Annotated in this window: 53 protein-coding genes (2 of these 53 cut by a window edge); 40 read left to right on the top strand and 13 right to left on the bottom strand. The window is 49.9% G+C overall.

Annotated features, from left to right (window positions below):
* Positions 1-722: the 5' portion of an SH3 domain-containing protein gene (locus VFK44_02820; protein HET7627299.1), read on the bottom strand. It extends 502 nt beyond the left edge of the window; 722 of the gene's 1,224 nt are visible here — the first part of the coding sequence; the start codon lies at positions 720-722; its stop codon lies off the left edge, out of view.
* Between the two features lie 395 nt (positions 723-1,117).
* Here VFK44_02820 and VFK44_02815 point away from each other — a divergent pair, with 395 nt between their 5' ends.
* From VFK44_02815 to VFK44_02795, 5 genes are read left to right on the top strand one after another with little or no spacing between them, the layout of a single operon-like run.
* Entirely contained in the window at positions 1,118-2,353 is a 1,236-nt protein-coding gene (locus VFK44_02815) for a DNA polymerase IV (protein HET7627298.1), read from the top strand.
* Positions 2,354-2,367: 14 nt separating this feature from the next.
* The gene (locus VFK44_02810; GenBank protein HET7627297.1) at positions 2,368-2,718 is read left to right on the top strand and encodes a YolD-like family protein; all 351 of its coding nucleotides are present in this window, start codon (positions 2,368-2,370) and stop codon (positions 2,716-2,718) included.
* Positions 2,719-2,752: 34 nt separating this feature from the next.
* On the top strand, positions 2,753-3,076 hold the full coding sequence (locus VFK44_02805) for a hypothetical protein (protein ID HET7627296.1): 324 nt from the start codon (positions 2,753-2,755) through the stop codon (positions 3,074-3,076).
* Positions 3,063-3,581 carry a GrpB family protein gene (locus tag VFK44_02800; GenBank protein ID HET7627295.1) on the top strand — a complete coding sequence of 173 codons (519 nt, stop codon included), beginning with the start codon at positions 3,063-3,065 and terminating at the stop codon, positions 3,579-3,581. Before VFK44_02805 ends, VFK44_02800 begins: the two co-directional genes overlap by 14 nt.
* 7 nt (positions 3,582-3,588) lie before the next feature.
* Positions 3,589-4,341 carry an SGNH/GDSL hydrolase family protein gene (locus VFK44_02795; GenBank protein HET7627294.1) on the top strand — a complete coding sequence of 251 codons (753 nt, stop codon included), beginning with the start codon at positions 3,589-3,591 and terminating at the stop codon, positions 4,339-4,341.
* Between the two features lie 381 nt (positions 4,342-4,722).
* Here the strand turns inward: VFK44_02795 and VFK44_02790 are convergent, their stop codons facing one another.
* Positions 4,723-5,565, bottom strand: coding sequence for an SDR family oxidoreductase (locus tag VFK44_02790; GenBank protein HET7627293.1), 843 nt, complete (start codon positions 5,563-5,565; stop codon positions 4,723-4,725).
* 72 nt (positions 5,566-5,637) lie between these two features.
* On the opposite strand from VFK44_02790, the gene VFK44_02785 reads away from it, so the two are divergent.
* The 3 genes from VFK44_02785 (at position 5,638) to VFK44_02775 (ending at position 8,300) form a co-directional block, all read left to right on the top strand.
* Complete coding sequence (locus VFK44_02785) at positions 5,638-6,408, top strand: glucose 1-dehydrogenase (protein HET7627292.1); 771 nt, start codon at positions 5,638-5,640, stop codon at positions 6,406-6,408.
* Positions 6,409-6,472: 64 nt separating this feature from the next.
* A complete protein-coding gene (dat, locus tag VFK44_02780) occupies positions 6,473-7,324 on the top strand; it encodes a D-amino-acid transaminase (GenBank protein HET7627291.1) in 852 nt (283 codons plus the stop codon).
* Positions 7,308-8,300 carry a P1 family peptidase gene (locus tag VFK44_02775; GenBank protein ID HET7627290.1) on the top strand — a complete coding sequence of 331 codons (993 nt, stop codon included), beginning with the start codon at positions 7,308-7,310 and terminating at the stop codon, positions 8,298-8,300. Before dat ends, VFK44_02775 begins: the two co-directional genes overlap by 17 nt.
* Before the next feature lies 1 nt (position 8,301).
* Here VFK44_02775 and VFK44_02770 read toward each other — a convergent pair whose 3' ends face one another.
* The 6 genes from VFK44_02770 to VFK44_02745 form a co-directional block, all read right to left on the bottom strand.
* Positions 8,302-8,877, bottom strand: a complete 576-nt coding sequence (locus VFK44_02770) for a YitT family protein (protein ID HET7627289.1) — start codon at positions 8,875-8,877, stop codon at positions 8,302-8,304.
* A 197-nt stretch (positions 8,878-9,074) separates the two neighbouring features.
* Positions 9,075-9,332: a hypothetical protein gene (locus VFK44_02765; protein HET7627288.1), complete on the bottom strand. Its 258-nt coding sequence runs from the start codon at positions 9,330-9,332 to the stop codon at positions 9,075-9,077.
* A gap of 78 nt (positions 9,333-9,410) precedes the next feature.
* Complete coding sequence (kynB, locus tag VFK44_02760) at positions 9,411-10,037, bottom strand: arylformamidase (protein ID HET7627287.1); 627 nt, start codon at positions 10,035-10,037, stop codon at positions 9,411-9,413.
* 17 nt (positions 10,038-10,054) lie between these two features.
* Entirely contained in the window at positions 10,055-11,326 is a 1,272-nt protein-coding gene (gene kynU / locus VFK44_02755) for a kynureninase (protein ID HET7627286.1), read from the bottom strand.
* Between the two features lie 26 nt (positions 11,327-11,352).
* Positions 11,353-12,144 carry an undecaprenyl-diphosphate phosphatase gene (gene bacA, locus VFK44_02750; GenBank protein HET7627285.1) on the bottom strand — a complete coding sequence of 264 codons (792 nt, stop codon included), beginning with the start codon at positions 12,142-12,144 and terminating at the stop codon, positions 11,353-11,355.
* Positions 12,145-12,249: 105 nt separating this feature from the next.
* Positions 12,250-13,290 carry a hypothetical protein gene (locus VFK44_02745; protein ID HET7627284.1) on the bottom strand — a complete coding sequence of 347 codons (1,041 nt, stop codon included), beginning with the start codon at positions 13,288-13,290 and terminating at the stop codon, positions 12,250-12,252.
* 325 nt (positions 13,291-13,615) lie between these two features.
* Between VFK44_02745 and putP the strand changes: the two genes are divergently transcribed.
* Complete coding sequence (putP, locus tag VFK44_02740) at positions 13,616-15,124, top strand: sodium/proline symporter PutP (protein ID HET7627283.1); 1,509 nt, start codon at positions 13,616-13,618, stop codon at positions 15,122-15,124.
* Positions 15,125-15,163: 39 nt separating this feature from the next.
* On the opposite strand, the gene VFK44_02735 is transcribed toward putP, so the two are convergent.
* Genes VFK44_02735 through VFK44_02725 form a run of 3 tightly spaced genes read right to left on the bottom strand, consistent with a single transcriptional unit; the run spans position 15,164 to position 16,698 of the window.
* Complete coding sequence (locus VFK44_02735) at positions 15,164-15,844, bottom strand: methanogen output domain 1-containing protein (protein ID HET7627282.1); 681 nt, start codon at positions 15,842-15,844, stop codon at positions 15,164-15,166.
* 40 nt (positions 15,845-15,884) lie between these two features.
* A complete protein-coding gene (locus VFK44_02730) occupies positions 15,885-16,334 on the bottom strand; it encodes a DUF2231 domain-containing protein (GenBank protein HET7627281.1) in 450 nt (149 codons plus the stop codon).
* 22 nt (positions 16,335-16,356) lie between these two features.
* Complete coding sequence (locus tag VFK44_02725; GenBank protein ID HET7627280.1) at positions 16,357-16,698, bottom strand: hypothetical protein; 342 nt, start codon at positions 16,696-16,698, stop codon at positions 16,357-16,359.
* A gap of 233 nt (positions 16,699-16,931) precedes the next feature.
* Between VFK44_02725 and VFK44_02720 the strand changes: the two genes are divergently transcribed.
* The 23 genes from VFK44_02720 to VFK44_02610 all read left to right on the top strand — a co-directional run bounded on the left by VFK44_02720 (position 16,932) and on the right by VFK44_02610 (position 44,929).
* Positions 16,932-17,879 carry an agmatinase family protein gene (locus VFK44_02720; protein ID HET7627279.1) on the top strand — a complete coding sequence of 316 codons (948 nt, stop codon included), beginning with the start codon at positions 16,932-16,934 and terminating at the stop codon, positions 17,877-17,879.
* A 102-nt stretch (positions 17,880-17,981) separates the two neighbouring features.
* Complete coding sequence (locus tag VFK44_02715) at positions 17,982-19,661, top strand: class I adenylate-forming enzyme family protein (protein ID HET7627278.1); 1,680 nt, start codon at positions 17,982-17,984, stop codon at positions 19,659-19,661.
* Positions 19,662-19,949: 288 nt separating this feature from the next.
* On the top strand, positions 19,950-21,374 hold the full coding sequence (locus tag VFK44_02710) for an NAD-dependent succinate-semialdehyde dehydrogenase (GenBank protein ID HET7627277.1): 1,425 nt from the start codon (positions 19,950-19,952) through the stop codon (positions 21,372-21,374).
* 10 nt (positions 21,375-21,384) lie between these two features.
* Positions 21,385-22,332 carry a D-2-hydroxyacid dehydrogenase gene (locus VFK44_02705; GenBank protein HET7627276.1) on the top strand — a complete coding sequence of 316 codons (948 nt, stop codon included), beginning with the start codon at positions 21,385-21,387 and terminating at the stop codon, positions 22,330-22,332.
* The gene (locus VFK44_02700) at positions 22,333-23,910 is read left to right on the top strand and encodes an amidohydrolase (GenBank protein HET7627275.1); all 1,578 of its coding nucleotides are present in this window, start codon (positions 22,333-22,335) and stop codon (positions 23,908-23,910) included.
* A 1-nt stretch (position 23,911) separates the two neighbouring features.
* Positions 23,912-25,252: an aspartate aminotransferase family protein gene (locus VFK44_02695; GenBank protein ID HET7627274.1), complete on the top strand. Its 1,341-nt coding sequence runs from the start codon at positions 23,912-23,914 to the stop codon at positions 25,250-25,252.
* Positions 25,245-25,946 (top strand): CoA transferase subunit A, encoded by a 702-nt coding sequence (locus VFK44_02690; GenBank protein ID HET7627273.1) that lies wholly within the window; start codon positions 25,245-25,247, stop codon positions 25,944-25,946. The genes VFK44_02695 and VFK44_02690 overlap by 8 nt, the downstream gene beginning before the upstream one ends.
* Entirely contained in the window at positions 25,924-26,595 is a 672-nt protein-coding gene (locus tag VFK44_02685; GenBank protein ID HET7627272.1) for a 3-oxoacid CoA-transferase subunit B, read from the top strand. The genes VFK44_02690 and VFK44_02685 overlap by 23 nt, the downstream gene beginning before the upstream one ends.
* A gap of 4 nt (positions 26,596-26,599) precedes the next feature.
* Complete coding sequence (locus VFK44_02680; protein HET7627271.1) at positions 26,600-27,754, top strand: acyl-CoA dehydrogenase family protein; 1,155 nt, start codon at positions 26,600-26,602, stop codon at positions 27,752-27,754.
* 10 nt (positions 27,755-27,764) lie between these two features.
* Positions 27,765-28,958, top strand: a complete 1,194-nt coding sequence (locus VFK44_02675; protein HET7627270.1) for a thiolase family protein — start codon at positions 27,765-27,767, stop codon at positions 28,956-28,958.
* 19 nt (positions 28,959-28,977) lie between these two features.
* Positions 28,978-29,679, top strand: a complete 702-nt coding sequence (locus tag VFK44_02670) for a FadR/GntR family transcriptional regulator (protein ID HET7627269.1) — start codon at positions 28,978-28,980, stop codon at positions 29,677-29,679.
* Between the two features lie 58 nt (positions 29,680-29,737).
* Positions 29,738-31,099 (top strand): aspartate aminotransferase family protein, encoded by a 1,362-nt coding sequence (locus VFK44_02665; GenBank protein ID HET7627268.1) that lies wholly within the window; start codon positions 29,738-29,740, stop codon positions 31,097-31,099.
* Positions 31,100-31,285: 186 nt separating this feature from the next.
* Entirely contained in the window at positions 31,286-32,311 is a 1,026-nt protein-coding gene (locus VFK44_02660; GenBank protein ID HET7627267.1) for a glycoside hydrolase family 15 protein, read from the top strand.
* Positions 32,312-32,376: 65 nt separating this feature from the next.
* Positions 32,377-34,308: a 1,4-alpha-glucan branching protein GlgB gene (gene glgB / locus VFK44_02655; protein ID HET7627266.1), complete on the top strand. Its 1,932-nt coding sequence runs from the start codon at positions 32,377-32,379 to the stop codon at positions 34,306-34,308.
* 6 nt (positions 34,309-34,314) lie between these two features.
* Positions 34,315-35,475, top strand: a complete 1,161-nt coding sequence (locus VFK44_02650) for a glucose-1-phosphate adenylyltransferase (protein ID HET7627265.1) — start codon at positions 34,315-34,317, stop codon at positions 35,473-35,475.
* A 32-nt stretch (positions 35,476-35,507) separates the two neighbouring features.
* Positions 35,508-36,614, top strand: a complete 1,107-nt coding sequence (gene glgD, locus VFK44_02645) for a glucose-1-phosphate adenylyltransferase subunit GlgD (GenBank protein ID HET7627264.1) — start codon at positions 35,508-35,510, stop codon at positions 36,612-36,614.
* A gap of 16 nt (positions 36,615-36,630) precedes the next feature.
* A complete protein-coding gene (glgA, locus tag VFK44_02640; protein ID HET7627263.1) occupies positions 36,631-38,055 on the top strand; it encodes a glycogen synthase GlgA in 1,425 nt (474 codons plus the stop codon).
* A 64-nt stretch (positions 38,056-38,119) separates the two neighbouring features.
* Positions 38,120-39,298, top strand: coding sequence for a M20 family metallopeptidase (locus VFK44_02635; protein ID HET7627262.1), 1,179 nt, complete (start codon positions 38,120-38,122; stop codon positions 39,296-39,298).
* A 77-nt stretch (positions 39,299-39,375) separates the two neighbouring features.
* Complete coding sequence (locus tag VFK44_02630; GenBank protein ID HET7627261.1) at positions 39,376-39,813, top strand: peptidylprolyl isomerase; 438 nt, start codon at positions 39,376-39,378, stop codon at positions 39,811-39,813.
* Between the two features lie 116 nt (positions 39,814-39,929).
* Positions 39,930-41,162 carry an MFS transporter gene (locus VFK44_02625; GenBank protein ID HET7627260.1) on the top strand — a complete coding sequence of 411 codons (1,233 nt, stop codon included), beginning with the start codon at positions 39,930-39,932 and terminating at the stop codon, positions 41,160-41,162.
* A 35-nt stretch (positions 41,163-41,197) separates the two neighbouring features.
* Positions 41,198-44,209, top strand: coding sequence for a DEAD/DEAH box helicase (locus VFK44_02620; GenBank protein ID HET7627259.1), 3,012 nt, complete (start codon positions 41,198-41,200; stop codon positions 44,207-44,209).
* Entirely contained in the window at positions 44,209-44,703 is a 495-nt protein-coding gene (locus VFK44_02615; protein ID HET7627258.1) for a hypothetical protein, read from the top strand. Before VFK44_02620 ends, VFK44_02615 begins: the two co-directional genes overlap by 1 nt.
* 58 nt (positions 44,704-44,761) lie before the next feature.
* A complete protein-coding gene (locus tag VFK44_02610) occupies positions 44,762-44,929 on the top strand; it encodes a hypothetical protein (GenBank protein ID HET7627257.1) in 168 nt (55 codons plus the stop codon).
* A gap of 32 nt (positions 44,930-44,961) precedes the next feature.
* Here the strand turns inward: VFK44_02610 and hpaB are convergent, their stop codons facing one another.
* Entirely contained in the window at positions 44,962-46,404 is a 1,443-nt protein-coding gene (gene hpaB / locus VFK44_02605; GenBank protein HET7627256.1) for a 4-hydroxyphenylacetate 3-monooxygenase, oxygenase component, read from the bottom strand.
* A gap of 253 nt (positions 46,405-46,657) precedes the next feature.
* On the opposite strand from hpaB, the gene VFK44_02600 reads away from it, so the two are divergent.
* Positions 46,658-48,073: a DEAD/DEAH box helicase gene (locus VFK44_02600; protein ID HET7627255.1), complete on the top strand. Its 1,416-nt coding sequence runs from the start codon at positions 46,658-46,660 to the stop codon at positions 48,071-48,073.
* A gap of 395 nt (positions 48,074-48,468) precedes the next feature.
* Positions 48,469-48,735, top strand: coding sequence for a DNA alkylation repair protein (locus VFK44_02595; protein HET7627254.1), 267 nt, complete (start codon positions 48,469-48,471; stop codon positions 48,733-48,735).
* 126 nt (positions 48,736-48,861) lie between these two features.
* Here VFK44_02595 and VFK44_02590 read toward each other — a convergent pair whose 3' ends face one another.
* A complete protein-coding gene (locus VFK44_02590; protein ID HET7627253.1) occupies positions 48,862-49,839 on the bottom strand; it encodes an NlpC/P60 family protein in 978 nt (325 codons plus the stop codon).
* Between the two features lie 176 nt (positions 49,840-50,015).
* Between VFK44_02590 and VFK44_02585 the strand changes: the two genes are divergently transcribed.
* The 6 genes from VFK44_02585 to VFK44_02560 all read left to right on the top strand — a co-directional run.
* Entirely contained in the window at positions 50,016-50,321 is a 306-nt protein-coding gene (locus VFK44_02585) for a hypothetical protein (protein ID HET7627252.1), read from the top strand.
* Between the two features lie 24 nt (positions 50,322-50,345).
* Positions 50,346-51,140 (top strand): GNAT family N-acetyltransferase, encoded by a 795-nt coding sequence (locus VFK44_02580; protein ID HET7627251.1) that lies wholly within the window; start codon positions 50,346-50,348, stop codon positions 51,138-51,140.
* Complete coding sequence (locus tag VFK44_02575; GenBank protein HET7627250.1) at positions 51,137-52,276, top strand: virulence factor; 1,140 nt, start codon at positions 51,137-51,139, stop codon at positions 52,274-52,276. Before VFK44_02580 ends, VFK44_02575 begins: the two co-directional genes overlap by 4 nt.
* Before the next feature lie 18 nt (positions 52,277-52,294).
* Positions 52,295-52,729: a BrxA/BrxB family bacilliredoxin gene (locus VFK44_02570; protein HET7627249.1), complete on the top strand. Its 435-nt coding sequence runs from the start codon at positions 52,295-52,297 to the stop codon at positions 52,727-52,729.
* Between the two features lie 124 nt (positions 52,730-52,853).
* Positions 52,854-54,536 (top strand): dihydroxy-acid dehydratase, encoded by a 1,683-nt coding sequence (gene ilvD, locus VFK44_02565; GenBank protein HET7627248.1) that lies wholly within the window; start codon positions 52,854-52,856, stop codon positions 54,534-54,536.
* Between the two features lie 275 nt (positions 54,537-54,811).
* Positions 54,812-57,671 carry the 5' portion of a GNAT family N-acetyltransferase gene (locus tag VFK44_02560; protein ID HET7627247.1) on the top strand. 227 nt of this gene lie beyond the right edge of the window, so the window shows 2,860 of its 3,087 coding nt (coding positions 1-2,860); it begins with the start codon at positions 54,812-54,814; its stop codon lies beyond the right edge, outside the window.

Raw genomic sequence — 57,671 nt, 5'->3', positions numbered from 1 at the left:
GTTCGGATTTTCGCCTGACTTGTATGGGATCCGTTCGTCGTAACTAAAATGAGCTGGCGGTTGCCGTCCACCGAATGCAATCGATCGGCCGCATTGCGGTTCGCGGTTTGTTTTTTTGCAGGAGCGGCTGGTGCCGTGGCTGGTGCTGATTTTTCATCTGAAGCGGGTGCAGGGTTAATTTTTCCAACTGCTTTCTCGATCTCTGGCTTTGTGTTTGCCAAGTAGCGGCTGGAAACCCAACCGGTGTCTTCGTTCACTTTCACTTTGCTCCAGGATCCGCTTAACCCGTTCACGACAACAGCGCTTCCTTGGCGGACAACCATGAGGACGGAATGAGATGTACCCGGCCCCTTTCGGACATTCAGCGCACTGGCCGTCACATATTTCGTGGTTGGTTTTACGGGTGTAACGGCAGGCGGCTTCGATTCCTTCTCTGTTTCATTGCTCGTTTCCGTTTCTGTCGTCCTTTTCGTCTGTTTTTCTGCCTTGTTGCTATCCCTGCTTGCGCGGAGAACCGCTTTTTGCTCTTCAATCCTTCGATGAGCGGATTCTTTCACGAATGCGTCTTTCACATAGGTTTCATCCATTGTTCGTTCTTCACTTTCCTTTTGTTGCGGTGCGGGCGGTTCATTTGACCATTCGAATGCCGCAATGCATGCTGCTGCCATCACAACGATCCATACTCCGAACACCTTCGGCTTGTCGTTTTTTAAAATTTTCAACCCTTCTTCCTGCTGCCTTTTTTTATCGTCCCTTTCCTTTCATCCATCGGCTTTTTCAGGAAAATTTTCAAGTCTTTTCTTCTGGAAGTTCAGCATTTGTGCGCAAGCCGGTGTTTCGGAAAGTGCGGGGAAGGAGAGCAACGAAAATCGCTGTCTTTATTTTAGCATACGTTCACGAAAGCATGGCCATCCGCGGCGGTGATCTTGTCCGATTTTTTTTCGATTCGCCGTTATTCGGAATCTTCTCCCTCTGCCGGGATTGGTTGCTCTCACACTTCGACGGTGAAAATTTTCCATTGAATAACGAACATATATTCGCATATAATAAGAATACGAATAAATGTTCCCATCTGAAGACGTGCGTTCGATGGGATGAATTTATGGGAGGAAAGGAAATGGCCGAGCGAATCATTTTTCTCGTGGATATGCAATCGTTTTACGCTTCGGTGGAGAAGGCGGATCGCCCGGAGTTGAAAGATCGTCCGGTGATCGTCTCCGGGGATCCGGAACGGCGCAGCGGGGTCGTGTTGGCGGCTTGTCCGCTTGCGAAAAAATTCGGTGTGCAAAACGCGTGGCGGCTCTGGGAAGCGCAGCAAAAGTGCCCGCAGGCGGTGATTGTCCGGCCGCGTATGCAACGGTATCTCGAAGTTTCCTATAAAATTACAACCATTTTGGAGCGGTTCACCGATCTTGTCGAGGTGTATTCGGTCGATGAACAATTCATGGATTTAACGCCGTGCCGCAAGCGGTTCACGGATGCTTGGACGGTCGCGCGCGAAGTGCAGAAAGCGATCATGGAAGATACAGGCGTGCCGGCGCGGGTCGGCATCGGGCCGAACAAGGTGCTGGCGAAAATCGCCTGCGATAATTTTGCGAAAAAAAATCATCCAGACGGCCGCGCAGAACTGAATGCAGGTAACATGAAGCAGAAAATGTGGCCGCTTCCGGTCGGCGCCATGTTCGGCGTCGGCAGCCGGATGGAGCGTCATCTGCGCCGCATGGGCGTTCGCACGATCGGCCATCTCGCGCAATTTCCGCTCTCAGTGCTGAAGAAGCGCTGGGGCATCAACGGTGAGCTGCTTTGGCTGATCGCCAACGGCATCGACCCCTCGCCCGTGCGCCCGAAAACGCACGAGACGCAAAAGGCGGTCGGCCATCATATGACGCTGCCGCGCGATTATGAGACCGCGAAGGAGATTCGCGTCGTGCTGCTCGAGCTGTGCGAGGAAGTGGCGCGGCGCGTGCGCGCGAAGCGCTGCGTCGGCCGGACGATTTCCGTCGGCGTTCGCGGCGCGGATTTCGACCGGCCGACGGGGTTTCACCGGCAGGCGAAGCTGCCGGGGCCGACGCAGTTCGGCAGCGACCTGTATGCGGCCGCGTGCCGGCTGTTCGAGCGGCATTGGGACCGGCAGCCGATACGAAGTGTCGGCGTGGCGCTGTCGCAGCTCGAACCGGCGCTGCCGCATCAGGAGAGCTTCTTCGATGATTTCGCGCGGAAACAGCGGCTGAGCGAAGCGATGGACGCGCTGTGCGCGAAATACGGGCCGACGGCGGTGATGCGCGCGGTGTCGGTGACGGAGGCGGGGCAGGCGCGCGAGCGGGCGCAGAAGATCGGCGGACATTATAAATAAAGGAGGGAGCGGCGGTGGCGAAAGAAAACAAGCTGACGCCGGGATCGAATTTGATGTGGGAAGGGAGCCGGATGATGCTGCCGGAGCACGTGCGCATGCTGCAGCGGCACCAGAAAGAGCTGCGGCGGCGGGAGCCGCCGGTGCTCGACGAGCAGGAGCGGGAGCGGATCGGGCGGCTGCTGGCGGAGGCGGCCGCCGGGAGGCGGGCGGTGCGGTTGAAGCTGTTCGATGCGTACGAGGATGTGTGGGTGAGCGGGAAGGTGCGGAGGCACGATCCGCACGGCGGGGAGATTGAGATTGAGCGAGCCGGAGGCGAGCGCGAGCGAGTGCGGTTGGACCAGCTCGTCGACGTCGATTTGTGTTAAACTGGGGGTAAGGACGAAAAGGTGTGAGCGGAAGATGGCATTTGGCATCAAGCGCGAGGAATTGCAAGAATGGAAGCGGCAAGCGGCGCGCGGGGAAATCGCGTTTTTGACGCATTATTGGATACATCCGCGTTTTCCGGAATGCAAGACGGTGACAAAGGCCGGCTGCGCCGATGTCGAGCGTTTGATGGCGTGGGGCCGCAAGTATGGGCTTGAGCCGGCATGGATCGACCATCGCGAAGATTACCCGCATTTCGACTTGATCGGCGAGCGCCAGCGGGAAATCTTGAAGCAGGAAGGCTTGACCGAGCAGCTGGAGCGATTCGGATTGAAGGCGGAGCGCGATGAGAAAAGTTGAAGTCGTGCCGTATGACCCGAGCTGGCCGGAGCAGTTTCGGGAGGAAGCGGAAGCGATCCGGCAAGCGTGTGCCGGTATCGTTTCGCTGCGCTTGCATCATATCGGAAGCACGTCGGTGCCGGGGCTCGCGGCAAAGCCGATCCTCGATTTGCTCGGGGAGGCGGAATCGCTTGAAGGGATAGATGCTGCGGAAGAGAGGTTGGCCGCGCTCGGTTACGAGGCGAGGGGGGAGAACGGCATTCCCGGAAGGCGGTTTTTTCAAAAAGGCGGGGATGCGCGCAGCCATCATTTGCATCTGTTTCGATGTGGGGATGCCAACGTTTTGCGGCATCTTGCGTTTCGCGATTATTTGTGCGCCTGCCCGGAGGTCGTAAGGGCGTACGGACAGCTGAAGAAGCGATTGGCGGAACGGTTTCCGGCCGACATCGAAAAATATATTGCGGGCAAACAGGAGTTTGTGAAACAAACGGAGCGGAAAGCGCTGCAATGGATAAAGGACCGGTGAGACGATCATGAAAAAAAGCGCAGCCTGGTTAATCGCAAGTCTTCTTGCAGGAATCACCGTCATTTTTTTATATGAACCAAGGTGGATCACCGAACCCGTCTTTGAAATGCCTGAACCGAAAAAAGACGTGACGATCGTCGCGCTCGGCGATTCGTTAACGAAGGGCGAAGGCGATTTCAAAAGAGGCGGCTACGTCGGGTATGTCCAAAATCATTTGGAGCAGAAAGAGCGAATCGACGACGTTAAGGTTTACAATTATGCGGTCATTGGCGACACTTCGGACGGTTTACTGAAGAAATTGAAAAGCGAAGACGTGCTGAACCGGGTGCGGAATGCGGATTTGATTTTGTTTACGATCGGCGGCAATGATCTGATGAGCGTCGTCGAGAAACATTTCCTCGGCATGACGCGCGAAATGTTCGAAAACAAGCGGGCGCACTACAAAAGCAATCTTGAACAAACGTTTACGATCTTGCGCGAGCATAACGCCAAGGCGAAAATCATTTACGTCGGCATGTACAACCCGTTTTCTGCTTATTTTCCGAAAGCGACGATTGATGATGAAATTATAAAAATCTGGAGCAATACCGCGAAACAAACCACTTCGCAATACAAAAATGCGGAGTATGTGCAAATTTACGACCTATTCAAAGGCATGTCAAAGAAGCTCATTTACAAGGACAATTTCCACCCGAACCACGCCGGCTACGACCTGATCGGCGAACGAGTCATGCAGCACATCACGCTCGGCGAAACTTAACCATCCGCAAATCCCCTCGCGCGAAGGGGGATTATTTTTATACCTTTCCTTGCCCCTCATTCTTAAGCGGCGTCATCGGCTATTCCATCCTTTTCCTCCGGGTTGACAGATCGGTCATCTCTAACGGGCATAGTTCTTGATTGATCCGAGATTTTTGGGGAGATTGAAAATTATCGCTCACCAGAAGCCTTATTCCCTTTGAAACCCCCGTTTTTAAATGGAATCGCTCATGAGGAGCGTTATTTCCTAAAATCACATGAAATTTCATTGTGATTTTCACTGTTTCCGAGAAATAGCGTACTCAGTGAGCGATTTCTGAAAAAAGCTGCTGATTTTATCAAAATAGCGTCTGTCATGAGCGATTCCGTTGGCCGCATCTTCTTATCGCAGCACGCTGCCTGCGGAAATCTTTACCGACTCGCCGACGATGTTTTCGGCGGCGTCGGTCAACAAAAACGCAATCGCGTTCGCGACCTCTTCCGGCTGCGTCACCCGCCCCGACGGTAAATTTTCATTTACCGTCGCGAGCTGCTCCGCATACGTGCGCCCTTCGCGCTCCGCGCGGCGGGCGATGGCGGCTCGCCCCATTTCCGTATCGACGTACCCCGGGCAAACGGCGTTTACCCGGACACCGTCGCGAATCGCTTCCACCGCCATCGCATGCGTGAACCCGATCAACGCGAACTTCGAAGCAGCATACGCGGTGTTGCCGTACGTTCCGCGTAATCCGGACAATGAAGAAACATTGACGACGGCGCCGCCTTTCTTTTTTTTCTTCATTTTTCGATAAACCCGCTGCGTGAGAAGCACGGTCGAGGTGTAGTTCAGGTGCATGATGCGTTCCATTTCTTCCTGCGTCAGCTCATCAACCGTCGTGCCTCCGGAAATGCCGGCCGCATTGACGAGCAAAGAGATAAAGCCATTCGCGCGTTCAGCGCTGGCAACGAGCCGCTCGCGGTCGTCGGCATCCGTCAAATCGCACACATGCGCATACACGGAAATCCCGCGGGTGTCGTTTTCAATTTCCTTTTTCACCTCGTGTAAAGCTTCCTCGCGCCGTCCCGTTATCGTGACAGAAGCTCCCATCGCGGCAACGGCTTTCGCCGTTTCTTTGCCGATGCCTCCGGTGGCTCCAGTGATCAATGCGTGTTCTCCAGCTAAAGCATCCTTTGCAAATACAGCCAAGTGATCCGCTCCTTTCCGCAACGCTCCATTTTTATTCATCGTAACATGTTTCCGGCTGTTGACGCATGTGGGATAATGATAATTAAAACGACTGATGAGGGGGGATGCGAGTTGTATTTGCCATCGTTTCAATTGAACAACAAGACGGCGGTGGTCACGGGTGCCGGCCGGGGAATTGGGCGGGCGTTTGCGATCGGGCTTGCCGAAGCGGGTGCTGATGTTGTCTTGCTGGCGCGCACAAAGGCGGATCTCGACGAGGTTGCCGCAGCGATTGAATCGATCGGTCGCAAGGCTTATCCGATACCGGCGGATTTAACGAAACGCGCGGATGTCGATCGTGTGATGACGACAGTAAAGAAGGAAATTGGCCAGCTCAATATTCTCGTGAACAACGCGGGGATGAACATTCGCACGCCGGCGGTCGATGTGACCGATGAAGAATGGCGGAAGATTGTCGACACGAACTTACATAGCGCGTTCATGATGTCGCAAGGGGCAGCACGTTGGATGAAAGAAAACGGCGGCGGTCGTATCATCAATATCTCATCAGTCGCCGGGCATGTTGCCCTTCGCACAGGCGTCGTTTATGCGGCGACAAAAGCAGGGCTCATTCAAATGACGAAAACGCTCGCCTTGGAATGGGCGGCGTACGGCATTCGCGTCAATGCAGTCGGCCCGTGGTATTTTAAAACACCGCTTACCGAGCAATTGCTGGCCGATGAAACGTACTTGAATGAAATTTTGGCGAGAACGCCGATGAAACGCGTCGGCGATCTGCAGGATCTCGTCGGACCCGTCGTGTTTCTTGCTTCGGATGCGTCAGCTTACGTGACCGGGCAAACATTGTTCGTCGACGGCGGGATGACCATTTACGGATTTTAGGTCGCCAGGAGAAATCATTTTTTGTATAATTAAGAAATCAATCGCATGGGGAGTGGAGACTAGCATGATTTTGTTTGAAAATCGTTTGATCGAGAGAGACGAGGCGGTCGTCGACATCGAAGACCGCGGCTACCAGTTTGGCGACGGTGTTTATGAGGTGATCCGTGTGTACAACGGGCATTTTTTTCTCCTGAAAGCGCACATGAATCGGCTCGAAAGAAGCACCGCTGAAGTGAAAATCAAAATGCCGATGCCTACGGCCGAATTGGAGAGGAAATTGCGCGAATTGGTTAAAGTGAACGGGCTCGAAGACGGATTCGTTTATTTGCAACTCACGCGCGGCGTTGCGGTGCGCACCCATCATTTCCCGGAGCAATCCGAAGCGGTGTTGACGGCGTATACGCGCGAGATGGCACGGCCGGTAAAGCAAATGAACGACGGCGTTCGCACGGTTTTGACTGAAGATATGCGCTGGTTGCGCTGCGATATTAAGAGCCTCAATTTGCTCGGAAATGTGCTGGCGAAGCAAGAAGCGAAAGAACAAGGCGCGACCGAAGCGATATTTCATCGCGGTGAAACGGTAACGGAAGGCAGCTCAAGCAACGTGTCGATCATCAAAGACGATGTGTTGCAAACGCACCCGGCCAACAATCTGATCTTAAACGGCATTACGAAGAATAAGGTGTTTGAATTGGCACGCGAAAACGGCATTTCTGTAAAAGAAGCCTCCTTTACAGTCGAGGAGCTGCTGGAAGCGGACGAGGTGTTTATAACGAGCACGACGGCCGAAATTACACCGGTCGTGCAAATTGACGATACGACGGTCGGCGAAGGAAAACCGGGTCCCGTCACGATAAAATTGCAACAGGCGTTCACTGCCGCGATCGAAAAAGAAAGCTATGCGCAGACGAATTAGCGATTACGGGATTAAAATAGGAACATTGCCGCCGGGAGAGGAAAATGCGATCACCGACGTCGAAGGCGTGCGGGTCGGCCACTTGACGCTTAATGAAGGTGCGGTGAAAACGGGGGTGACCGCGGTCATCCCCCATCCCGGTAGTCTTTTTCGTGAAAAATTGCCGGCAGCGGTGCACGTCATGAACGGGTTTGCCAAACCAGTCGGAACGGTGCAGGTCGAGGAGCTCGGCGAGCTGGAAACGCCGATCGTATTGACGAATACGTTGAGCGTCGGTACGGCAACAGACGCATTGATTTCGTACATGCTTGACAGGCATCCGGAGATCGGTGATACGGCGTCAACGGTCAATCCGCTCGTGTTCGAGTGCAATGACGGTTATTTGAATGACATACGCGGACAGCACGTGAAGAAGGAACATGTGCTTCAGGCGCTGGAACAGGCGGAAACGCATGTCGATGAAGGGGCGGTAGGAGCAGGGACAGGGATGTCGTGTTTCGGTTTGAAAGGCGGCATCGGCACGGCATCCCGCCTGACCGACCACGGAATGCTCGGCGTCCTTGTTTTAACGAATTTCGGAAAAATAGAGGACTTGCTCATCGACGGCCGCCCGATCGGCCGCGAATGGGCCGATGGTGCTTGCGAAGAGCCTGATCAAGGCTCGATCATCGTCGTTGTGGCATCAGAAGCGGGGCTGACTTCGCGTCAGCTCAAACGCGTGATCAAAAGAACGGCAGTCGGCATTGCCCGAACGGGCTCGTTTGTCGGCCATGGCAGCGGTGAAATTGCCATTGGTTTTTCCACGAAACGCACGGAAACAGGAGTAAACGAAACGGAGCTTGATGGGTTGTTTCGCGCGGCCGCGGAAGCGACGGAAGAAGCGATTTTGAACTCGCTCGCCGCAGCGGAAACGACCGTCGGCCGTGACGGCCGTGTCCGGCGCTCGCTGCAAGAGTTGGCCGCGCGGATTTTATGAATCAATGGTTCATCCGATATGTCCAAATGTAAGTAGTAAAGCCGATGGCGCATATGGTCAGGGCAGAATACATAAGTGCTTCCGGCGGAATGACTAAGCTCGCAAGCAAGATGACGATTCCGTCAAAGAGGAAGATGATCAACCCAACGTTGATCGACGTTTTAAAAGAGATGAACTGGGCAAGCAAATCGGCTCCTCCTGTCGGCGTCTTGTTGCGGAGCATGATGCCGATCCCGGAGCCGACGAGTAAGCCGCCGACGAGCGCGCTCACCCATTCAGGCGCGCGAATCACCGTGCGCAATGGGGCGCACAAATCGATGATGATCGAAGAGACGAGCAATCCGTGAACGCTGTTATAAAAATATTTACGGAAATAAATCCAGGCCATCACGTAAATCGGCAAACTGACGACGAGAATGGTGAGGCCGACTTTCACGTGCCAAATATATTTGACAAGCAAGCTGAGACCGATCACGCCGCCGTCGATCAAATGGAAAGGCACAATGAACCCGTTAATCCCAATGCCGATCAGCATGCTGGCGAATAAAATGACGAGAAATTTTTTGACCCAGGGCATAAAACCATCAGACTCCCAATCACAGGTTGTCTAATGTATATGCGAGTGTCGGAAAAAACTTGCTCACCATCCGAACATCCCGGATTCAAGCTTTCGAGGCGAGGGTTCTCCTTTAAAAGAAAATGAAAACCGCGCCATACCGGCGCGGTCAAGGTGTGGAGATTCTTTCGTTTCTCCACGCTTTCCGGATCGAGCGATTAAGATTTAGCTTGTGCTTGTTGCAGTTGTTGCTGCGCTTGCTGCAACTGTTGCTCGACTTGTTGCAGTTGCTGATTTTCTTGTTGCTGCGTTCCTACTTGCTGCTGCGCTTGCTGCAACTGCTGTTGGCATTGCTGCAACTGTTGCTGCGCCTCTTGCAACTGCTGAGGGTCACCTTGCTGCGCTTGTTGGACCGCTTGTTGCGCCTGGCTGAGTTGCTGTTGCAGTTGTTGCACTTGTTGATTTTGTTGTGCCATCGAAAAACACCCCTCCGTAGAATAGGTTAATGGAGGCGACGCTCCATCATCCATTACCATTCCATTCCTGGGAAAGGTTTATTCATACGTTCGTAATACGGCACGTACCGGACTTCCGTCGGCATCTTTTAAGGCGAGAGGCAAGGCAATCAATTCGTAATCCCCCGGCATGACGTGGTCGAGCACGGCTCCTTCGAGAATGCAAATGTCATGCTCAGTCAATCGATGATGAGCGTCCAACGATTTGCTGTCGAGCGGATCCACCGAAGGAAGGTCAAGGCCGAGGAGACGAATCCCTTGCTTGTTCAAATAAGCTGCCGCTTCCGGTTGAATATGAGGGATTGCCGCGGGAAAGAGATCGCGCTGCGTCCATGCGCTCGTTTTGATCAACAACCGGGAAATTCCGGATAAATCGTGCACTTTCAGTTCATCGACACCGATGCTTTCCGGATGTTCGATGGCGATCACTCTTGCTTTGCCGACGAAAACGGACGGGTCAAGGTCAATGACCCGTTTGCCGTTATTGTCGAAATGAAAGGGTGCGTCAATATGCGTACCGGTATGAGCGCTCATCACGATGGTTCCTACATTCACGGAACCGGTGGATTCAAACGACCATCGCAATTGGTAAGAAAACGGTTCGTCTCCCTGCCAAACCGGAATGCCGCTGTCCAACGGCTGTGAAATATCAAGGATTTCAGCCATTTCGCTTGCTCCTTTCTTCAGGCAATTGGATCTCGTACATTCGCGAACGATCGCTGCTCGCTGTTGCGCATGATCTTTTTCAACGTTCGAATCGTTTGCCATACGTCCACAAACGACGTGTACAATGCGGCCGGCGCAAGGCGAATGACGTCCGGGGCGCGAAAATCGGGGACGATGCCGTTCGCTTTCAACGCTTTGCAGATGCTGGCCGCTTCCGGATGTTCGAGGCAGACGTGCCCGCCGCGTCGTTCGTCGATCCGCGGATTGCCGATGGCAAACGATTCATCCTCGATCTCCGTTTCGAAGAGGTCCATCATGTATCGGGTCAAGGCGAGCGATTTTTTTCGTACCGCGTCAATTCCCGCCTCATGGAACATCTCCAGCGAACCGAGCAGCGGAGCGGTACTCAAGATATGCGGCGTACCGAGCTGATAGGCGCCGGCACCAGGGGCAGGCGTAAACGTATGCTCCATGTCGAATTGTTTTTCTTTGTCCGAACCGAACCATCCGGTGAGAGCGGGGCGGCGATCATGATGTTTTTCGTGCACGAACAATCCTGCTGTACCGCCAGGGCCGCTGTTTAAATATTTGTAGTTGCACCAGACGGCGAAATCGACCTCGTCATCGTGAAAATGGTGGGGAACGGCTCCGATAGAATGGCAGGCGTCGATGCCGATCAAGATGTTTCGTTCATGAGCGGCTGCCGTCAGACGCGGAATGTCCAACAATTGTCCGCTTCTGTATAAAACGGAAGGGAGGACGACGAGAGCGACCTCTTCGTTCATCTCCGCAATGATATCTTCTTCATGAATGAAGCGGCCGTCACGGCTTTTTACACGAAGGAGATGTTCTTCCGGAGCCAGTCCGTTCAATTCGAGCTGACTTTGCAGCGCATAAATGTCGGACGGAAAATTTAACGCATCGGCGAGGATCTTCGTTCGTTTGCCTTGAGGACGGAAAAAAGTCGCTACCAGTTGATGCAAATTAACTGTCGTGGAACTGGCGACGATGACTTCACCGGATTCAGCTCCGATGAGCGGGGCGGTCCGTTCGGCAACGGTTTCCGAGAAATGAAACCATGGGTGATCTCCCTTCAACCAACCGTCGATGGCATGTGATTTCCAGCTTTCCATCGCTTCCGCAACTGCCCGCTCGGCACGTACAGATAATAAACCGAGCGAGTTTCCATCCATATAAATCGTATTTTCCGGAACGTAAAATTCTTTTTTGTAAGGCGCCAGCGGATCCGTTCGATCCAGCTGTTCCGCGCGCTTTAACGACGTATCCACAGCCTATTAACCTCCCGGACTTGTTTTTATTGAAGATACATCCAAAACACGGCCGCAAGCAGCACGCGGTAAACAACGAAAGGTGTAAGCTTGATTTTCTCGATCAATTTTAGAAAAAACACGATGGCGAGCATCGCTACTGCAAACGCCGTAACAAATCCCGCAACAAAGAACGGAATGTCGCTCATCGATAGGGACTGCCAGCTTTTGAGCATGTCATAGCCGCTCGCCGCAAACATAATGGGTACGGCGACGATAAAGGAGAATTCGGCAGCTGTTTTATGGTTCGCCCCGGTCAGCAACCCGCCTGAGATGGTTGCACCTGAACGGGAAAACCCGGGCCATAGTGCCAAACATTGAAACAAGCCGATCGTGAAAGCTTGTTTATAGCTGATTTGGTCGAGTGTCGGACTTATGGTTTTCGTTCGGAGTTTGTCGCCCAAAAGCATCAATACGCTTCCTGCGATGAGGCCAATGACGACGGTGAACGGATTGAACAGTTTTTCCTTGATGGCATCGTGAAACAATAATCCCGCAATGACGGCTGGAATCATCGCCAGGATGATGTGCAGCAAATTCAAATGGTTTTCTGGGCGGCTTTGTTTATCGAGCCCAATGAGGCCGAGCAGTCTCCGCCAAAACACGACGACAACGGCGAGAATGGAGCCGAGCTGAATGACGATTTCAAACGTTTTCGCTTCGTCCCCCGTGTAATGCAACAGACTGGCCGTCAAGATTAAATGCCCCGTGGACGATACCGGCAAAAATTCGGTAAGCCCTTCAACGATTCCGAGGATGACAGCTACAATGAGTTCCATATCCATACCTTCTTTCACAATTCGACAGATTCCATGTTTAACTGTAGCATAAGATCGTTTATTCGGGAACCGATGCATTCGAAACCCATCTTCAAACAGCGAAAGTCATTTCGTATACCTGGGAAGACGCCGGAAAACGAGAGCCGCAAGTACGACAATGCCGATCGCGCCAAAAAGACGGTATAAATTCGATAATAATACGCTGAAGTCGACAAGACTGACGAAAAAGCAGACAGTCAGCACGGCAAGAACAACAACCGAATTCGGAAGCCGCGTCCAACCGTCGATTTGCCTCGTAAGTCCGAACACATTGCCAATGACAGTCGTGAAAATTTCTCCGAAAATGACAACAACATAAAGAGCGTGGAGCAACGGGCCGAGGACACGGACAACCTCTGCCATCGGAATGTCGTATTGAAACACTTCGGGCAGACGGGAGAGAACAAAAAACGAAGTGAGTAAAATGATCGTCAGTCCGATACCGCCTAACCAGCCGCCGGCTTTTAAGGCGGATTCATCTTCAATTTCACCCCCGAGAGGCACGAGAACGGCTTGAGCGGTCGCAAGATTAAACGACGCATAAAGAACGGCGCTAAACCACCATCCGTGGGAAAAGGAATGAGATACTGAACTGGAAAAACTTGCATGCGGCCCGGCGAAGAAAATGAACAGAGCCGCGAGGAAACTAAAGGACAGCATGATAGGAACGACAACCATGTTTACGGCAAAAATACCCGAAATTCCTTTCGAAATCGTTAAAAAACAAAGCGTCAATAAGACGAAAACGCCGAGGAGCGAAGACCAGCCGAGTTGTTCGTGAAAAATGGATCCGGTGCCGGAAACCATGACAGAAGAAGTACCAAGAAGGACAATGAGAAAGATGACGTTGACGACTTTTCCGATTTTGTTGCCAAACAAAAAACGATTTAATTGTTCGTAAGAACGAAAGTGGTTTCGATGCGAAATCAGCATGATCTTCGTCCCTGCCGCGGTAAAAAAAATGCCGCACAACGCGATGCCCAATAAGCCTGCGTGTCCGTACTCGAGAAAAAATTCGACGATTTCTTTCCCGGTGGCAAACCCCGCGCCGATGACCGTACCGATGTAGGCAGCGGCGATTTGCAGGATGGTTGATTTCTTTTTCATGCACATTCTCCTCAATGATAGCGACTCTTGCAAAACCCCATACCATCCTATTGGAGAAGTTGTCCGACTATGCACCAAAAACAGCGATTGAAAGCATATTCTACACACTGATTCATAATGTTCAAAACAAAGCGATAACTTTGAATGTCGAAAATTGTTTGTTAACATATGAGAAAGGGTATAGTTTCCATATCTGTTCGGAGAAGGAGGTGAATGCATGGACTCGTTGCCTGCAGTGTCGGCTTTTTGGCTGTACGTTCCGTTCATCGTACTCATGCTTGTGGGTATCATCACTTTTTTCACAGAAAGGAGGAATGATTCGTAAATGGAAGCGATTATCGCCTTTTTGATTTACAGTGTCGGTATGTTAATCATTGGATTATGGACGTATTTCCGAACGAATTCACTGTCGGATTACATTCTCGGCGGAAGAAGCCTGAATCCGTGGGTAGCTGCGATGTCCGCACAAGCGAGCGATTACAGCGGATGGTTGTTGCTCGGGTTGCCGGGTGCCGTCTACGCCTCCGGCTTAAACGGCATGTGGATCGGCGTTGGGTTGGCCGTTGGCGCGTATTTGAACTGGCAATTCATCGCTAAGCGGCTTCGCCGCTATACGCAAGTGTCTGGGGATTCTGTGACACTGCCGGAATTTTTCGAGAACCGGTTTCGCGACCGAACACATTCGCTTCGCGTCATTTCAGCACTATTCAGCCTCATCTTCTACATGATCTACGTGGCCTCGGGCCTCGTCGCGAGCGGAAAATTGTTTGCTTCTGTGTTCGGCATCGACTATTTTACCGGGTTATGGCTCGGCGCAATCGTTGTCATTGCTTACACGTTTTTGGGCGGATTTCTGGCGGCAAGCTATACCGATTTCATTCAAGGCTGTTTAATGTTTCTCGCCCTTGTCATCGCGCCTTCGTACATCATTTTTGCCTATTTAGGCGGACTCGACTCGCTCTGGCATGAATTGGCGAACATAAATCCGGATTTATTGTATGCAACCCATACCGTGACCTACGATGTTGATAAAGGCATCTTTTGGGAGAGTGCCGGAACGGCAGGAATAATCGGAATCGTTTCCTTGCTTGCCTGGGGCCTCGGTTATCCCGGTCAGCCGCACATTATCGCTCGATTCATGGCGATTCGTAAAGCGAAAGACGTTGCCACTGCCCGCTTGATCGCGATCGTTTGGATCGGTTTCTCCCTGTGGGGTTCGATCTTTATCGCCTTGTGCGGCATTGTCTATTTCAACGAACCGCTTGCCGACCCTGAAAAAGTATTCTTGCTCATTATTCCGCAATTGTTCAATCCTTGGGTCGCCGGTTTCTTGCTTGCCGCCGTTTTGGCCGCGATCATGAGTACGATGGACTCGCAGCTTGTCGTCGCCAGCAGTGCGCTAGCCGAAGATTTTTACAAATCGTTGTTCCGCAAAACGGCTTCAGGGAAAGAGTTGGAGTGGATCGGCCGATTTGCAACGCTGCTCGTCGCCTTAATCGCGTTATGGATCGCTGCTTCCGGAAGTAAAAGTGTACTTGGCATCGTCGCTTATGCTTGGGCCGGTTTTGGCGCGGTATTCGGACCGCCTGTCGTGTTTTCACTTTGGTGGAAAAGAACGACATGGCTTGGCGTACTATGCGGCATGATCATCGGCGGTTTGACGGTTATTTTGTGGGAAAGCATTCCGGGTATTTCCGCGCTGTTCGGATTGGCCGGCTTGTATTCGCTCGTGCCCGGCTTCGGTCTTGCCTGCCTCGTCATATGGCTCGTCAGCCTGTTAGGTGAGCCGCACCCGGACGTGGAAGCCGAATATGCGCAAGCTTTGCGTGATTGACATACGAAAGGAGAGAGGCCGTTCAGCCCCTCTCCTTGATTATTCTTTTTCGTATTCGAAAACAGGATCGTTTTCACCGACAGGTTTGGACAAATCGATCTTAAACACACAGCGGCCGTCCCCGTTCTGGAATCGTTTCGTTCGTTCCACGCGATAGCCTAGCAACTTCGAAAGCGTCGAAGTCGTAACGCTGCATAACGCCGGTCTTTCGGAAGCGACGTTCAGAAAGGGACAGTTGTGTTCCATTAAATAGACCGCATCCTCCGAATACTCCGCTTCCATAAAGGCGTCATTCTGCATGTAAAGTCCTTTTAACGCTTCTACGCGTTCTTTGAAGGGCAAATGGCGCAATTGCGGTTCCCATCGGTTTACGCGATTTTCGGTCATCGTCTCCAACAGCTTTGTCAACGCGTCCGGGCCGAGTTCGTCGCTGATCGTATCAATGATTTCCTTCGTGAGCGCATCATAATTTTTCGGAAAAAGATGTTCTCCTTCGGGAGTCAGGAAATACTGTTTTGCCGGCCGGCCGCCGGACGGATCTTTTCTTTTCTTGCTTTTTCTTTCGACGAATCCTTCGTGTTTCAATTGGAGAAGCTGCTGCCTCAGCGCCTCGCCGGTCATGTTCAACTCGGACTGAAGTTTGGCGATGGAGGCAGAGCCAGCTTCTTTCAACGTTTTCAATATTTCTCGTTTCGTTTCGGAAATCCCGTTTATTTTCAATGCTGCCGCCTCCTTACGCTCATTATAAATCAATGGAGTCTTACTTTCTCCCGATTTGATGACGATAGACGAGTTCGCCGCCGAACCAACCGCCGATCACAAGTCCCGCGACCCCGAACAACGAGAAACATAGCGATAAAAATATTTTCACGCCTTCGGGAGAATGGTCATGGATGCGCAACAGTACACTAACGGCTACAAATGCAACCGCCGTGAGCATGATCACCATGTGGAAAAGTGCGGCTTTCTCCGCAGCTGGCTTGTCGGAAATAAAAATGTAATCAATAAATCCTGGGACGGCGGCAAAGAATGCGAAAGCGACACCGGCTGCCGCGCACCAGAAGCCAAGTTCCCACCAGATGGAGTCGTCTGTCCAGACGGCGATAAGGTCCCAGAGCAACGATATCGGCAACAACCCCATCGGAAAATGAATCAACAAAGCATGAAGGGGGTGCCCGAACAAGCGCACCCCGTTTTTCGTTTCAAACATGATCATCCCTCCGGTCTGCATGCTACATGACGATGCCGATCAACAACAGCAAGAACGCCGCGACCGCGACAATCGCATGGGAAGACAGTAAACCGGTTTTCAGTTTCTGTTTCCGCAAATGCAAGCTGAACAACAAAAATCCGAACACGGCTGCCACGATAAACAGCACCAACGCAACAACGGTAAATCCGTTGCCGGAACCGGCGAAGACGACGAAGATGAGCAATACGAGTGCTATGGCTGCCGCCAGCCCGTGAATGACCGCAAGCGGCATGGGAAGTTCTTTTTGCTTGAAATGCCGCACAGCCAGTATCAACCCTCCAACTGCAGCTGCGGCAAATAAAATGAGTGAAGCGATTAACATAATGATTCCTCCCTTTCATTTAAAAAGCGGATGTGGTAATGAGTTCATTATATTCTTAAAATTTAAGTAAAGCAACTAAAACATTGGAAAACTTGTAAAAGATTGATTCTCAGACATGATGGGGAAATTGGCGAGGGACAGGGAGGAAAATCGGGTTCGATCCCCGAATGTTTAAAATGGATACGGTTGTGAAATAAGAAAGGAAGATTGGACAGAAAGGAGCTATGAGAGCAATGGACGATACAATTTATGGGAATACGCCGTGTTTTTTGAACGGTGTGCATTTGCTCGATCAACCGGAGAAGATGAAGGACGTCGATGTCATCGTGTACGGAGTGCCGTGGGAAGGAGCGGTTACATGGGGAGACTATACGGGTTGCGAAATGGGACCGAAAGTCATGCGGCTTTGCTCGGCCCGCTATTCCGGATATTTGCCGGAATTGGATCATCTCGATGTGTTCGAGCATTTGAAAATCGGCGATCTTGGTGATGTCGACGTGATTCCGGCGAACGTAACGGAGACGATGAATCGAATCAAACGGTTTGCCGGGAAAGTATGGGATACGGGGAAATTTTCAGTCGCGCTCGGCGGTGACCATGGGATCGCCTACCCGATCATTAGCGCTCTTGGTGAAAGGACGAAAGGGAAAGTCGGTGTCATTCATCTGGATGCCCATTATGATAATAAAAATGATCACAACGGAGATGAATATGCGCGATGTTCGCCGTTTAAACGATTATACGAAGATGATGGCGTTCGTACCGAGAGCATGGTTCACATGGGCATTCACGGCCCGCGAAATACGGCGGAAAGCGGCAGAATGGCTGAAGCGGCCGGCGCAACGACAATTACGTTGAACGAAGTTCGCGATACGGGGTTGAAAGCATCCGTTGACCGCGCTTATCGGATTGCCAGCCAAGGAACAGAAAAAGTGTATTTGACAATTTGCAGCGATGTACTCGATTATGCCTATAATCCGGGAGGACCGCCGGATGCAAACGGGTTAACTTCGCATGAATTGTTGACGCTCGTGTATGAAACGGCGAAACGCGGCATTGCCGGAGTCGAGTTCGTTGAAGTTTATCCGCGCCAGGACGGAAACGATTTTTCCTCCCATTTCGCGAGCACGCTCGTGCTTTACGCACTGGCTGGACATATTCGCTCGATGCAAAGCGAGTGAAGCGGGAAGTCAAGTACTCCCCGTCTCGTGAAAATTCTTTGACTTTTGTAAATACTGAAAATATGATGGCAATAGGACGGCAAACTTCCAGGAGGTGGAACGGTGAACAGCAGATTGCAAGAGAGCATCGACGAATTGTTGAATAGAGATGACGTGTGGGTAACGAGGGAAACGGTCGAGGAGTTTTTCGCAACAGGCAAGTGGCAAGAAAACAGCTTCGTTGATTTTATTGAAAATCATGCCCGGCGGGATCCGAACGCACCGGCAATGATTGACGAAGACGGAACCACTACTACATATGGACAATTCCACGAGAGGTCGAACCGATTGGCGGCTGGCATGTTGCGGCTCGGGCTCGAACCCGGAGACACAATCGCCATTCAATTGCCGAATGTGAGCGAATTTTTGATTACGCTCATTGCGGCAGCGAAAATCCGTATTTTGCCTGTACTGTGCCACATGCCTTACACGGAAAACGACATGAACTACATTCTTGAATTGACCGGCGCACGTGCATTGTTCATTCCGGATCAGGTAAAATCGCGCAATTATGTGGAGATGGCAAGAAAATTGAAACAATCGCATGAACAACTGGAGCAGATCGTCGTGCTGTCGGAACGATCGTATGAAAATACGCATGCGTTTTCGGCGTTGGATGAGGATGTTTCCGAAGCGACGGCGGCTCGCTTGGCGGAACATCGGCCGGTTGGGACAGATCCGTTTTTCCTTATGTTTACTTCCGGAACGACGGGAAAACCGAAAGCTGAACTTCATTTGCATTGCAACAATACGTACTGGGTCAATCGCTTCAATGACGTTTGCGGTTTTGCACAAAACGCGAAATGGCTGCTTGTCACACCGTTGGCTCATTTAACCGGGCTCGGGGTCGGCGCGCTCGGCGCTTTTTACCGTGGAGCCCCTGTGGTCTTGCTGAAATCGTGGGATGTCGAAAAAGCGGTGGAAGTCATCGAACGCGACAAACCGTCATACTTTCTCGGAGCTCCGCCGATGCTGATCGATTTTGCGAGATACGAGAACTTGGAAGCACGCCATGTCGAATCGATTCGCACGATGGCATATGCTGGTGCCACTTGCCCGAAGGAGATTCTTGATCAGTTAATTCGCAAAATGAACTGCAACATCATCGCTTTTTACGGTTATACCGAAGCGGGCGTAACCCATTGCACACAACCCGGGGACAGCGTCGAAACGACGAGCATCAGCTTCGGGCGTATTGTCGACGGATTGGAAGAAAAGCTCGTTGGCGAGGACGGCGATAATCTTGAACCGCCGTGTCAAGGTGAAATGGTCGTTCGCGGCGCTGGATTTATTCCGGGCTATTATCGGCAGCCTGAGAAAACAAAGCGTGCGTTTGATGGGAACGGTTGGTTCTATTCGTCCGACATCGTTCGCAAAGATGAGGAAGGTTATTGCACGTTCGTCTCGCGAAAAGACGACTTAATCAACCGCGGCGGTTATAAAATTGACCCTCGGGAAATCGAGGAAGTGCTCTATACGCATCCGCGCATCGCGCAGGCAGCCGTCGTCGCGTTTCCCGACGAAAGACTTGGCCAGCGCGCGGCTGCATTCATCGTACCGAAACAACCTGGAGACGTTTTCAAGCTCGAAGAAGTAACCCGCTTTCTCTCCGAAAAAGGTGTAGCCAAGACGCATTGGCCGGAAGCGGTACAAATGATCGATCATTTTCCGATGACAAGCACCGGCAAATTCCAGCGGTATGCGTTGCGCGAAAAAGCGGTAGGCTTGAAAACGCAACGCTAGGAACCGAATGTCCGAACCTGAATCTTTCAGGTTCGGGCTTTTTTTCTATTGACAACAGGATCGATATTGGCGTCCTATGAATTTTCGGTGGTCAAATGACTGTAATGCTGCAGCGATAGCTTTATTTTTTTTAACGAGAGTCACTTCTAATTTCGAATGATTTGCATGTTATTGTAAATTGTGTAAATTCGGATTATAATGAATGCACAACTGGTCCTACCGGTTATACAAGATACAGGTTCTTTGTAAGCGCTGTCACGACATACACTGGTTGAAGGAGGTATTTGCATGTTCATTGACGGGGAATGGGTTCATTCAACAGGAAAATTACAAGTAACGAATCCCGCGACAGGTGAGATGGTCTTTGAAGTGGATTTCGGCGGCCGAGATGAGGCGTTGCAAGCGGTGGACGCTGCAAAAAGAGCGTTCTCGGGATGGGCAGAAATTCCGGCGAAACAACGGGCGGATGTGCTGCTGAACGTTTCGAGGTTGCTGCAGGAAGCAAAAGATTCGTTGGCGCGCGTCATTACGATGGAAATGGGCAAATCCATTCGTGATGCGCGCGGCGAAATTCAAATGGCGATCGACTATTTTCGTTGGTACGCCGAGGAAGCGAGGCGCGTCTATGGAGAGACGGTGCCGCACAGTGCCAGTGACAAGCGTCTGCTTGTCATTCGCCAGCCGATTGGCGTCGTCGGTGCGATTACGCCGTGGAATTTTCCGATCGGCATGATCGCGCGCAAGCTGGCGCCTGCCCTCGCCGCCGGGTGTACTGCGGTTGTGAAACCGGCACCGGAGACGCCGCAATCTGCGATCGAACTGATGAAGCTGCTTGAGCGCGCGCAAGTGCCGGCTGGCGTGGTGAATCTGGTTATTGCCCCGGCCGAAGTCGTTTCGGACGTATTCATGCAAGATTCGGATGTTCGCAAGATTACGTTTACTGGTTCAACCGAAGTCGGCAAGAAATTGTATGCCGGCGCGGCGAACACGGTGAAACGCTTGTCCATGGAACTCGGCGGGCATGCGCCGTACATCGTCTTTGAAGATGCGGATCTCGACTTGGCTGTCCATGATTTGCTGGCAACGAAATTTCGCTGTTCTGGAGAAATGTGCACGGCGACGAATCGAATTTATGTACAGCAATCCGTTGCCGATCTGTTTACGGAGAAGCTGACGGAGAAAGTAAAGAAGCTGAAGGTCGGCAACGGATTGAGCGAAGATACGGTGGTCGGTCCGCTCGTGAATGCGGCTGGATTAGAGAAGGTCGAACGACACGTGAAGGACGCCGTCGAACGAGGCGCCAAAGTGGTCACGGGAGGACATCGTTTGACCGGAGGTGATTTGTCGAGCGGTTATTTCTTCGCTCCGACGGTACTGACAGACGTGACAAATGAAATGAAGCTGACCGAAGAGGAAACGTTTGGACCGGTCGCGCCAATTCTTCGCTTTGAAACGGAAGAAGCGTTGTTGCGTGAAGTCAATCATCCCCGATACGGCTTGGCCGCCTATTGCTATACGGAAAGCATGTCGCGGACGATTCGGATGATGGAACATCTTGAGTACGGCATGGTTGGCATCAACGATCCGCTTCCGTTCGTCGTCCAAGGTCCGTTCGGCGGTATCAAGGAAAGCGGGATCGGACGTGAAGGGAGCCGGCACGGCATCGACGAGTACTTAGAGAAAAAACTCGTTTCGATCCGTTACGAGAAATGAGGGCGATGCGATGCTCGTGACAACGATCGACGAATACAGCGAACGACAATGGGAGCAATTGAAAGCAGCGGTACCCGGCAGTCAAGTGCATCTTGAGCCGGACTTGACGAACAGCCGGTTGGCGCTGGATCGTACGGAAATTCTTGTGACGTACGGATTCGACGTGACGGAAGAAAATTTACGGCGCCTGCCTGCGTTAAAATGGGTGCAAGTGTTTCAGTCGGGAATTGAGCATGTACCGGTTGCAGCGCTTGCCGAACGCGGAATTTTGTTGACAAATGTAAAAGGCATCCACGGCGTGCCAATGGCCGAATACGTGATGAGTTACGTGTTGTACGTAACCCGGGACATGAAACGGTTTGAACGTGATAAGCAGAAGCGTCTGTGGAACCGAAGCGATCTCGTTGGCGAGGTAAAGGGGAAGACGATGGTCATTTTCGGGGCGGGAACGATTGGGATGGAAGTCGCGAAAAAAGCGAAAGCGTTCGGGATGCGTGTCATTGGTGTGAACACAAGCGGCGAGCGGCGCGAGCCGTTCGACGAGATGGTGAAGCTGGATGAAAAACTTCAAGTGCTCTCACGCGGCGATTTTATAGTCATGCTCTTGCCGGTAACGGAGGAAACATTTCATTGCATCGGCGCTGACGAATTGCGCTCAATGAACCGGGAGGCTTGCTTATTGAATATTGGGAGAGGGGCGCTTGTCGATACGGAAGCGTTGGTGGACGCATTGCGAAACCGAACGATCAGAGGGGCCGCACTTGACGTTTTCGAAGACGATCCGCTGCCGCCGGAGCATCCGCTCTGGACATTTGACGACGTATTTTTGACACCGCATTTGGCAGCAAAAACGGTGAACTATCTCGATCGTTGTTTGGAAAAATTCGCCGTCAATGTGGATCGTTATCGGAACGGTGAGCCATTGCTGAATCAAGTCGACGAAAAGAAGGGATATTGAATGATCGCCGACCGCATTTTCACGAATGGAACGTTTGTGTCATTGGACGACAAAGATCGCGTATACGGGGCTGCAGCGGTACGAGACGGAAAAATTGTCGCCCTCGGTTCAGACGAAGCGATCGAGAGGACGGCCGGAATAAATACGAAGCGCTTTGATCTAGAAGGAAACACGGTGTTGCCCGGTTTTATCGACAGCCATCAGCATATGATTTCGACCGGATTCCATTTGCGCAATGTGGACTGCCGCGTGTCATCGATCGCTGAGCTCGTTGCCAAAATAAAACGCAGGGCAGAGGCTGTCGATGCGGACGATTGGGTCATCGGATGGGGGTATGACGAATCCCGATTCGCCGAGGGGCGCCATCCGACGGCAGCTGATTTCAAGGATGTAAGTCGGCCGGTGTTTGTGACGCATTATTCGCTGCACAGCGCGGTCGCCAATGAGCTGGCGTTAAAAAAGGCCGGCATCACGCCGGAGACGACGGTGGCGCACGGTGAGGTAGAAAAAGACGGCCGCGGCCGGTTGACTGGCAGGCTCAGCGAAGATGCGCTTGAACTCATCAAAAAGCAAATGCGCTTCACGGTTTCCGAGATGAAAGAAGCGATTGCGGCGGCGAACGCTTTTTACGTTCGGCATGGGGTCACATCTGTGCACGAAGCCGGCATCGGTTTTTATACGGGAAACTTTGATGAAATGCGTGCGTTTCAAGAAACCTCGGAGAACGGCAGCCGGGATGTGCGCGTATACGGCATGATTTTGGACGATTTTTATCAAGAGGGGGATCTTCTGCTCGGATTTCGAAATGAGCGGTTCAAAACGGGAGCGGTAAAAATGTTTGCTGACGGCACGGTCAGCGGGAAAACGGCTGCCTTGTCAATGCCTTATGCAGACGGAGGAACCGGAGAGTTCATGCATGGTGTTGGTGAGATTGAGCGAAAGATCATGCGGGCTCATCGTGCCGGGGTTCAAGTGGCGGTACATGCGATCGGCGATGCCGCGGTTTCCCAAGTGTTGACGGCTTATGAAAAAGCGATCAGAGCCTTTCCGAGAGGCGATTGCCGACATCGCATCGAACATGCAAGCATTATTACTCCCGCGTTGCGTGACCGCATGCAAAAACTCGGAGTGATTCCCGTACCACAGCCGGGACTCGTTCATTTTGCGGGTGAAGTGCACATGGATCATGTCCCGGAACCGTTATCCAAAGGAGTGTTCGCGCTTCACTCATTTGTTGAAGCTGGATTACTTCCCGCAGGAAGTTCGGATTCGCCAATCACACCTTGCGATCCGCTTCTCGGCGTATACACAGCGGTTACAAGACGTACGGCGCTCGGAAACACGATTTTGCCGGAACAAAAACTATCGTTGCGCGAAGCTCTTTGCATGTACACGCGAAATGCGGCGCGGGCATCCTTTGATGAAGATTTGAAAGGCACGCTCGAGATCGGAAAGCTTGCGGATTTTACCGTTGTCTCTCCGGGGTTCATGTCTTTCGACGAGGAACAGCTCAAGACGGCGGAGGTGGAAATGACGATCATCGGCGGCATTGTCGTTTATCGAAAAGGAGAGGAATAGCATGGGCGAATTGCACGAACTCGACAAAAACCATTTTCTTCACCCGACGTCATCGATTAAACAACAGCAAGAAGAAGGGGCAAAGTTCATTTTTGAGGAAGGCGACGGCATTTATTTGCGTGATGTGGAAGGAAGGACTTACATCGATGCGATGTCTTCGCTCTGGAATGTAAACGTCGGTCATGGTCGCTTGGAATTGGCGGAAGCGGCGTTCGAACAAATGAAAAAGCTTGCATTCAGCTCTGCCTTTTCGACGTTCAGCCACGAACCGGCAATCCGTCTTTGTGCAAAGCTGGTGAGTCTTGCTCCCGGGGATTTGAATGCGGTTTTCCTTACATCCGGCGGATCGGAATCGACGGATACGGCGGTGAAGCTTGCCCGCCATTACTGGCGTTTGCGCGGGGAGGCAAAGCGTGTCAAAATCATTTCCCGCAAAAAGGCGTATCATGGAGTGGCCGCGGCGGCGACAAGCGCGACAGGCATTCCGGAGTTTTGGGACATGGCCGGAAAGCTGTCTGATCATTTCATTCATGCAGAAGCTCCGTTTGAGATTGGCACGGCGGAAGCGATCGCGTCCGTTCGCGAACAGATCGAATCCGTCGGCGCACATACGGTTGCAGCATTCATCGCCGAACCGGTGCAAGGGGCGGGCGGCGTAATCATTCCTCCGGAGGATTATTTTCGCGAAATCCGTCGGCTTTGCGACGAATACGGTATTTTGTTCATTGCCGATGAAGTGATTACCGGATTCGGACGAACCGGAAAAATGTTCGCGATGGAACATTGGAACGTCGTCCCGGACTTGATGATGTTTGCGAAAGGCGTCTCGAGCGGCTATATTCCGCTCGGCGGCGTTGCCGTCTCCGAAAAAATCGTTCGCGTGTTGAAAGAGCGTTCGACGACGACTTTGTTTCATGGATTCACCTACAGCGGTCATCCCGCTGCGGCCGCAGTAGGATTGAAAAACATTGAAATCATTGAAAAAGAAAAGCTTGTCGAGCATTCCCGGCGCATGGGCGAGCGTTTGCTGCACGGTTTGAAGGCGATGCGTGATGAAATCGACATCGTCGGGGACGTACGCGCGATCGGTTTGCTTGCGGCCTTTGAAGTCGTAAAGGATCGCGGCTCGTACGAACGCTTTGCGGCGGAAAAGAAAGCAGCGCCGCGGATCATCGAAGCGTTGTATGAACGGGGTGTCATTTGCCGGCCGGTTACGTATGACGGAACGGCGATCGTGACGCTGGCGCCGCCGTTGATCATTACGGAAAGGCAAGTGGAGGAGCTTGTCGCGAAACTGACCGATGCAGTGAAAGCTGTTCGAAAGGAGCTCGTCGATGCGTAAGCTGATGCGCGCCGAAGAAGCGGTAAGGCTGATGCGTGATGGGGATACGGTGCTCGTCGGAGGATTCGGATTATGCGGAACGCCGCTGACGTTAATTGACGTCGTAAGCGAACAAGATTCGGTGCGGCGGCTCACCGTAATCAGCAACAATCTTGGTGAAGCGGGACGAGGGCTTGGGAAATGGCTGCGTTCGGGACATTTGAAAAAAGCGGTCGGTTCGTATTTTACGTCGAACCGGGAGGCCGTTTCGGCGTGGCAAAAAGGCGAATTGGAAATCGAACTCATCCCGCAAGGGACGCTTGCGGAAGCGATACGTGCGGGTGGTGCAGGCATTGCCGGTTTTTATACGAAAACAGCCGTCGGTACGAAATTGGCGGAAGGAAAAGAAGAGCGATATTTTCGCGGGGAACGCTATTTGTTAATTGAGGCGATACGGGCGAGGGTGGCGTTGATTAAAGCGTGGAAAGCGGACACGATGGGAAACCTCGTCTATGCGGCGACGGCCCGGAATTTTAATCCGTTGATGGCGACGGCAGCCGATATCGTCATGGCCGAAGTCGATGAAATCGTCGAGGCCGGCGAACTGAATCCGGCGGAAATTACGACACCGCACAATTATGTCGACGTTGTCGTGAGAAATACGCGATACGAGAAGCGCGGAGGGGTTTATGTTGCAAAAGAAACATCCGCTTAGGGAACGAATTGCCTGCCGGATTGCCGAAGAACTCGAATCCGGGGACGTCATCAATCTTGGCGTTGGAATCCCGACGCTCATTCCGGATTACGTAGAGACTGGAAAACGATTGTATTTGCAATCGGAAAACGGATTGCTCGGAATCGGACCGACGCCGGCGGACGACGAAATTGACATGGATTTAATCAGTGCAAGCAAAAAGCCGATCACCTACGATGTCGGTGCCTCGCTTTTTCACAGCGCCGATTCGTTTGCGATGATTCGCGGCGGCCATGTGGATGTCGCCGTGTTGGGAGCTCTGCAAGTGAGCGAAACTGGAGAGATCGCCAATTGGGCGATCCCGGGAAAGACGATTCTTGGCGTCGGCGGGGCGATGGATTTGGTGGCCGGCGCAAAACGGTTGATCATTGCGGTCATGCACACATCGAAATCCGGCGAGCCGAAATTAGTAGAGGCGTTGACTTATCCGTCGAGCGGGGTGCGCAAAGCGCAAATGGTCGTTACGGAAAAGGGGGTATTTACGTTTGATGACGGCATCATGACTTTGACGGAAGTGGCGTCGGATACGAGCGTGGAGGAGATCAGGCGAACGACGTCGGCACGTTTTGAAACCGCCTCCCGCTTGAAAACGATGGACAGGAAGGAGTAAGCGGATGGATTTTTCATTCACTGAAGATATCGAACTTTTGCGGAAAGGCGTACGCAAATTCGTTCAAGAAGAAGTCGAGTCAGCGGCGATGGATATTGAGCGCAACAATGAAATTCCGAAGTCGATCGTCGAAATGTCGAAAGACATGGGGTTGTTCGGGTTGAGTATTCCCGAGTCCTACGGCGGCCTCGGGTTGGATATGGTCGGCAAATGTGCAATTTACGAGGAACTCGGGAAAACGCACAACGGCTATACGACGTTGATTGGGGCTCATACCGGGATCGGCACTGTTGGGATCGTTGAGCTCGGAACGGATGAACAAAAGAAGCGCTATTTGCCGAAGATGGCAAGCGGCGAATGGATCGGAGCGTTTGCGTTGACTGAGCCGAGCGCCGGATCGAATGCGGCGAACTTGAAAACACGGGCTGTGAAACAAGGCGACCGCTACGTGTTGAACGGCTCGAAACATTATATTACGAATGCCGTCGATGGACATGTGTTTACGGTTATGGCGGTGACAGACCCAGAGAAAGGTGCGAAAGGAATCACGTCTTTTATCGTAGAAAAAAGTTTCCCCGGGTTTATTGTCGGCAAGGTCGAGGATAAAATGGGGCTTCGCGGCTCGCATTCAGCGGAACTGTTTTTTGAAGACTGCGAGGTGCCGGCGGAAAATGTTCTCGGTGAAGTGAACCGCGGGTATGTCAACGCTTTAAAGATTTTGGCAAATGGACGTGCCGGTCTTGCCGCAAGAAATCTCGGATCTTGTGAAAAATTGCTTGAGTTGTCGCTGGAGCACGCGATGACGAGGGAACAGTTCGGAAAGCCGATCTTTGAGCAGCAAGCGGTGCAGCACATGCTCGCCGATATGGCGGCGGACATCGAATTGCTGCGAGGCATCACTTATCGCTCGGCGTGGATGGCTGACCGCGGAGATCGAGTCGTCATGGAAGCGGCAATCGCCAAGTTGACGGGGTCGGAAATTTACAACCGGGTGGCGGATCTTGCCGTGCAGATCCACGGAGGTATCGGGTATATGAAAGATTATCCGATCGAACGGTTTTACCGGGATGCGCGCATAACGAAAATTTACGAAGGCACAAGCGAAATTCAGAAAAACATTATTGCTTCGGAAATGAGACGCGCTTATGACGGAAGGTGAAGGGATGCCAATGCGAAACGTAGTTATCGTTGATGCTGTGAGAACGGCTGTTGGACGCATGGGCGGTATTTTCGCCGACGTCGAAGTGGACCGTTTGTCCGCCCGCGTTATGAATGAGGTGATCGTCCGCAGCGGTATTGCGGCCGGTGATATCGATGAAGTTGTATGGGGACAGGCGAAGCAAAGTTCCGATACCGCCAATTTAGCTCGAGTTGCGGCATTAAAGGCGGGTATTCCCGATCATGTGCCGGCGTACACGGTGCATCGTCAATGCGGTTCCGGTTTGCAAGCGATCCATAATGCGGCGCAGCAAATCATGTGCGGTTACGCCGACGTCGTTTTGGCTGGCGGCGGGGAAAGCATGAGCACAGCGCCGTATTATATTAGAAATGTGCGTTACGGGTTGAAAGCGGGAAACGGCGAGATTGTCGATCCGAATACAGAAAGCCAGCCGCGGGCGCAGCCGATGGAGATTTACGGACCGTTGACGATGGGGGTAACGGCGGAAAACTTGGTGGAAAAGTATGGGATCAGCCGGCAAGAGCAAGATGAATTCGCACTGGAGAGTCAGAGGAAAGCGAAGTCGGCGATCGCAGCCGGCCGGTTTAAAGCGGAAATCGTTCCGATGGAAGTGAAAAGGAATCGTCAAACGGTCACGGTGGACACCGATGAACATCCGCGGGACACCACGCTTGAGAAATTGGCGAAACTGCCGGCGGTGTTCAAAGAAGGCGGAACGGTGACGCCGGGGAATGCGAGCGGGCGGAACGACGGAGCGGCGGCGCTCGTGTTGATGGCTGAGGAGGAGGCGGTACGCAGGGGGTTGAAACCGATACTGCGAGTGACAGCGCAAGCCGCTGCAGGCGTCGATCCGCGGTACATGGGGATCGGACCGGTGCCGGCGACACAGCGGGCGCTGCGGTTGGCCGGACGGAGGCTGGAAGAAATCGATGTCATTGAATTAAATGAAGCGTTTGCCGCACAGGCGATTGCGGTGACGCGTGAATGGCAGCTGGATTTGCGGAAATTGAATCCGAACGGAGGAGCCATTGCACTCGGCCATCCGATCGGAGCGACGGGTGCGATATTGATGACGAAACTGATGCATGAAATGAACCGGCGCGAATGTCGTTACGGTCTCGTTACGCTTTGCGTAGGCGGTGGACAGGGCATCGCAACCGTCGTGGAGCGTTGGAAACGATGAGGAGCGGGAGAATGAAGCGATGAGTCAACTGTTGTACGAACAAATTGTGGAACATCTTGAAGAAGAAATTTATAACGGCGCTTTGAAAGAAGGGGAAAAACTCCCGTCGGAACGAGAGTTGGCTGCGCATCATCAAGTCAGCCGAAACGTCGTGCGTGAAGCGATCGGTGCGCTTCGCCAAAAAGGTCTCGTCGTCGTAAAGCCGGGGAAAGGGGCTTATGTCAATCGAGATGAAGACGGCATGATCACCGATACGTTGAAACAAATCTTGCGCGGGGACTTGACGACGGCGGCCGACATTTTGGAAGTTCGCGAAGTGCTTGAAAAAGCGATCATCCGGCGTGCCGTCGACCATGCAACCGACAAACACTTGAATCGCTTGACGGCGATTTATGAACAAATGGAGCGCTGCAAACAGGATGTCAATCGATTCGTTAAGGAAGATGCTCGTTTTCACATGACATTGGCGGAGTCGACGCAAAACAAACTATTCGTTTTGTTGAACCGTTCTTTGCACGAATTAACCGAAGGAACGACATTTTCGATCACCCGATTTACGCCATACAGTGTCGGCGATGCGCAAATTCACCATTGGCAGTTGATCGATGCGATTCGGTCAAAAGACGTCGAACGGGCGGTTCAAACAATTGATGCGCACATAGCTATGTTGCGAAACGAAGTTGAGATGCTCGTCAAACGGCACGAAACCCATCCGTCGTGATCGATTCAAATCGCATGAATGAATTCGGCTGAATACGATAGTTTTAGGGGGTGTAGTCATGACGCATTTAATCAAGCCGATCCTCGGCACGCAATATCCGGAAATCAGCCACGGGGAAGGTGTGTACGTTTACGATAAAAACGGGAAACAGTATTTGGATGCTTCTTCCGGAGCCATGACCGCCGTAATCGGACACGGCGTGAAAGAAGTCGCCGATGCCATGTACGAACAAGCGAAAAAAATTTCTTACGTGTTTCGCGGTCAATTTACGAGCGAGCCTGCGGAGACGTTGGCCAGAAGGTTGGCCGAAGAAGCGCCAGGGGATTTGAATTGGGCTTTTTTCGTCAACAGCGGTTCGGAAGCAACCGAAATCGCTTTGAAAATTGCTGTCCAATATTGGCAAGAACAAGGGAGACCGGAAAAAAACCGTATTTTGTCACGCTGGATGAGTTATCACGGCGTCACGCTCGGCGCGTTGTCGATGTCCGGAAATCTCATTCGCCGTCAGCGTTTTGATGCGGTGCTGCACGATTTTCCCGGAGTCGTGCCGTCCTATTGCTACCGTTGTCCGTTCAACTTGCAACATCCGTCTTGCGCGCTTGCCTGTGCAAGCGATCTTGAGGCTGCGATTCAACGAATCGGGCCGGATAAGATCGCCGCGTTTATTTTTGAGCCGATCGTTGGTGCCTCCGGCGGAGCGGTGGTCCCCCCGGACGGTTATTTTGAGCGAGTGAAAGCGATTTGCGACAAGTATGAAATTTTAACTATTGCTGACGAGGTGGTGACGGGGATCGGCAGGACCGGGAAAATGTTCGCGATGCAACATTGGGGCGTCCAACCGGACTTGATGGCGCTTGGAAAAGGGCTTGGCGGAGGTTCGACTCCGCTCGGAGCTGCGCTTGTTTCTGATCGTGTTATTCGCACGATCGAAAACGGTTCGAAAATGATGCTGGCCGGACATACATTGAGCGCAAATCCGTTGTCGACGGCGACGGGTCTTGCTGCGTTGAATTACGTAAAAACAAGGCGATTGCCGGAAAATGCAGCCAAACAAGGTCAGTTGTTAGGAAAAGGCTTGGAAGCGCTTGAACGGAAATACGAGATGATCGGCAACGTGCGCGGCAAAGGGTTGATGTGGGGCATTGAGTTTGTCGCGGAAAAGGACACAAGAACACCTTTCGAATTAAATTCGCAAGTAACGAACCGGATCATTTTGAAAGGTTACGAAAAAGGGATCATCTTGTATAATGCAGCCGGGGCGTTGAACGGAAAAGGCGGCGATGCCGTTTTGATCACGCCTCCGCTTGTGATACAGACAGAAGAGATCGATTTGCTGCTCACCTTGCTGGAAGAGGTAGTTTCGGAAGTGAACGGAGAGTTGGCGAAAGAAGGAGTGCTCGCGAATCGTCCAACCGGTTGAACAAAGAAATGAAAACGGTTACAATAAAAGAGACATCGTCACGGTGGCGGTGTCTGTTTTTGCCTTTGCGGACAAGCACGAATTTGTCCCATCATCATACAATAAGTAAGCGATTACAGTATGGTCCAAAGCAAGTTTGTTTATCATGGAGGAAGGGAAAACAAATCATAAGGAGGGTGTTTGGAAATGGAAACCGATAAAGCAATGGAAGTATTGGATCGCATGAAATTGCCGAACGGGACGTATACAGCAAGCGTCTCTGACGATTACGATTACGTTTGGATTCGAGATGTTTGCTATACGGTATTGCCATTTCTCGGTACGGAGTCTGAACGATTTGTCGAATCTTACCATGCCTTGCTGGATCTGTTCCTCGCTTACGAATGGAAGATCGATATCCACACGAAAAAGAAACCGCAATTTTTGTTTGAATATATCCATGCACGTTATTCCAGAGATTTAAAAGAAATTCCGGTCGAATGGGGTCACGCGCAGAACGATGCAATCGGAGCTTTTTTATGGGGAATCGGTGAAGGGGTGCGCTTCGGTCATCACATGATCCGAAATGAACAGGATTTGGCGATAGTTCAAAAGCTCGTTGATTATCTCGAATGCGTTGAATATTGGAATACGGAAGATAACGGCATGTGGGAAGAAAACATGGAAGTTCACGCATCGAGTGTCGGTGCATGTGTAGCTGGGCTTCATTCCGTGAAGATGCTCGTTCACGTGGAAGATGCGTTGATTCGGAAAGGGGAAGAAACGCTTCGCTTTTTGCTGCCGCGGGAAAGCGAGACGAAAGACGTCGACCTTGCCTTACTTTCATTGATCTATCCGTATCACGTCGTCAACCGTCCGACCGCATTGAAAATCTTAAACAACGTCACTGAAAAGCTTGAGCGGACGTACGGATGCATCCGGTACAAAAATGACCAGTATTACAATGAAGGCAGCGAGGCTGAATGGTGTTTCGGGTTTCCGTGGATCGGCTTATGTTATTTGGAATTAGGTATTTACGACAAAGCTATGGAATACTATAATAAAACAAAAGCCATTATTCCTGAAAACTGGGAAATTCCTGAGTTGTATGTGGGCGGAACGAATGTTCCAAACGTCAACACGCCGCTTGCCTGGGCGGTATCCATGGCCTATTTGTTCATTACTCGATACGAGACCATATGTGTCAACCGTTCGTCACATGTTTCCGTTTAAGGCTGACTTAAACGGAGATTTTTTTCTACGCATAAACTGACAAAATCTGCATGTTGAGGTGATTTATGAATTCCCTTCCTTCGATTGACGATCGCATAAAGCCGAGCGAATATGAGCAATTTTTGTTTCATGAAGGAAAGTTGTTTCGGAGTTATAGCACGTTCGGTTCGCATTTCGACGTGTTGAACGGCGTCAAAGGTGTCCGTTTTACCGTTTGGGCACCACAGGCAGAGGCGGTTTCCGTTGTCGGTGACTTTAACGAGTGGAACGGCGATGGACACCGGATGTCGAAAGTCCCCGATTCAGGAATCTGGGTTTGTTTCGTCCCCGGGCTTGAGAGCGGTGCTTTGTATAAATACGAGATCACCGATCGTGAAGGAAGAAGCTTCTTAAAAGCGGACCCTTTTGCGTTTTTATCCGAAAAACGTCCGAACACCGCTTCCGTTGTGTACTCATTGGATGATTATGACTGGCGCGATTCGTCGTGGATGACGAGAAAAGGTGCCGACGATCATTTTCATCAACCCATGCTTGTTTACGAAATCCATGCAGGTTCATGGAAGAAACACGATGACGGCTCTTTTTATTCGTACCGTCAATTGGCAGACGAACTGATCGACTATGTTGCGGATCTCGGCTATACCCATATCGAATTGATGCCGATTATGGAACATCCGTACGATCGTTCGTGGGGTTATCAAGTAACCGGGTACTATTCCGCAACAAGCCGGTTCGGCAAACCGGAAGACCTTATGTACTTCGTCGACTGTTGCCATCAGAAAGGGATTGGTGTCATTCTCGACTGGGTGCCTGTCCATTTTTGCAAGGATGCCCATGGACTCGCAAGGTTTGACGGAACCTGTTTGTACGAGCCTGAAGATTCCCGGTATGCCGAAAGAGGAAATTGGGGGACCCTTAATTTTGACTTTGCAAAACCGGAGATTCATAGTTTCTTAGTTTCGAACGCGTTTTTTTGGATGGACAAGTACCATGTCGACGGATTTCGTCTCGATGCCGTATCGTCGATGATCTACTTGAACCATGACCGTCCCGCCGGTGAAACATTGCATAATGAATACGGCGGAGAGGAAAATTTGCAGGCGGTCGAATTTTTGAAAACATTGAATTCTGCTTTGTTTCGTCACTACCCGAACGCATTGATGATGGCGGAAGAAGCAACAGATTGGCCGCTCGTGAGTGCTCCGGTATCGGACGGCGGATTAGGATTTAACTACAAATGGAATATGGGATGGGTTCACGACATTTTGCGATACATGCGGTTGGATGTGTCCGAACGTCACGCCCACCATCAATTGATTACGTTTTCGATGTTTTACGCTTTTTCGGAAAACTTCGTCCTGCCGTTTTCCCATGACGAAGTCGTTTATGGGAAACGGTCTTTGCTGCATAAAATGCCGGGAGATGATTGGCAAAAGTTTGCTAATTTGCGATTGTTGTACAGCTACTGGCTGACGCATCCCGGGAAGAAACTGATGTTCATGGGCGGGGAATTGGCTCAGTTTGACGAATGGAAAGATGAAACGCAGCTCGATTGGCAACTGTTACAATTTGATACGCACCGAAATTTCCACCGCTTCTCCGGCGAATGGAATCGGTGGTACCGTGATACCCGCGCGTTGTGGCGGCTTGATCACGAACCGGAAGGGTTCGAATGGATCGATCCGCATAATCACTCGCAAAGCATCATAATTTTTATGAGAAAAGGGAAACATCGAGGCGACTATTGCATCGTTGTTTGTAACTTTTCAACCGAAGTGTATCACGGTTACCGAATTGGGGTACCGACTTACGGCAAGTATTACGAGGCAGCCAACAGCGACGCAACGGCTTTTGGCGGTTCCGGGCAAACGAATGACGGCGTCTTGCAAGCCGAAAAGTTGCCTTATCACAATCAGCGCTACAGCATGGAAATCACAGTACCTCCGCTGGCAGCTGCGGTTTTCATGAAGCAAACGAAAAATCGCCGAAGGAGGTAGCATTTCATGAAGAGATTGAAATGTGTCGCGATGCTGCTTGCGGGAGGACAAGGGTCGCGGCTCGGACCATTGACGAAAAAACTGGCGAAGCCGGCGGTTCCGTTCGGCGGGAAGTATCGCATCATCGATTTTGCTTTGAGCAACTGTACGAATTCGCATATTGAAACAGTCGGTGTGTTAACGCAATATCAACCGCATTTGTTGAACGCTTATGTTGGCAACGGAAGGGCGTGGGACTTGGACCGAAATATCGGCGGGGTATCCGTTCTTCCTCCGTACAAAGGGTTTAAAGGCGGGGAATGGTATAAAGGTACGGCAAATGCGATCTATCAAAACATTCGATTCCTGGACGAATACAATCCGGAATGGGTGCTCGTTCTTTCCGGTGACCACATTTACAAGATGGATTACAACCGAATGATTGACCAACATGCGAAAACAGGGGCGTTTGCAACAATCGGAGTCATTCCCGTTGCATGGGAGGAAGCCGGACGCTTCGGCATTATGAACACCGATGCAGACGGAAAGATCACAGCGTTCGAAGAAAAACCGAAACATCCGAAAAATAATCTCGCGTCGATGGGAACGTATGTTTTTAATTGGGAACGCCTGCGAAACTATTTGATTGAAGATGAACGGAATCCCGACTCTTCGAACGATTTCGGAAAAGACATCATTCCGCAAATGTTGCAAGAAAAAGAAGACATGTACGCATACGAGTTTTCGGGATATTGGAAAGACGTTGGTACGGTTTCCAGCTTGTGGGAAGCCAACATGGATTTGCTTGAAGAGGAACCGGCGCTTGATTTGAACGACCCGAATTGGAAAATTTATACGGTTCACGCGAATCAACCGCCTCATTTTGTTTCCGCGGGAGCAAAGATCGAACGATCTCTCGTCAACGAAGGATGCATCATCTGCGGCAACGTTACGCATTCCGTTGTATCGTATAACGTGAAAGTCGGAAAAGGGTCCGAAATAAAAGATTCGGTCATCATGCCCGATGTCAGAATCGGAGAAAACGTCCGTATTCATCGATCGATTGTTCAAAGCCATACGGTAATCGAAGACGGAGAAGTCATCGGTTCACCGGATCCGTCGGTCCCCGTGGCTTTAGTAGGCGGAACACATGAGCAATGGTCGCGCGAACACGATTTTATTTATTGATCACATGAATTTTTTATTCCGGGGGGCTTCGGATGAATAATGTTCTCGGCGTTATTAACTTGATCAATGAACCTCAGTTTTTAAAGGACTTGACACGGCACCGTTGTTATGCATCAGTACCGTTCGGCGGCCGCTATCGGCTCATTGATTTTACGCTGTCGAATTTTGTGCGCAACGGCATTACGAAAGTCGGCATTTTTTCAAAGGAAAAATACCGTTCATTAATGGATCACGTCGGCTCGGGAAGGGAATGGGATCTTGATCGCCACAACGGCGGATTGTATATCTTGCCGCCAGATGAGTCTGGAGAACCGATCGAAGGTGACTTGGATTCGTTTCATTCGCATTTGGAATTTTTTAAAAGGTCGCAAGAACAAACGGTCGTCCTTTCTCCCGGACATCACGTTTGTAAGATCGACCTTGATGACGTGTACAAGTTTCACCAACAACATGAGGCGGATATTACCGTTGTGTACAAGCGTTACGACGGCGAAAATGTCCGGAAACCCGTGTACCATAAATGTTTGGTTGACGATGACGACAGCATCGCAGATATTAATTTGTTCGCATTTCCGGCGCAAGGCGACGCAATTTGTTTGGAAACGTACTTTATTAACAAGGATGTATTAATTGATCTTGTTGAGCGCTGCGTCGAAAACGAAGAAAACGACTTTTTAAAAGACGTCGTCAAAGCGAATTTGCCGAGGTTGAAGGTGAAAGCGTATCGTTTCGACGGTTATTTGCCGTTCATTCACTCCATCGACACTTTTTACGCCGGTAATTTATCGTTTCTTGAGCCGGAGATTCATCACAAATTTTATTTCGGCACGGGGGATATATACACGAAGGTGAAGCACGAAGCGCCGGCGAAGTACGGAAAACACGCCGATGTGAGCCGCTCGCTCATCGCCAACGGGTGCGAAATTTCCGGTCATGTGGAAAACAGCATTCTTTTTCGAGGGGTTAAGGTGAAAGAAGGAGCTGTTGTGAAAAACTCGATCATTATGCAAAAAGGGATGATTGAAGAAGGGGTTCATTTGGAAAATGTTATCGCCGACAAGCAAGTGACGATCACATCTGGAAAAATGATTGCGGGTTCGGCGAGGCCGAGAATCATCCGCAAGTCGACGAAATTATAACGGAGGTTCTCCTGTCATGAATGTATTGTTTGCTGCGACCGAATGCGTGCCGTTCGTGAAAACGGGCGGTCTGGCCGATGTCATTGGAGCGCTGCCGGCCGCTTTGAATCGAATTGGCGTGAATACCGCGGTTATCTTGCCGAAATATCAAGACATTTCCGCAAAACATAAAGCAAAGATGGAACTGATTGCGAAAGTAAACGTTCCTGTCGGATGGCGCAATCAATATTGCGGTATCGAAACGCTGAAGCATGAAGGCATTCGCTTTTATTTCCTTGACAATGAATACTACTTCAAAAGAAACGGCAGCTATGGATATGATGACGATGGGGAACGGTTTGCATTTTTCTCGAGGGCGGTATTGGAAAGCCTGCCTCATTTGCACGAAAAACCGGATGTGCTCCATTGCAACGATTGGCAGACGGGACCCGTCAGTGTATTGTTACAGGCGCATTTCCAAAATCGTCCTTTTTATGCTTCTTTGAAAACGGTATTTACGATTCATAATCTCCGCTATCAAGGCATTTATCCGAAAGCTGTGCTTTCGGATTTACTCGATTTGAGCGAATTGTATTTCCACCCGGACGGATTGGAATTTTACGGAAACGTCAGTTATTTAAAAGCTGGACTTGCATACTCAGACGTGTTGACTACCGTCAGTCCGACGTATGCGGAGGAAATCAAAACGGGTTATTTCGGCGAACAACTGGACGGTTTCCTTCGCAAGCGCTCGAACGATCTTCACGGCATCTTAAACGGAATCGATACGGAACTTTACAACCCCGAAACCGATTCTCATTTGCCTGCCCGGTTTAACGATTTTTCGGGAAAACGCCTCAATAAAGAGAACTTGCAAGCATGGTGTGAATGGCCGGCTGATTCAAGCGTTCCGCTAATTGGAATGGTGACGAGATTGACGGACCAAAAAGGGATCGACCTTGTTTTGCGCGTTTTTCAGGAAATGCTTTCCTTGCGCGTGCAATTCGTCTTGCTCGGAACAGGAGAATCTGCTTACGAAGATGCTTTTCGTTCGCTTGAACGCGAAAATCGTGACCAGGTGCGTGCTTTTCTTTATTTTGATGAATCGCTGGCACGTAAAATCTACGGCGCATCCGACTTGTTTCTCATGCCTTCTCTGTTTGAACCGTGCGGCATCGGCCAGCTTCTTGCCCTCCGGTACGGGAGCCTTCCGATCGTAAGAGAGACCGGGGGGTTGCGCGATACCGTCATTCCTTACAATGATGTTACTGATGAAGGTTATGGATTCAGCTTCAGCCATTACAATGCTCACGACATGTTATACACGGTGGAAAGAGCGGTCGGTTATTATCGCTATCAACCAAAGACGTGGCACAAGCTCGTCGATCGCGCGATGAACCAGGATTTCAGCTGGATTCGGTCTTCAGAACATTACAAACAACTTTACGAAAGCATCGTGTGATACGATAATAGACGAAACGTCATTGTTTCGTACGATCGTCATAACGATGAAAGGTAGGGTGCGAATGCTCGAGGAAATTTGGGAATCATTGGAGACATCATACGATGAAATGGTTGAACTGAGAAGAGACTTCCACCGTCATCCGGAATTGTCTTTTCAAGAAGTCCGAACACCTGAAATCATTGCCGAATACCACCGCAACCTCGGATTGAATGTAAGAACGGGCGTAGGCGGAAGAGGGGTCGTTGCGACGCTTAAAGGCGGCCGCCCCGGAAAAACGGTCGCGTTGCGCGCGGATTTCGATGCATTGCCCATCAAGGAAGAAACAGGCGCCGCCTATCAGTCGGAAACGGAAGGCGTAATGCATGCGTGCGGCCATGATGGCCATACGGCAGAGCTGCTAGTCCTTGCGAAGATTCTCTGCGCGAAGCAAAAGGAACTTACGGGAACAATCGTTTTTATACATCAATTTGCTGAGGAGTTAACGCCGGGCGGAGCGAAACCGATGATCGAAGACGGATGTCTTGACGGCGTAGATGCGATTTTCGGCACGCATTTATGGTCCCCGCTCGAAACCGGGACGATCGGTTATCGAACGGGAAATTTCATGGCGAACGCCGATAAATTCGAAATCGAAGTCATCGGCAAAGGCGGGCACGGCGGTATGCCGCATGAAACAGTCGATGCCATCGTCGCGGCAAGCCGCCTCGTTTCCGATTTGCAGCAAATCGTCAGCCGTCAAGTCGATCCGTTAAAATCGGCGGTCGTAACCGTCGGTTCGTTTCATGCCGGAAACGCGTTCAATGTCATTGCCGAGAGAGCAACAGTCACCGGTACGGTAAGAACGTTCGACGAGGAAACGCGCACGAAGATTGAATCGCGAATCAAGGAAATTGCGGAACATATATGCAAAGCCGCAGGAGCCGAATGCCGGGTTTTATATGAACGAGGCTATCCAGCAGTCGTTAATCATCCGGAGGAGACGGAAGTTCTTGTCGAAGCGGCAAAACAAGTGGTCGGCGCCAAAGAAGTTGTCGAAGTGGATCCGGTCATGGGCGGAGAAGATTTTGCCTATTATTTGCATCATGTGCCGGGGACATTTTTCTTTACCGGGGCGCGGAATCACGAATTGGCGGCGGTCTACCCTCACCATCATCCGAAATTCAATATTGATGAACAGTCGATGTTGATCGCGGCTAAGACGTTGGCGGCAGCCACACTGCGTTATCTCGGAGACGCCTAAAGGTGCGCTTGTTGTTGCTTGCCGTCTTTTAAGGTACAATAAAGCGCGTAATCGCAATGAGATGGGAGTTTAAGAATATGAAAAAAGGGTTAATCACAATGGCCGGCGGTGAAAAGCTGGAACTGGAATTCTTTCCAGAGGCGGCACCGAAAACGGTCGCGAATTTTGAAAAGCTGGCAAAGGAAGGATTTTACGACGGGTTGACTTTTCACCGTGTCATCCCGGGGTTTGTATCCCAAGGCGGGTGTCCGCACGGAACAGGAACAGGCGACGCAGGATACACGATCCCGTGTGAAACCGAAGGAAATCCGCACAAACACGAAAGAGGCAGTCTTTCCATGGCGCACGCCGGCAAAGATACGGGAAGTTGTCAGTTTTTCATCGTACACGAACCGCAGCCACATTTAAATGGTGTTCATACTGTATTCGGGAAAGTGACCGATGGAATCGAGGCGGCGTTGAACATGAAGAATGGTGACGTGATGAAGGAAGTTAAGGTTTGGGACGAAGCATGAAAAAAAGCGGCCGTCGGGTCGCTTTTTCGACTTTTGGTTTTGAGGCTTGCTGAATAATTGTCTCTCCTCGTTTGAATACTAATTGGGATGGATTCAGATGAGAGGAAGAGGCAGGGATGAAAGACAAGAAAACATTGGACCTCATGTCGATCGCGACGATTCCCGTCGTGATGACGCTCGGAAATTCGATGCTTATTCCCGTATTGCCGACGATGGAAAAGAAGCTGCACATTTCGTCGTTTCAGTCGAGTTTGATCATTACCGTTTATTCTTTGATTGCAATCTTACTCATTCCGATCGCCGGTTATTTGTCGGACAGGATCGGACGAAAAAAGGTAATCGTTCCGAGCTTGATTTTGACTGGAGCGGGCGGTTTGCTGTGCGGGCTGGCGTCGTGGCTGACAGTGCATCCGTTTGGGTTAATTCTCGCTGGCCGCTTCGTGCAAGGAATCGGAGCTGCCGGGGCATTTCCCGTCGTCATGCCGCTCATCGGGGATATGTTTCATAATAAGCGGAAAGTGAGCAGCGGGCTGGGATTGATTGAGACGTCAAATACAGCCGGCAAAGTATTAAGTCCGGTTGTTGGTGCTTTGCTGGCATCGGTCATCTGGTATTTGCCTTTTTTGGCGATTCCGGTTTTTTGTCTCGTTTCGCTTGTACTCGTATTATTCCTTGTTAAAACGCCGAAGGAACAAGAGGACCCGGAGTCTTTTCATCAATTTATCACATCGGTGAAAAAGATTTTTGCCCTCGACGGAAAATGGCTGTATGCGGTTTTTTTCATTGGTTGCATTGCGATGTTCGTCTTGTTCGGCGTCTTGTTTTTTCTTTCAACCATCCTGGAAGACCGTTATCAAACCGACGGCCTCATGAAAGGCTTAATTTTAGCGGGTCCCTTGCTTGCGCTGTCGACAACGTCTTTCATAACGGGAAGGAAAATCGGAAACAACAAAGGCTTGATGAAAGTTCTTACGTTGGTTGGCGGCATCCTGCTGTCGGCGGCGATTTTCACCGGAAGCTTCTACGAAAACGTTGTTCTTTTTTTGTCGTTTTTCGTAATCGGAGGAATTGGCATCGGCTTAATGCTTCCTTGTTTGGACGCGTTCATCACTGAAGGGATCAAGGAAAAGCAACGCGGAACGGTCAGTTCCATTTACAGCAGCATGCGGTTCATCGGTGTTGCGGTTGGCCCGCCGGTATTTGCATTATTAATGCGTTATTCACACCGGACATTATATTTGACCCTTACCATCGTATGCTTATTGGCCGTTGTTTTGACGATCTTCTTGATTCGTCCATCCGAAAAACACGAAAAACATCGAAATAAAAAACCGATTCATAACAAGTGATCAAGTACGGTTTCTTTAGACAGGACGGGTTTACGATGGCAGTAGCTTTCATGGAAATGACATACATTCCGACCTTGAACGAAGACAGCTTGTTCGTCTGGTTAACTGATGAACCAGGAGCGTTCACAAGTGTCGATACGATCAATCGATTAACAAGGGCGAAAAACAGGCAAAAATTTTTCAGATTCAACCTTCGTGCTGAACGAGTGGAATTTGAAGAAGAAAACGGAAGTCGGAAAACGGTGACCGGTTGTTTACTTCCGCTTGCGGAAATGTTTCGCTTTTTGACGAGCGAAGTCGCATTGGACGAACAAATTCGCCCCGGCGCTACGTTCTCCTTTTGGATGCGTATGGCAGGTTCACTGTCCGTTTTGCTCGAAGAAGGTCATTATTATCCGACACTGTTGAAGGTAAGGAAGGGCGACAAGCATTTTGCTTTTTCCCATTGGATGCTTAGCCGTCAAGCGTTATCCGCTGACGGTCTGTTTAACGAATGGATTCGAATGATTCCGGTTGAAGCGCTTTCTGCGTTTGAATTGGCATCGATCGGCGTCAGGCAATGGTTAAGCTTGCTGCTTGACATATGGACGGACAGAATCGTTCGCCATACGTTGTCAACATCGCTTCCGTGGCGCAAACACAACGGATCCGTCTCCAGCGTAGCGGCGAAGTGGGTGAATGATCTTAAACAACCGCGCAATGTTAGTTTTCTTTCAACTTCGGATTTTGAGAAAGCAAGAGAAATCGAGTCGCTTGTGTCAGATTGCCGCAGCTGGCATCAGGCAATGATTGGAACGTTGCGGCCGAATCCGGTCGATACGCTTCGGTCTTTTCTTTACAAAAGCATCGGACTCGACCAGGAACCGATTTCCGTTGTTTTACATCCAATGCCAGACGATGAAACGAATGCGTTCCTTGCTGAGGAAACTTGGTCGATTCGAATGAGGATTGCCGTACGAAGACAAACAGGGGTGGAATGGCTGAACGGGGAAGACGCCTGCAGACGCCATTTGACGATCCGACAATGGCTCCAAGAATTGTTCGGCAAGTTGGCTAAAGATGAGCCTCTTTTCCGTAAATGGAGAAGTCAATTGTATGACGATGAGTACGTTTTTCGCTCTATGACAAAAGAATGGACTCCCGTATATTCACGTATGAAAAGCGACAAGGTGCGTTTCGAGCTGCCTGCCGGCTTGAGCGTTCGAAATCATGCAAATGAAAAGCCTGAAGTCGTTTTGCAAGCCGAAACAAAGGATGCTGCAGACGAACATCGTTTTTCGCTCGAAACTTTGGTTAATTTTGATTGGCAAGTATCGGTTGGTGATTTATCACTATCGATGAAGGAGTTTGAATCTTTGATTGAATCGCAACAACGATTTATGCGGCATCGCGGCAACTGGATTGAACTACCATTTGAAAAATTGCGCGCCGCTTACGAGGAATGGAGCCGGGTCGATCAGCTGTTGGGAAGAAAAGGAACGTTGTCTGACCTGTTACGAATGAAAATCGCGGATGAAACGGATGATCACGCTTATCTTTCTATTCGTACTGGAAAAGGGGCGGATGATTATTTACAACGGTTGCTGCGGCCGGATGTCCGAAATGTCGGCCCTGTTCCGGAAGGTTTTCGCGGATCGTTAAGACCTTATCAAGAGCAAGGGTTCCGCTGGCTCGCCGAGAGAAATCATAAAGGGGTCGGGGTTTGTTTGGCCGATGACATGGGGCTGGGAAAAACAATCCAAACGATTGCTTTCTTGCTGGCAACACGTGATGATAAGATGAGCGTTCCGTCATTGATCATTTGTCCGACGTCGCTTATTGAGAATTGGCGCCGGGAATTGAACCGATTCGCCCCGAACCTTACGGTCTATTTACACCACGGCAGCAAGCGTTTGAAAGATCATGAATTCAGAAGAAAAAAACGGTCGTTCGAAGTGATGATCACAAGCTATAACTTGGCCGCGCGAGACACGCATTTTCTTCACAAATACGAATGGCCGCATATAATCTTAGACGAAGCGCAGGCGATCAAAAATCCGGCAACGAAACAAAGCCGTGCGATACGGACGTTGAGAGCCGACCACCGCGTAGCATTAACCGGTACGCCAATGGAAAATCGTCTCGAAGAACTGTGGTCGATCATGGATTTTTTAAATCCCGGCTATTTGGGTTCGCTTCGAGCCTTTCGGCAACAATTTGTCAATCCGCGTATGCAAAAGGAAAACACCAATAAAATTCGTCAATTGGTGCAGCCGTTCATGCTTAGGCGGGAAAAAAGCGACCGTTCCGTCATCCGCGACTTGCCGGACAAAATCGAACATAAACAATATTGTTATTTGTCCGAGGAACAAGCATCGCTTTATCAATCGATCGTCAACGATTTGACGGAAAAAATGCAAAACGCCCGCGGCATCGAAAGAAAAGGATTGATTTTAGCTTCCTTGACAAGGTTGAAGCAACTGTGCGATCATCCGCAGTTAATTTTACGAAATCAAGCTTTCGTCAAACAATCTGGCAAGCTGACGGAATGTTTCCGGCTGCTCGATCGCTTATTCGCCGATCAGCGTAGTCCGTTAATTTTTACACAATACGTCAAAATGGGTCGTTTGTTGCAAGAAAAGATCAAAGATACGTACAGCGACCGAAAAGTGTATTTCATGCATGGCGGATTGTCTTCCGACAAGAGGGAAGCGCTTCTTGACAACTATCGAAACGAGGCAGAAAACGCCGTCTTTATATTGTCTCTTCGCACAGGAGGGGTTGGGCTCAACTTGACGGAAGCGAGCGATGTCATTCATTTCGACCGTTGGTGGAATCCAGCGGTAGAAAACCAAGCGACGGACCGGGCGCACCGGATCGGCCAACGCCGCAATGTTCATGTGCATAAATTGATCAGTATCGGAACGTTGGAAGAAAAAATTGACGAAATGATCGAACGGAAACAAGCATTGACCGACCAAGTGATCGGGGCGGGTGAAAGTTGGATTACCGAAATGGATGATGAGGAAGTCATGAACTTGATCCAGTTGAGAAAACAGGTGATTTAATGAGCAATTGGTTGGACGACTTTTGCCAAATTATTGATTATGATCGAATGAAACGGGGCAAACGATTGTACGAAAGCAATCATGTGCAGCATTTTACGATGAACAGTGATCGGACAGGGTTTTCTGCGGCCGTACGGGGATCCGGAGATCGCATTTATCATGTGCAAGCAACGTTTCCGCAAATCGACGGCGAGATGCCCGATATTGAACAATTAAGGGTTCAATGTGATTGTCCCGATTGGGTGGAATTTTGCAAACACTCGATATGCGCGATTCACTTTTTCTCTGAATACGGGCATGCTCCCGTTTCGTCGCCGAACAAGAACTTTCCCGAGGTAGAACAGGCAAAACATCGTATACAATGGGCGATGCGGCAACCGATGGTTTCGCTTCCCGAGCTTGGTGCTCCTCCTTTTTTGAATGAACGAAAATCCTTTGACGAAATGCATCGCGTGCTGCTCCGGCATTTAAGAACATCTCGCTCCGACCACTGAATAAGCGGTGAACGCAGTGGGAATAATAAAGCTGCCCCGGAATGAGGAGGTTCTACAAGTGAGGAAAAGTCGAGAACAGGCAGATCAGCCGACGACGGAAAAAGTGGCTCCGGGAATAAAAGTCTCTTCGCAAGTCGGGAGCGAAATCGCTAACGACAGGAAGGCAACGAAAGAGGAACGAAAAAAGGGAGAATACACGAAGGTCGTAAATCTATCCAACGATTGAGCGCACAATGTCGGCTGCTTGCCGACATTGTGCTAATGGGTGTTCAGAAATTTTAACACGTGATCCGTCAACGTTTTCCGATCATATTCATTGTATAACCTTCCTGCTAAACGCACGGGATCGCCGAAAAAGTATTTCTCGTATTGGGTTTGTCTCGTTCCGAACGAAGACATGCACGCATCCCAGGCGAGACGAAACGTTTTCACGCGATCGACGGCCGTTGCGTTGGCCGCTTGCATGTATTGTTCGAGATCATTGCGCCGATCCGATTGAAAGTCAGCTTCGGTCGGCAGCATGATTAAACCGCTGGCGCCGATGGTTTGCAAAATTTCACTGATGCGCGGATAGATGCGCGGATAATAATTCATTAACGCCAACAATGGGCGTTTGTCTGGGGTGACGACGCCCCATTCATTTGGCCGTGCGTTTGTTTCCTCAGCCAACAGCAAACCCTTCATCGCTTCAAGGGCGACGATCACTTCGGCCGTTTTTTCCTGAATGTGCCCAAATTCAGAAACATTGATTGTGTCGATCACCATTTGAAGAAGTCCGAGCAAGAATTCCGTTTTGGCGATTTGCCTGTACGCGGCTTGATGAGCGGCATGCTCCGTGAAAGAAGTGTCTGAAAACACACGGTTGGCCAGGTAGGCTTCCCCGGCAATGAAGACACGTTCCCAAGGCACTTTCACTTGATCGAAAACAACGAGCGTGTCGATTTCATCAAATTTTGCAGAAAGCGGTCGGTCAAACGAAGAACGATCCCCTTCATAACTTTCTCGACATATAAAACGGAGTCCGGGTGTGGCGGTCGGGATGGCAAACGCCATCGCATGGGGGTTGCCGGTCAACGGTTGGACCATCGTTCCGGATGGAAAGACGAGAATTTCGTCGGATGTCGCCCCTTGTGTTGCGAGCAGCCGCGCACCATGCACGACGATTCCGTTTTCATCTTGATCGACGATTTGTGCCGTTATTGGTTGTTCGTTCGTTTCTTCCGAATACGTCGAAGATCGATCAACTTGAGGCTTAATGAACGTGTGGGTTAACGTTATGTCGTTCTCCCGGCAAAATTGATAATATTGTTTTACATGGTCGGCTTTGTCGCCGAACAGTTCGGCAGCGGAGCCGAACGTCATGATCGCCGTGTTCATGTAGTCGGGTGACCGACCGAGCATACCTCCGGTTTCGTCCGCCCATCGTTTGAACGTTTCACCGCGCTGCAGCAAATCTTCTTTCGTTCGCGGAATTTTGTAAGAAACCCCGACTGGATCTCCGCTCAACGGTGATTCGTAAGTGAGTGTTTGTTGATGGTCGTCGTCATATTGCATGTCGTACAAGTGCGCTTGCGTTTCCATCATGTTTTTGAATGCCGGATGCTTGGAAAATTTGTTTTTGACTTGTTGTCCGTCAATCCAAACGTTGGCGGCTGCCTCGTCAATTCGTTCGACATATTCACGTCCCGTTTTCGCAGGCATACAATCACCTCATTTCGTTACAGTTTATGTACAATCTGCCTTTTTGTAACTTCAAACGCCTACAACCCCTTGATGCACCTATCGTTTCAGGCGGTTCTGTTGCAATTGACTCGTTCACGTGTTATCGTTAAATTCGGTTCGCGATGAAAGTTTTTGGGAGAAAGCATTTTCCGAATCGGGAAATGCTGTTTTTATTGAAAAGGAGTAAAGATCATTGACAACAACATTTTTAGATTTAGATCTCAGCAGTTCCATGAACCAAGCCATTGATCGAATGGGATTTCAACAAACGACGCCGATTCAGGCGCGGACGATTCCGATGGCGATCAAAGGGAAAGATTTGATCGGGCAAGCGCAAACCGGAACCGGAAAAACCGCGGCTTTCGGCATTCCGATGATTGAAAACGCTGAATTGGAAGATCGAAGCATACAAGGTCTCGTTATCACGCCGACACGCGAATTGGCAATGCAAGTGGCTGAAGAACTGAATGCCCTCGGAAGATTCAAGAAGGTCCGTTCGTTGGCCGTATACGGCGGCCAAGAGATCGGAAAACAGATTCGGTCCTTAAAGCAAAAGCCGAGCATCATTGTCGGAACGCCTGGACGGCTGCTCGATCATATCCGCAGAAAAACGATTCGTCTCGCCGATATCAAAACGATCGTTCTTGACGAAGCGGATGAAATGCTGAACATGGGTTTCATTGAAGACATCGAGAAGATTTTGGAAAGTGTCCCGGACGAACGGCAAACGTTGTTGTTCTCCGCGACAATGCCGGCGCCGATTCAAAAGCTGGCTTACAAGTTCATGAAAGATCCGGAAACCGTTCGGATTCAGGCGAAAGGGATGACGGTCTCCAACATTAAGCAAGATTACGTCGAAGTGGATGAGCGAGAGAAATTCGATGTTTTATGCCGGCTGCTCGATATGGAATCTCCGGAGTTGGCGATCGTGTTCGGAAGAACAAAACGAAGAGTCGACGAATTGGCGAACGCCTTGATCAAGCGAGGGTATTCGGCTGAAGGCTTGCACGGTGATTTAAGCCAACAAAAACGCGACCGTGTTATGGGCAAATTTAAAGATGCCCGCATTGATGTGCTGATCGCGACTGATGTTGCCGCTAGAGGGCTGGATATCAGCGGAGTGACGCACGTATACAATTTCGACATTCCGCAAGATCCGGAAAGCTATGTTCACCGAATCGGCCGGACTGGAAGGGCCGGAAAAGGCGGGGTAGCGACGACGTTTGTAACGCCGTGGGAAAAAGAACATTTGCGGAAAATCGAAGCGATTACGAAGAAAAAAATGACGCCTAAACCGCGGCCGACGTATTCGGAAGCGTTGGTCGGCCAACAGCAAGCGGCCATGGAGAAACTCGTGGCGGCACTCGGCCAAAAGAACATCGACGATTACCGGCAAACGGCGCAGCAATTGCTCGAACGAAGCGATGCGGAATCACTGCTCGCGGCTGCCTTGAAAATCATGACAAAAGAGCCGGATACGACTCCGGTCCGATTAACGCCGGAATCGCCGCTGCGGGCGAAGAAATCAAAAAACCGCCACGGCAATAAAAGGAATAATTATCGCGCAACCGGGGGCTTCTACCGAAAAGGGCGGAAACCGCAAGGGAATAACGGTAATCGAAATCGCAAACCACGAAACTACAAATAAGCTTGAAAACCATGACTGAACGGTCGTGGTTTTTTTTGTGCGCGAATAATGGTTGAAAATTTTGAGAAATCGCATTATAATAGTAAAAAGGCAGAAAGGGGCAATTACAATGGGAAAACGCATGTCGTATAACGAAAACATGAAGAATTCCGCCGAGAGAAAACAGAATATACAAAAAGTTTCGATCGCCGATGTTTATTCCCAAATGGTACTTGACGAGTCCTGGTTCCTCCTTAGAAAAGAACAACTAGAGAAAGAGATCGATCGCACCCTGTCCGAAAGAAACCGAGAATCGTTTATGAAATTGTCCCTTGAGTATAAGGAATTAATGCGTTCCTGGTAGCCTGTGATAACAAATCTTGCATTGGGAACCCTACTTCTCAGGAGGTGTTTCTATGCAAGGACCGTATTTATGTCCGTCCTGCGGATCCAACCGGGCTTTGTACAATCACATTCAGCAAGTGGCCGTATCCATGAAGCTCGATCCGGAAACGGGCGAAACAATTGAGGAATACGAAAACCGTTCTGACATGTTGCCTTACCATTTTCCGTATCAAGGTCCGGAGTTTTTGATCCAATGCGGCGTTTGCGGATTGATCGCAGAGGAGCAACGGTTTTTGAAAAATGCGCGACGCCATCCGAGATCACAGAAAAGTTTATAAAAAGAAAAACATGCCGCCGATGACATCGGCGGATTTTCTATTGCCCATCCGCGAGTGGAATTCTCCTGCATCGGGCTTTTTGGCAAGGCAAGAAAGTGCGATCCTCTTCGAGGACGCTGAAACGGATCATTGAAAAACGCTTTTCGCTCCGAGATAACGGCTGCTCCAATAGGCTTGTGACATGTTTGTGATTTCTACGCCGTGTGAAGAACTCGCATGAATGAACGATGCACCGCCGATGTAAATGCCGACATGGGAAGGTCCGGATTGGTACGTTTCATAAAACACGAGGTCCCCGGGTGCGAGCGAATCCACTGCGCTTCCTGCGGCCCATAGCCTTGCCGTCGTCCGCGGCAAATCATACCCAAAATGGGCAAATACGTATTGCACATAGCCGCTGCAATCGAATCCGCCGGGACTCGTTCCTCCCCATGCATAAGGGCTTCCGAGGAAATTTTTCGCATAATCGACTAGAGCGGATAAACTCGAGGATTCGGCATGTTTGTTTTCATCTGTTTGTTTAACCGTTTGCGTTTTCGATTTATTATCGCCGGAAACCGATGCCGCCGTTTCGTGCTGAACCCCAACAGCCGCTGATTGCGCATCGTCGCTCAACAATGCGGTCCGTGTTTTACCACCAATGATGCCGTCGACTGACAGGCCATTGACAGCTTGAAATCTTTTCACTGCTTCTTTCGTCCGGCTCCCGTAAATGCCATCGACTTGGAACGGATAATAATTTAAGGCTTTTAATCGTTCCTGCATACTTGATACTATGCTGCCGCGGTCACCGAGCGAAAGTTTTCCATCGTCGAGCGGCGAACGCCGTGCGCTCACCGCCGAGTTGTCATCCTCGATTTCTTTTTTAACCTGCGTATCGTTTTGCGACCGCACCATCATGGCAGAAACCATTGCCGATTGCTCAGAAAGGGCACGAATACGGGCGCTCATTAACTTCGGCATGATTTCGGAGCTGACAAGCTTATTGTAAATCGGCGCGGCATATGCTGCTTTTGCGGATTTATCGGAAAGGATAGTTAATAGCAGTAAAATAACGGCCAAAGAGAGTATTCCTTTCATGCTGACGCGATTCATGGATTGCATTACGAATCCCTCCTAAATGAGCTTTCAGTTGATAGCTATTTTCTAGATCATGACAAAATGATGTACGGGAGATTACAGTTCCGTTAAATGGCCGAGCCGGGCAAGTCTACGCTGCTGCGAAACGGCGCATTTGGGAGCAGGCGAAAGAAATGGTAAACTAACATCGAGGTGGCGCTATGAAGTTAAAACGTTTTGGGGACTTAATTACCGATGAATACGGCAATTATTATCATGTCGTGGCGATTGACGGGCATCAAATCACTTTGGCTAATGCGTTTATGGAGCTTTGTTATCGACGCAAGCTCGATGATCTATATATAGAGGAACATAAAGGGGAATACGTCGGCACGCATGCGATGAACATTATAAAAAGTGTCATAGAACGTGCTGAGCGTAAAAAAACGACTTTAAAGATCGTTCCGCTCGACGAAGTGAAAAAACATTATGAGGTGCAAATGGAGCCGTTGTTTGAACGAGATTAATGGTTTTTCTAAGGACTGATCGTGTTGGATAAAATATTAAAAATGATTGAGGCACAGCATTGGGATTATGAACCGAGCCGGATACCCGCACACATTGCATTCGTTCATGAAGACGGATTGATCATGATAAAAAATCCCGAGTCACGCAGCATCCATTCCAATCGCGTTGTTCATACGAATTTTTCTAAAGGAGATTTTGAAAGCCGTTATCAAGAAGTTGTCGATTTTTTTGACAGATTACCGTTTGGTTGGTGGGCGGGTCCGCGTGATCGCCCAATTGATTTGGCTTCGCGTCTAAAGGAGAAAGAGTTTCGTGTGATCGATGAGTATGTTGGTCTGGCATATGATCTTCGCACTATTGACGAGAGGGATGAAGGCGGGAGTTGCGCTGAAATTGTTGACGTTTCAACGGATGAAGAACTCCGTGATCTCGTTGAGGTTGGTACTGCTGTTTGGGGATACGATGAAGAGACAACAGCGGCTGTTGCGAGAGATAAAAAAGCCATTTTGCAATTGCCAGAGCGTCGCGGCGGTTTTACGCTTGCAAGCGTCGAAGGCAAACCGGTTGGTTTTGCAAATTATCGCTTCAGCGGTGACGGCGAAGCGATTTATTTGAACGGATCCGGCGTTTTACAAACGTACAGAAGACAAGGGATTTATCGGAAGCTTGTCGAATCTCGTTTGCTGTTGGCAAAAGCAAAAGGATGCCGATTCGCTGTTACCCAAGCGAGAGTTGGTATGTCGGACACTGTTCTCAAAGCGATAGGCTTTCGCGAATACGGAACTTATCAATTGTTAACGAGGGAGGAATGTTCATGAAAATCATCTCGATTGAACCGACACCGAGTCCGAACTCGATGAAGCTGATTCTCAATGAAACTCTGCCTGATCGCGAGACACGGAATTTCAATGAGAATAACGCTGCTGACGCACCTGAATATGCGAAACAATTGCTGGCCATCAACGGCGTAAAAGGCTTATATCATGTCGCGGATTTCATAGCACTGGAGCGAAACGGCAAAGTGGATTGGCCGGAAATATTACCGAAGGTGAGACAATTGTTCTCCGACGACAGCTCTGGGAATGAAGCACCGTCGCAAGCAAACCATGATGAACGTGTTCCTACGAAAGCATTTGGTGCTGTTAACGTATGGATACAAATGTTTCGCGGCATTCCGATGCAAATTAAGCTTTCTGACGGCGATGAGGAAAAAAGAGTCGCTCTGCCTGAACGTTTTTCAGAAGCTGTCATGAAAGTAAGCGAAGTGACTGACAGCTTTATTTTCGAGCGGCAGTGGGTTGAGCAAGGTGCTCGCTACGGGCAAATGGATGAAATTGGTGAAGCGGTGCGAGAAGAAATCGATGCCGCCTACGATAAAGTGCGTTTAGCTGAATTAGTGAAGCGAGCGTTAGCGGGCGAGCATGAAATGAAACCGGAAAAGACGAACCGGTTTGAACGGTTAAGCGTCGAACTGCTTGACGACCCGAATTGGAAAAATCGTTACGCGGCTTTGGAACGCATCGATCCTGAAGCGGAAGATTTGCCGGCATTGAAAAAAGCGTTGAAAGATGAAAAAATGTCGATTCGCCGTTTGGCTGTCGTATACCTAGGCATGATCGGAAGCGAGGCACTGCCGTTGTTGTATGATGCAATGAAAGATCGTTCGGTCACGGTTCGCAGAACCGCTGGCGATTGTTTATCCGATATTGGTGATCCTGATGCCATCGGCGTCATGTGTGAGGCATTGAAGGATTCAAGCCGTATCGTGCGCTGGCGCGCAGCCATGTTTTTGTACGAAGTCGGAGACGAGTCGGCGTTGCCGGCGCTGAAGACGGCGGCAGATGATCCGCAGTTTGAAGTGCAAATGCAAGTGCGGATGGCCATTGAACGGATCGAAAAAGGAAAACAAGCGATGGGCTCGGTTTGGAAACAAATGACCGATAATCTGAAATAATCGTGGAGGGAACGAACGATGGTAAATGCTTATGAGGAATACATGAAAGCTGTTGTAACACCGATGAGAAAAGAATTGACCGACGCCGGGTTTGAAGAATTGCTGACGCCGGAAGACGTTGACCGCTTTATGGAAAACGCTGGAGGCACAACGCTTGTTTTCGTCAATTCTGTATGTGGTTGTGCCGCGGGACTGGCACGTCCAGCCGCAAGAGAATCGTTGAATCATGAAGTGAAGCCGGATCGGCTCGTCACGGTTTTTGCCGGACAAGATAAGGAAGCGACTGAGCAAATGCGATCGTATTTTACCGGTTACGAACCTTCTTCGCCATCGATGGCTTTGTTAAAGGGAAAAGAAGTCGTACATTTTATCCCGCGTGAGGAAATTGAATATCATGAGCCTGAAGAAGTTGTAGCGAACCTCGTAAACGCATACGATCAATATTGCCGCTAACCGTTCTGTCCCGAATGTTTTCGGGACTTTTTTTTATTTAGGGCCGGGTCATTGTTGAAACGAGAATTGTATGTTATCTTAATTTTATTATTCTTAAAATTAATGCAATATGTAGGAGGCAAAAATGGAGAGAGAGAAAAAGGATTTGCGCATCAAGAGTAAAGTGATCAGTGAAGGGGAAAATCGTGCCCCGAACCGTGCTTACTTGAGAGCGTTAGGATTTTCGGATGACGATTTCAAGAAACCAATGGTAGGCATTGCGAGCACGTGGAGTGAGGTTACGCCTTGTAACGTACACATTGACGAATTGGCGAGACAAGCAAAAGCCGGCGCAAGAGAAGCCGGCGGTTCGCCGATGATTTTTAATACCATTACAGTATCTGACGGCATCTCCATGGGTACAGACGGGATGAGATATTCGCTTCCAAGTCGTGAAATCATCGCCGATTCCATTGAAACGGTTGTCGGCGGAGAGAGTCTCGATGGATTTGTCGCAATCGGCGGCTGTGATAAAAACATGCCTGCCTGCATGATGGCGATCGGCCGTTTGAATTTGCCGTCTGTTTTCGTTTACGGCGGTACGATTCAGCCGGGTAAACATAAAGGAAAAGATATTGATATCGTCTCCGCTTTTGAGGCTGTTGGTCAATATAACAATGGTTCCATTGATCAAGCGGAACTGCATCAAGTGGAATGTCATGCTTGCCCAGGTGCCGGTTCTTGCGGCGGCATGTTTACCGCAAATACGATGGCTTCGGCGATTGAGGCGATGGGTATGAGCTTGCCTGGCAGTTCTTCAAATCCTGCGGAATCTGCTGCTAAAGGTGAAGACTGCCATAAAGCCGGACAAGCCTTATTGCAATTGCTCGAAAACGATCTTCGTCCGAAGGATATTATGACGAAAAAAGCGTTTGAAAATGCGATAACGGTTGTGATGGCGCTCGGCGGATCGACGAATGCCGTGCTTCATTTGCCTGCCATCGCACATGCTGTCGGCGTAGATCTTGATTATGAAGATTTTGAGCGGATTCGTCAGCGTGTGCCTCACATTGCAGATCTTCGTCCAAGCGGACGGTATGTGATGCAAGACTTGAACAATGTCGGAGGCGTTCCTGGCGTGATGAAGCTTTTACTTGAAAAAGGCTTGCTGCATGGCGATTGCATCACGGTTACAGGTAAAACGATTGCCGAAAATCTTGAAGCATTCCCGGGGTTGCAAGAAGGACAAAAGGTGATACATTTCGATCAACCGAAACATCCGACAGGTCCGCTTGTCATTTTAAAAGGCAATCTGGCACCGGAAGGCGCCGTTGCGAAAATTTCCGGTTTGAAAGTGACGAAAATTACGGGTCCTGCACGTGTTTTTGACACGGAAGAGGAAGCGACTGAAGCGATCTTAAATAATCAGATCAAAGCTGGTGACGTGCTCGTCATTCGATATGTTGGTCCGAAAGGCGGACCGGGCATGCCAGAGATGCTGTCCGTTTCTTCAATTCTTGTCGGAAAAGGACTCGGTGAAACGGTAGGCTTATTAACAGACGGCCGATTTTCGGGAGGGACTCACGGGTTGGTCGTTGGACACGCCGCGCCGGAAGCACAAGTCGGCGGTCCGATGGCGTTCTTGCAGGAGGGCGACATGGTCACCATCGACAGTGAAAAGCATGAGCTGTCTTTTGATGTTAGTGATGAAGAATTGGAGCAGCGCAAGCAAGGATGGCAGGCACCGCCTGTTAAAGCATCGAGAGGTGTGCTTGCAAAATATGCGAAACTCGTTTCAACGGCATCTAAAGGGGCAGTGACCGATTAAAAATGGATGATTTGGATCCCCTTTACAATATTTCGAAAATGCTGTACAATCAAAAATAGATCCAATGGAAAGAGGTGTGTATGATGATCGTACGTATGAAGGTTACTCAATCAAGTGCAATAAGATTTTTCATACACACACGCCAAGCTTTATAGGTTCTTTCTATTTTTCGCGAATTTCAATGCATGGTCATTTGAAATGAGAACCACAGGTGTGTACACCTGTGGTTCTTTTTGTCTTTTCGCGGAAACATTAATGAATTTGGGAGGTCAGACATGGCAGACATTCGCATTGTAGAATATGAGACGAAATGGGCGAAAGCCGTGGCCGATATGTGGAACAAAAGTCAGGATAACTGGGGCGGCGGGAGTGCCGTGAGAACGGAAGAGCAAGTACTGCAGCAAGAAGCGAACTCCAGCAACCTCCATTTATATTTGGCTGTTGACGGTGATGAAGTGGTCGGGTACTGCGGTTTAAGCGAGTATAAAGGCGACGAGGGTGCACTGTACATTCCCTTGTTGAACGTGAGAAGTGATTATCACGGAAAGAAAATCGGAAAAAAACTTGTGTTGAAAGCTGTTGAACGAACGATTCAATTAGGATGGCCGCGGTTGGATTTGTATACGTGGCCGGGGAATACGAAAGCTGTACCGCTTTATAAGAAATGCGGCTTTTTTTGGGAAGAAGACGACCGCTCAACACATCTCATGAACTACATACCGACGGTTCTCAACACCGAGCTCATTCAAGATTATTTCAACAAAGCCGATTGGTACAGCGATTCGACCCGGGAAATTGAAGTGAAGCCGGACGGCCGGAAAGAAAACGGCTTTGACTTTTTCGGGTATTCTTGGGAATCGAAAGATGGAGAAAAACTGCGGGTCGAATTCGAAAGAAAAAGCCGCGGCATGCGATTGATTGAGACGGAAGATTTCTTCATTTCAGCATCAACTGAGCATTTAAAAAGAATTATCGGCAAACGTCATACCGTCTTGTATGAGATCGTCAACAAAACAGGCAAACCGTTGGAAGTATCCTTGCAAGGTGTTGACGATAAAAATATTATGTTCCGTTCATTTGCAAAATCGCTGAATGTCGTTAATCGGGAAATCGTCAAAGGCGAATTCGAGGTTGGCCGGTTAGACGAGGAACAATCGCCGAAGAAAACCCATCCAGCAGTCGTGACCGACATCACGATAAACGGAAAACAAGCTCGCTTTAAGACCGCCGTTTTGTCGAAATTCCCTGCGAACACTGCCATCACGTTGCCTGGAACGCAAGCATTCATCGGGGTTGAAAAGTTATTTTATCTTGAGATGGAAAACAACATGAAAGAGCGGGCAACGTTTTCGTTTTCCTTGCCGGAGCAAGGCATGCTTCAGTTTGAAAAGCCCGTGGTTGAAGTCAGCTTGAACGAAGGCGAAAAGAAATCGATTCCGGTTCCTTACCGTCTCAAGCAGTTTGGTTTTTATGATCCACAGGTTGCGTTTCAGGTAACACCAGAAAACGGTGAGGGATGGACGTTTAAAAAGAAGATAACTGCGGCTTTTAAAGGTCTTGGTGCCAAATTCAGCGGCGAAAGTGAAGACTATTGGCAGATTTACAACGGATCTTATCATTTGCTGCTCGAGAAAAACGGAAATGGCATGCTCCCGGGGCAAAAGCATGAATCAGAGGATAAAACGGCTTGGTTTTTCCCGAAGCTTGGAAAACCTTTTTCTGATGAACTTTCGAGAGTTCGTCCGGAATCGGTAAACTTTCACGAAACGGATCAGGCGATCGTCATGGAAGCCTTCTATCGTTCAGAAGCTTTTAAAAATGTTGGACTAACGGTGGTTGCCAAACTTTTTGCTGAAGGTGTTGTTGAAAGAAATTTTACGATTACAAATTTATCCGAACATGATTCGGTTGAAGCGTTATGGCTGCATGATCCGATTTATTATGAATTGAAGCGGCCGGTGATGGCTTATAATCATGAAATTCTTACCGTGGAAGACCCGGCTGATTATTTCCATGAGTATTGGGATGGGTCGAAAGTGACGGGAAACTGGTTGTTTTCGAGACATAGTGAAGGAAAGGGTCACGGGCTCTCGTGGGCAAAGGAAGACAAAGTTCATTTTGAAGATTGGTATGTTTATTTTGAACATCCAATTAATACACTTGCTCCCGGTGAAAAATATGAAACACGTCCGACGTTGGTTTCTATCGGGGCTTTTCACGACTGGAGAGATTTTAAAGCTTTTGCAGAGCAATCAAGTTCCACAGTTGAACAAGATATAAACCCAACTTTGGATGTGAAGTTAACCGTTAACGATGATAATCCGGTCATCACGAGTGATTCGGCAGCCGTTGAATGGACCGATTTCAAATCGACGTTTCTAGATGGTGTCCTCACCATTTCGGAAAATGGAACGAAACTCGCTCAAAAAAACGTAAAGCCAGACGAGAAACAAAACGCTTTGGCGGTAAATGTTGAGCTATCAGATGATAGCGGCATCCATTTGATCAACGGAATTGGTGACTGGAAGACACGCAACCATGCGATTTCAACCGCCGTTTTGCGACCGTCGAATGAAAAAGTAGAAACAACGATCATCGAGCGTGAAGGAAAGCAAAGTTATGAAGCATCCAACGGCATTTTGACAATCAAAGCAGCGCCTGAATTTTTTCCGGTGATGTACGCACTTGAATATGAAGGTCATAATTGGCTGCATCACTCATTTCCGCAAGCAGTGCCGAAATCATGGTGGAATCCGTGGCCGGGCGGCATGCTGAATCGTCATGAAGATATGAATTTAAATTCAATTGATAAGGAAAAACATCATGCGGCGTTTTCAACCCTTCGTGATCATAAGGGGAATGAATGGTCCGGCATTGCCGTAACGACGGAAGTGACGAACCATGAAAAACTAAAAGGATTAAGCTATACGCAATATTACCTTATGATCCCGGGTGTTCCGGTCGTTTGTCATACGACGGAAATTCATCAACAGACGAATCGTTATTTAAAAGCAAACAACTGGATCTACGATCTTTGTATTGCATCGGATGTTGTGAAAATGCAAAATCAAGACGGCCATTGGATGCATTTGAAGTCGTTCCAAGGAGAATTTGAGTCGTTTGTGGAATCCGCTC

Source organism: Bacillales bacterium (assembly GCA_035700025.1).
Classification (GTDB): Bacteria; Bacillota; Bacilli; order Bacillales; family DASSOY01; genus DASSOY01.
Note: the sequence above shows the minus strand (reverse complement) of the source record. Positions and strands in the feature narration are given on the sequence as shown.

Bases quoted from the DNA above. Each gene is read 5' to 3' on its own strand.
- VFK44_02815 (HET7627298.1), top strand. From the start codon at position 1,118: ATGGCCGAGCGAATCATTTTTCTCGTGGATATGCAATCGTTTTACGCT.
- VFK44_02805 (HET7627296.1), top strand. From the start codon at position 2,753: ATGGCATTTGGCATCAAGCGCGAGGAATTGCAAGAATGGAAGCGGCAA.
- VFK44_02800 (HET7627295.1), top strand. From the start codon at position 3,063: ATGAGAAAAGTTGAAGTCGTGCCGTATGACCCGAGCTGGCCGGAGCAG.
- VFK44_02795 (HET7627294.1), top strand. From the start codon at position 3,589: ATGAAAAAAAGCGCAGCCTGGTTAATCGCAAGTCTTCTTGCAGGAATC.
- VFK44_02790 (HET7627293.1), bottom strand. From the start codon at position 5,565: ATGAATAAAAATGGAGCGTTGCGGAAAGGAGCGGATCACTTGGCTGTA.
- dat (HET7627291.1), top strand. From the start codon at position 6,473: ATGATTTTGTTTGAAAATCGTTTGATCGAGAGAGACGAGGCGGTCGTC.
- VFK44_02775 (HET7627290.1), top strand. From the start codon at position 7,308: ATGCGCAGACGAATTAGCGATTACGGGATTAAAATAGGAACATTGCCG.
- VFK44_02770 (HET7627289.1), bottom strand. From the start codon at position 8,877: ATGCCCTGGGTCAAAAAATTTCTCGTCATTTTATTCGCCAGCATGCTG.
- VFK44_02765 (HET7627288.1), bottom strand. From the start codon at position 9,332: ATGGCACAACAAAATCAACAAGTGCAACAACTGCAACAGCAACTCAGC.
- kynB (HET7627287.1), bottom strand. From the start codon at position 10,037: ATGGCTGAAATCCTTGATATTTCACAGCCGTTGGACAGCGGCATTCCG.
- bacA (HET7627285.1), bottom strand. From the start codon at position 12,144: ATGGAACTCATTGTAGCTGTCATCCTCGGAATCGTTGAAGGGCTTACC.
- VFK44_02745 (HET7627284.1), bottom strand. From the start codon at position 13,290: ATGAAAAAGAAATCAACCATCCTGCAAATCGCCGCTGCCTACATCGGT.
- putP (HET7627283.1), top strand. From the start codon at position 13,616: ATGGAAGCGATTATCGCCTTTTTGATTTACAGTGTCGGTATGTTAATC.
- VFK44_02730 (HET7627281.1), bottom strand. From the start codon at position 16,334: ATGTTTGAAACGAAAAACGGGGTGCGCTTGTTCGGGCACCCCCTTCAT.
- VFK44_02725 (HET7627280.1), bottom strand. From the start codon at position 16,698: ATGTTAATCGCTTCACTCATTTTATTTGCCGCAGCTGCAGTTGGAGGG.
- VFK44_02720 (HET7627279.1), top strand. From the start codon at position 16,932: ATGGACGATACAATTTATGGGAATACGCCGTGTTTTTTGAACGGTGTG.
- VFK44_02710 (HET7627277.1), top strand. From the start codon at position 19,950: ATGTTCATTGACGGGGAATGGGTTCATTCAACAGGAAAATTACAAGTA.
- VFK44_02705 (HET7627276.1), top strand. From the start codon at position 21,385: ATGCTCGTGACAACGATCGACGAATACAGCGAACGACAATGGGAGCAA.
- VFK44_02700 (HET7627275.1), top strand. From the start codon at position 22,333: ATGATCGCCGACCGCATTTTCACGAATGGAACGTTTGTGTCATTGGAC.
- VFK44_02695 (HET7627274.1), top strand. From the start codon at position 23,912: ATGGGCGAATTGCACGAACTCGACAAAAACCATTTTCTTCACCCGACG.
- VFK44_02690 (HET7627273.1), top strand. From the start codon at position 25,245: ATGCGTAAGCTGATGCGCGCCGAAGAAGCGGTAAGGCTGATGCGTGAT.
- VFK44_02680 (HET7627271.1), top strand. From the start codon at position 26,600: ATGGATTTTTCATTCACTGAAGATATCGAACTTTTGCGGAAAGGCGTA.
- VFK44_02675 (HET7627270.1), top strand. From the start codon at position 27,765: ATGCGAAACGTAGTTATCGTTGATGCTGTGAGAACGGCTGTTGGACGC.
- VFK44_02670 (HET7627269.1), top strand. From the start codon at position 28,978: ATGAGTCAACTGTTGTACGAACAAATTGTGGAACATCTTGAAGAAGAA.
- VFK44_02665 (HET7627268.1), top strand. From the start codon at position 29,738: ATGACGCATTTAATCAAGCCGATCCTCGGCACGCAATATCCGGAAATC.
- VFK44_02660 (HET7627267.1), top strand. From the start codon at position 31,286: ATGGAAACCGATAAAGCAATGGAAGTATTGGATCGCATGAAATTGCCG.
- glgB (HET7627266.1), top strand. From the start codon at position 32,377: ATGAATTCCCTTCCTTCGATTGACGATCGCATAAAGCCGAGCGAATAT.
- VFK44_02650 (HET7627265.1), top strand. From the start codon at position 34,315: ATGAAGAGATTGAAATGTGTCGCGATGCTGCTTGCGGGAGGACAAGGG.
- glgD (HET7627264.1), top strand. From the start codon at position 35,508: ATGAATAATGTTCTCGGCGTTATTAACTTGATCAATGAACCTCAGTTT.
- glgA (HET7627263.1), top strand. From the start codon at position 36,631: ATGAATGTATTGTTTGCTGCGACCGAATGCGTGCCGTTCGTGAAAACG.
- VFK44_02635 (HET7627262.1), top strand. From the start codon at position 38,120: ATGCTCGAGGAAATTTGGGAATCATTGGAGACATCATACGATGAAATG.
- VFK44_02630 (HET7627261.1), top strand. From the start codon at position 39,376: ATGAAAAAAGGGTTAATCACAATGGCCGGCGGTGAAAAGCTGGAACTG.
- VFK44_02625 (HET7627260.1), top strand. From the start codon at position 39,930: ATGAAAGACAAGAAAACATTGGACCTCATGTCGATCGCGACGATTCCC.
- VFK44_02620 (HET7627259.1), top strand. From the start codon at position 41,198: ATGGCAGTAGCTTTCATGGAAATGACATACATTCCGACCTTGAACGAA.
- VFK44_02615 (HET7627258.1), top strand. From the start codon at position 44,209: ATGAGCAATTGGTTGGACGACTTTTGCCAAATTATTGATTATGATCGA.
- hpaB (HET7627256.1), bottom strand. From the start codon at position 46,404: ATGCCTGCGAAAACGGGACGTGAATATGTCGAACGAATTGACGAGGCA.
- VFK44_02600 (HET7627255.1), top strand. From the start codon at position 46,658: ATGAACCAAGCCATTGATCGAATGGGATTTCAACAAACGACGCCGATT.
- VFK44_02595 (HET7627254.1), top strand. From the start codon at position 48,469: ATGCAAGGACCGTATTTATGTCCGTCCTGCGGATCCAACCGGGCTTTG.
- VFK44_02590 (HET7627253.1), bottom strand. From the start codon at position 49,839: ATGCAATCCATGAATCGCGTCAGCATGAAAGGAATACTCTCTTTGGCC.
- VFK44_02585 (HET7627252.1), top strand. From the start codon at position 50,016: ATGAAGTTAAAACGTTTTGGGGACTTAATTACCGATGAATACGGCAAT.
- VFK44_02575 (HET7627250.1), top strand. From the start codon at position 51,137: ATGAAAATCATCTCGATTGAACCGACACCGAGTCCGAACTCGATGAAG.
- VFK44_02570 (HET7627249.1), top strand. From the start codon at position 52,295: ATGGTAAATGCTTATGAGGAATACATGAAAGCTGTTGTAACACCGATG.
- ilvD (HET7627248.1), top strand. From the start codon at position 52,854: ATGGAGAGAGAGAAAAAGGATTTGCGCATCAAGAGTAAAGTGATCAGT.